We start from the raw sequence: 56,738 nt of genomic DNA, 5'->3' as shown, positions 1-56,738 counted from the left end.
ATCTTCGCCCTCCACACGTTGAGCAACGCCAACGGCAATAATCAGGGCATGCCATTGGCTCTGCCAACGGTCGAAGGCTGCGACGTGACTTTCAGCTTCAATGATGCCGGCAATGCTGGTGTTAGCGACACGGACAACTCCGATACCTTCGGCACCAGCCGTGATGATCTGGACGAAACCTGCCCCCCGATTTTCGAAGACCGATTCGAGGACGATTCTTGATCCTGAGTTTTTCCGACGTTATCCGGCCGAAGGAATACAAGCAGCTACTCGAGCTCATCGACCGGGAGCCGTTCGTGCCGGGCCGGGAGACCGCCGGCGAGCGTATTGCCGAGCGCAAGAACAACGAGCAGTTCGCGCGCGACAGCCGCCAGCTCGAGGCCGTTACGAACATCGTGCTCGACGCGCTCAAACGCAACACGCCGTTTTGCGAGGCATTCTATCCGCGCCAACTGCACTCCATACTGGTGTCCCGCTACGGTCCGGGCATGGCCTACGGCCCACATATCGACAGCGCGCTGATGGGCCAGGAGACCGCCTGGCGCAGCGACTTGTCGCTGACGCTTTTTCTCAGTGAGCCCGATGCTTACGACGGGGGCGAACTGGCACTCGAATCCGGCAGCGGCGAGGTTCGGATCAAATTGCCCGCACGCTCGCTGGTTTGCTATCCCACTTCACAGTTGCACCAGGTGCGTGAAGTCACGCGCGGAGAGCGGCTCGCCGTGGTCGGGTGGATCCAGAGCTTCGTGCGCGATCCCCAGGCGCGCGAGGCGCTGTACGATCTCGCCCGAGCTCGTAACGACATCCATGCATCGATGGGCGGCTCCCGGGCCTACGACCTCGTCAACAAGGCGCACACCAACCTCCTGCGACGCTGGGCCGAGAACTGATTTCGTCGTAGTTCCCGAAATCGCGAGTGGCCCGAACTTGGCGCCCCGGCTTTTGCGGCCCGGGACCCTGCTGGTTTCTTGCGTCATGTGAAGGGTATACTCCGCTCAAAGGGCTCTCGTACGTGACGGTGGCTTCGATGCATCTGGGGATCAGGCTCGCGAAAGTAGGTGCTGTTGCACTCCTCTGCTTCTCTCAGCTCGCTTCGGGAGAAACTTTCACTTACCCCGGCGGCGCGCCCTGCCAGGGCACCCTTCAGGCGTGCATCGACGGTGCTGCCGCAGGTGATACCGTCGAGCTAGCAACACACGCCAGCATCATGGAAGATCTCCAGATAGCCAAGAGCCTCACGCTTCGCGCGGCCGAGGGATTCCTGCCAATAATCGGCGGCGGCGCTGAAGAGAAGTCAGTCGATCTTTGCCCTCATCTCGGGCCCGAAACAGGCTCGACTTCAATCGAGATCGAAGGGCTCACCTTCGATTTTGCACGCCTGAGATGCAGTCTGGGCCCAGACCGCCCTCATCGCCGGCTGGCACTCCGGAATAACATCATTACCTTCGTGAAAAACGAGCCCGGCTTTCCGGCGCTTGAATTCACGCTCCGAAGCCCGGCAGATATTGTGATCGAAGGCAATGTCATCCATTTCGAACTCGACCACAACGGTGTCGCAGCCGTCGGCTTCGATGTGCGAGATACGCGCGCAGACATCCTGGTGGAAAACAACGAGATCGCCAGTACCGGCAATGGTATTGAGGTGGCCGGGAGCAACGCCTCTCGACTGCAAGCAATCGTAAGCCGGAATCGCATCACCGCCAGCATTCCGGCCAACAGCGGCATCGGCATCGAATTCGATTTCCGCGAAGGTGGAACCTACGACGTTGCCGCTCTCGGCAACGTCATTCACGGGGTCGGCGGTTGCAACTGCGGCAGAAACAGCGGTATGCACGTCACGACGCCCAACTTTACTGGCGAAGCCATGTTCACGGTTACCAACAACACCATCGCCGGCAACGATGCAACTGGACTGCTTGCCGTCTTGCAAGGCGAAGGTGATCAGACGCTCAACGTCTACAACAACACCCTGAGTGGGAATGCTGGCGGTGGCTTTCAGCTCTACAACTACACCAGCAATCCAGTGGCGATGAACGGGAGCACGAACAATTCCTTCGACAATGGCTTCAGCGACACCTTTCTCGACATCGCGCCGCTCACGCCAACAGCATTTGACCCGTCGTTCGTCGATGAGTCCAACCATGATTACCGACTGCGCGCCGATTCCCAACTGATAGATGCAGGTACCGACGAGCCCGCTGGCGGCATCACATCGATCGACGCGGAAGGAGACCTCAGAATATCCGGCGCAGCCATCGACCTCGGCGCGTATGAATTCGCAGTGGTAAGGCCATTATTCTTCACCGACCGCGAGCTTTTCCTCAGTGCGACCCAGGCAACGGCGGCGAGCGCGTCATACAGCCCGGTGTCGGACCCGCCGGAGCCCTTCTTGAGCGGACAGATCATGTTCGATGCGATTCACCCCTCGACGCTCAATTTTGGCGCCTGGCCGGCGGACTTTCCGGGCGACAACGATGTTGAGCTCGCCATCAACGACAAAGAGGACCTCGACATCGCGATGGCTGCAGGCTTTGCGTATGCGATGGGCATAGATTTCGATGACGTGTCGGGTGGTACTACGCCATCAACCTTCGAGGTCACGGTGAAGACAGGGGACGTGCAGCTCGCGCGCTTCCAATTCGAAACGCCGCATGCTTCCGGGCAGAACTATATCGGCGTGTGGGCACGAGAACCCTTCAATCGTCTGGAGATCCGCGAAACCACCACCGCGAATGAGAATGAATTTTTTGGCACCGTTTCGATCAGCCAGGCACTGTTACCGAGAGCCGTCTTCGCAGATGGATTTGAGCACATCCAGTAATTCCAGGAATAGCCGTTGATGAAAACTAATCTTTGCACCATCCTGGTGCTGAAATCTCTGTTTTCCATGGTCGTGGTGTTGGTCGCCATCGGGTACTGGGACCATCCCGTCCTGGCCCAGGAAGCCCAGCCCAATGTATTCCGTCTCCAGTTGAGCGAGATGGACGGCATCGAGCATGGCAAGGCAGCGGTGGTGAAGGGCGATGCCGGGACCGAGGCACAGCGCTTCCTCGTCGAGGGCGTCACCATGGAAACCCCTGTGACGGTACTCCTTCGCGGTCTTGTGCCGGAAGACGAGATCGACCTTGCGCTGACCAAGTACGCCTGGGATCAACCCCTGAAAACGGGCACGGCGCAAGGCGAACCCCTGGCGATGAAGTTTCGTACCGAGGGCGAGTTTCAACTGTCGGTAACGGCCGAAGAGGATGGCCTGCCCTACCGCTTGCTGGTCTGGGTGGGTGATCCGGTAGAGCCTGCCATGGCACCAGTGGTCGTCCACGCCGACGAATATGACGGCGTCCCTGTAGAGGCCGCAACCGGAGAGGGCGGCGGACTCGTTCTGTGGGTGATCGCCGCCTTGCTCGGGGCGGCAGTCTTGTTGCTGGCCGTCCTGGTGTTACGGAGGAAATCATGATGCGCATTCAGATTGCAGTAATGGCCACCGTGCTCGGCCTGGCGAACCTGACCCTGGCCCAGACCGCCGGGGACTTGAACGACTGGTATGCGCACGACCGGGAACGTCGCGAGGAAAACTCGGCCAACCGGGAAGCGGTTACGAGCGCTAACCGCAGCGCCATTGATTCGGGCATCTCGGTGACCAACCAGGGCGTCGGCATCATGGTCACGGGCCGAGAGCTGGTAACCGATTGGCAGGCCCTGGACAACCTGGATGCCTCGTGCGACGCGGCCTTGAGTGGTGGTGGTCCCACCGTGCCTTCGTCCTGTGCCGATTCCGACGCGTGCCGGTCCTGCTACCAGGAAGCCACGCGCTCGATCGACTTCAACCGTCGCTACATCGAGCGCGCCCGCTGCATCACCGCCGCCAACCTGAAAATGGCGAAGTCCGCCGAGGCGTTCGGCGACAGCGCCTCCGGCGTGCACGGTGTGATGGGCCTGTCCTGGCAACTCCAGGGAAAGCCCCAGATCAAGGAAGCCACTGACAAGCTCAAGAAGACCTACGTTGAAAAGGCCGGCGTCTACCTCGCAGCACTCGAAAAAGGGTTGCAGAAGCTCGGGCAGTGCGAGGCCGAGCATTTCAACGAGCCGGACTGGTACGCGCGCTACGGCTGGACCTACATGACCTTCATGCGATCAAAATATGAATCAGCACCGAGCCCGGACTAAGCCCATGCGCGCTAGCCTGCTTCGTAGCGTCCTTCTTTTTTCCCTCACCTGCTGGGGCTTGATGTTGCCCATGCTGGCGGCCAACGCTTCTTCTGTGCCACCCATCCCGCTCGTCGAAGGACTCACGGTGGTTACGGCCATTGCCGACAAGCGTGGCGACTACGAGACCCTCAAGCAGGTCGTGGCCGTGGATGGCGCAAACGTGACCCTGGCCTACCGGGCGGACGTGCCGGGGGGCAACGCCATCGAGGCGCTACGCCCGGTCTCGCGCGACGACCTGGCGACGGCCGACACCTACCGCAATTTCTTCAGTTCCGGCGACCACCAGGCGTTTCCGGGCACGACCGCCCTGGGACCGTCGAACGCAGTCATGGCCGCACTCGAAGACGCCGGCGAGACGGAATTCGCCACCTACGTGGGACTGGGCGGCGCCTATCGGGGTCGCCGCGGCACCCTGATCAAGACCGGCACGACGACGGTGCCTGTACTCGTCAACGGCGTGCGCCACGAGTTGCCGGTGGTGCAGGCCGAGGCCGATTTTGAACGCGCCAAAGCCGAGTTCTGGTTCTACCCGCACCCGGAACAGCCGCTGACCCTGCGCTATCGGTTCATGGAAAAGGAAGCCGAGCAGTTCAAGAACCTGCCGCCGGAAATGCTGAAGAAACTGCGAGAGCAGCAACCGTTGCGCGAGGAAAGCATGCGGGTCGTAAAGATCGAGTATCCGGGCGGGGAAACAGGGGAAACAGCCGACGAGCCTCTGGAGGCCCAGCTCGAGACGGAAGGACGCGCCGAGGTGTACGGCATCTACTTCGACTTCGACAGCGACCGACTCAAGCCGGAATCCGATGCCGTGCTTGAACGCATCGCCGGGATTCTCTCGCGCAATGAGAACTGGGCCCTTTCGATCGAGGGCCACACGGACAACGTCGGTGCCGATGACTACAATCTCGAACTTTCCCGGCGCCGTGCAGCTTCAGTCAAGTCAGCCCTGGTCGACCGCTACGGCATTGCCGAATCACGTCTCGAAACCGACGGCCACGGTGCCTCGCAACCCAAGGCGAGCAACGACACCCTCGACGGTCGCGCCATGAACCGACGCGTGGAACTGGTGCGGGACGGCCATTAGTGGCGTTGTGATCATGGCGCGCGGCACGCTTGCAGATCCGCGGCCACCAGGCATCCATCCACGAATTGAATATCGGCGGTATCCCAGGGAGGCTCCCGCCGGACGCCCGTATACCGATCGTCTCCTATCGGCACCAGGATCAGCGAAGGCACGTCGCTGGAGGGACCGATCGCCGTGCCGCGGTAGGTGCCGTCTTCATGCCAGAGCACGCTCCACATCTGGATCAACTGGTCGAATTCGGCACGCACAAACGTGGTCCACGGACCATAATCAGCAAAGCGGCTGCCAGGGACATTCGCGATGCTGCCCACCAATGTCAGCGACTTGAGCTCCCCGCCCCGCTCAATGACGTTCAGCATGCTGCGGGCGCGCGCCACGGCGTCCTCCTCAACACCCACCATCCCCTTCATGGCGTCTTCTCTACCCGCCTCGAGCTTCCGCACCATTTCCATGGCGCGCCGATTGAGCCCGTCAAACCGGTTTCGCTGGTCTTCCCCGTGCCCCAGCATCAGGTCGAGCGCATTCTGTCCTGACAGCATGGCGATCAACCGGGTGTCGTCGGCCTCGAGAGTGATACTGCCCTCATCCAACCAGTACTGCCCTTCCCGGGCCTTCGCTGTTTCCAGCTTGGCCGTATTCGAACCCGACACCAAGGGAGGCATTTCAAACTCCGGGTCAAACGCCGCTGCGAGCAGGGCATCGCGTTGGCGCGCGGCGGGGACCACCGACGTGTTGCCCTGGATGTAGAGGAAAAACGCCTGCTCAGGCAACCACACGAAGTCCGCGGAAAAGATGCCATTGCCGCCATTGTGGGCGACCATCGGGCCCGCTTCGGCGTCGTGCACCGCCCAGCCGTAGGCGTACTTTGAATCGCCCCCACCCTCGTCCACGTAGCCCGTGGTCCAGCGTATGGCCGCATCTTCCGGCAACACCCCCCGGCCGCGCACCGTCTCAAGCCAGCGGTGCATGTCATCCACTGTCGTATGCAGGCCACCGTTGGCGCGCAAATGCCAGCCGGGCCCATCCTCGCGCCACTGACGTTGATGAACACGGCCCCAGCGCTCGCCACCCTGGTACCCCACTGCAAGTCGTTCCGGGTCCCAGTCCGGCAGCAGGTAGCCCGTCTCAGCCAAGCCGGCCGGCAACAGCAGTTCCTCGTGCAGGAACGTCTCGTAGGTCTTGCCCGACACCCGCTCCACGATGATCCCCAGGAGTGAGTAACCCACGTTGGAATACGAGTAGCCCGTCCCGGGCTCGAAGTCCAGCGGCGTGGCCATTGCCCGCTCTGTGAAGGCTTCCGCACTGATGGGTTCGTTGTCCCGGCCGATACTTCCGGGCAGGCCGGATGAATGGGTCATGAGCTGATGAATGGTGACGTTTCGCCTGTCCTCGGGAACACCGTCAAAGTACTCGTCGATGGTATCGCCGACAGATAGATGTCCACGGAATTCCAACAACAGGATTGCGGCACCGGTCATTTGCTTGGTGATGGAACCATGGGTCTGGACGGTCGCCGGTGTATACGGATGGCCTGCTTGCCGATCAGCCAGTCCGTAACCCTTGCGCAATACGATCTTTCCTCCTGCATCGACGATGATCGCACCGGAAAACCCCATCGCTTCCATGGCGCGGAGGTAGCGATCGATATTGACGGCAATCTCGGATTGGTCGTCCACGGCGCCGTTGGCCATGTCCACCGTGCCAATCTCGTGGGCATGATTACCCGTCTCCGCACAACCGGCCGTGCCGAGAATCAGAGCGACAAAGGCAATACGAAAAAGCGTCAAGCGGACTACAAGAAGGGTTGCAGCATGGAAAGATTTCATACAGGCACCTCCAAACAACCCCTTACTCGCAAAGTTTCACCGTGGCACTTGGTGTTGCAAGTCAGGAGTGCGTACTGGGGCGAGGTGCCTCTCGCCACATCGATTTTAAGGCAATGATAGACACGGCGTCCCCGCATTGCAAACGATGATGCGCTGGCCCAATGGGGTAAGATTCGAGGGACTGCCTGAAGGTCCTTCCAACATGTCGATTATCAACCGCGGCCATTGGAATTCTCGCCTCGGCTTCGTCCTGGCCGCCTCCGGATCGGCCATCGGGCTGGGTAATATCTGGCGATTTCCCTATACCGCGGGCACCTATGGTGGTGGTGCCTGGGTGCTGATGTATATCTTTTTCGTGCTCGCGATCGGCGTACCGGTCCTGTTCGCCGAACTGTCCATTGGTCGCGCTTCGCGGGCCAGCCCGGTGACCGCCTTCAAAAAGCTGGTGCCGGGCACGTGGTGGCCCATGCTTGGCGCGCTCGGTGTACTCACCGGATTTGGCATCCTGTCTTTCTACGCGATCATTGCCGGCCTGACGGTGGCCTACGCTTTCTTTGCCCTGTCGGGGCGCTTTGGTGGCGGTCTCGACATTGCGCAAAGTGGGGTGATCTTTACCGACTTGACCGCCAATCCGGTCTGGATGATCGGCGTGACGGCCTTGTTCCTGCTGCTCACCGCACTGGTCGTGCGCAAGGGCGTGGGCGGTGGCATAGAAAGGGCGGCAACCATTCTCATGCCCATACTGCTCATCTTTCTGTTGGTTCTGGTGGGACGTGCGCTCACCCTGCCAACTGCAGGCGAAGGGCTGTCTTTCATGTTCACGCCCCAGTTCGACCAGATCACGTTTGCCGGCACGGTATCTGCACTCGGGCAGGCGTTGTTCAGCCTGTCCCTCGGCATGGGCGCCATGATTACTTACGGCTCGTATGTTTCAAAGGACGTCAACCTGCCCTTGTCGGGTTTCTCCATCGTCATCTGTGATCTTTCCATTGCCATCCTGGCGGGCCTTGTCATCTTCCCCGCGATCTTCCTCGTGCAGGCCGAACCCACTGCAGGACCGGGACTGATCTTCGTGGTCATGGGTGGGATTTTCGATGCCATGCCCGCCAGTAACCTGATGGCCTTCGTCTTCTACGGGTTGCTGTCCATTGCCGCTCTCACCTCCACCATCAGTCTGCTCGAGGTAATCGTGGCCTACTTCGTGGATGACCGCGGCTGGCGGCGGGAAAAAGCAGTGTGGATCGTCACCGGCGGCTGCTTTGCCCTGGCCATTCCCAGCGCCCTGTCGCTGGGTGCCAGCGAAGCATTTACCCAATTCGGTGACGGGCGTGGGTTCCTGGGTTGGGTCGATGTGCTTTGCGGCACCTATTTCCTGACCATCGGTGCCATGCTGACCAGCATCTTCGTGGGATGGAAGTGGGGTGTGCCGGCGGCCCTGGCAGCAATCGAAAAGGGAGGCTACCGATTGCCAGCGGCGCCCTTGTGGGGATCGTTGCTACGTTACATCTGCCCGCTCGCCATCCTCATCCTGCTCATCTACGGGGCTACGCAGGGCGCCAATTGGTAGAACGGGACATGCGCGATCCGAATGCTGATGCGATGCGTTTTCGACAGCTCTACAACGGTGGATACTTTGCAGGTGGACGGTCGAAAATGGCCTGAATGTGGCTGACTATTGCCAGCGCCAGCCGTGACGCTGCCACCAGGCAAGCGCAATGTCACGGTTCTCGGCGTTGTGGCGCGGGTCCAGAACGGTGCCCAGCTCAACATAGTCGCCGTCGGTGTCGGCCATCAGTGCCGGGTCCTGGGAGGCAAGCATCAACGCATAGAGCACCAGCATCAGTTCGTAGTCATCCGAGGTGTCGAGCCGCGAGACCAGCGAGGGAATGGCCGGCTCACCGATCTGCCCCAGCCGCTCCGCCGCGATATACCAGGGCCGCGGGTGCTCCTCCCCGCCGTAGGTGTCGAAGAAAGAGCGGTCTGGCAGTCGGCTGATGTAGTAGTCAACCTCATCTTCCACGCTTTCGAACTGCGTGGGTAACCCCTCGCGGACCTCCTCGGAAGCAGTGTTCGATACTGTCTCCGAAGGCTCGTCCGCCGGTGGCGCCGGGGCGCTCTCCGGGGGAGATTCAGGTGCACCACCGTCGCAGCCGGCCAGCAGGGCGGCAATCAGCGCGACCATCGACAACGATGAAATCCATGGCGACATTCTGGCTCTCCTTCTGAAGGTCCCGGTTTCGGCTCCCAAGGATACAATCGTGGGTGTACCGAACACGCTACCGGGCATGTATGAACCGACGGCTGGTGAGGATCAGCCACTAGAGCACAAACCGAGGGTGCTCCGCTTCAGTTTCCAATGAGCTTGCGTTCCCGGCCATCCCGCTTCCTCGGGTAAGGCGAAAGCGAACTCAACTGGAGCCAGTCGGGAAATGCTTGCTTTAGCTCCCGCGGGCCGGTGAGGCGGACATTGCCGCGGCGAATTTCCTGTTTCAGGTCCCGGAATCCCCGCCAGCACTCGACGAAGCAAAGCAATTCCGCCTGGATGACCAGGTCCGTCTCGAATCCAGGGTCCTTGAGGCACATATCCACGGCGTCTTCGGTGCAGACCAGCCAGAACCGCCGACAGTCGGGCGGTGCGGCGTCGAACTCGAAATGCAGGACGGTGCGGCCCGGCGGCATCGCCGCTCGATTGATCCGCATGTGCATGCTCCAGGCCAGGAAACCGGGGTCGAGGTCGTCCATGTTCATATCTCGGGCCCAGTGCTGTCCCCAGACGGCCATCTGATCAATGATGCTCGACAAGTCCCGGCCAGCCTCGGTCGGCTCGTATACGTGGCCTCGTCCACCTTTGACCGGTCGACGAGAGATCAGCCCGGCATCGGTGAGTTCTTCAAGTCGCTGGGTAAGCGTGGACGGCGAGATCCGGGGAAGGCCTCGATGAATTTCGTTGAATGTACGACACCCGTCCAGGACCCGGCTTATGACCAGCACGGTCCAGCGACGGCACAGAATCTCCGCCGCCAGAGCGAGAGGACAGTATTGTCCGTAACCTCGACGCATTTCTGGCACTCCACTTCGAAAATAATAGTAGCCGAGATTCGAGGGCGATGCTAAGTTCTTCGGCGTACAACGTGACGCGGAGGAGACCCCGATGAAAACGTTGCTCACCATCCTCGCACTGGCCGGCCTGATTTACGCCGGCCCTACTGATGCCGAGACCGAATCGGCGGTACCCGTCATCGAATGGAACCGCACCATCCTTGAGATCGCCGAGGCGGAGGACCGCTTCCTTACCCTCAAGGGCGTGCGTACTGCAGCAATGGCGCATCTGGCGATGCACGACTCGCTGGCTGCCATCAACGGTCGCTACCAATCCTACGCTCACCAGGCCAACGACCCGAAGGCCGACCCCTTGGCCGCCATGGTGCAAGCAGCTTTCACCGTCGCCATGAGCCAGTACCCGGACCGGCGCGAGACACTGGAAGCGCTCCGTGACCGACATCTCGACGGCCTGTCCGAAAACGCGGCCCGCCGGGCGGGTGCCGCGCTTGGCGAAGCCGCCGCACACACTCTGCTCGGTGTGCGGAATCGGGATGGATGGAATACGGAAGCGGAATACCAGTGGCACCCTATGGGGCCGGGGGTTTATGCCGAATTCAACGAGCACTCGGGTACGCCGGAAGGCTTCGTGTTCGGGGCCGGATGGGCGAAGGCCAAACCCTTCGCCCTGGAAAGTCCCGATCAGTTCCGCTCTCCGCCACCCCCGGAGCCCGGAAGCGAAGCCTACACGCACGCCTATGAAGAAGTGCGCAAGTTGGGTCGCTTCCAGACGATGGAGCGCACCGCCGACCAGACCCACCTCGCGCTTTGGTGGAAGGACTTCGTGGAAAACTCCCACAACCGCCTGGCCCGTGACCTGGTCATCCGGGAGGCGCTCGATGCCACCGAAGCGGCAAGGCTGTTCGCATTGATCAACATGAGCGTCTTCGACGCCTATGTCAGCGTGTTCGATAACAAGTTCCACTACAACTACTGGCGGCCGTATACCGCAATACGCTGGGCAGACAACGATGGCAACCCGGACACCAAGCCCGAACCAACCTGGAACAACACCCACCGGCACACCTACGCCTTCCCGAGCTATCCTTCGGCTCACGGTTGCGCCTGCGCGGCGGCAATGAGTGCAATCATGGACGTATTTGGAGAAGACTATGCCTTCACCATGCGGAACCCACAGGTGGATATTGCCGGCCCCATGTCGGAGAAGATCGCGATGCACCCGCCGACCCGCTCGTTCGAAACCCCCATGGAAGCAGCCACACAGTGCGGACTGTCGCGCCTCTATTTGGGCATTCATTTCCGCTTCGATTCCACCGCCGGCGTTGACCTGGGCCGGCAGGTAGGCAGTTACGTCGTGGGTAACTACCTCACGCGGCAAGGCGGCGATTGAAGGGACCCGACTGAAACTTTGCAAGCTCGCAGCGGCCAGGAGATTATTCTGAATCTTGCTTGACACACGGGAGTACGGTAGGGTTTCAGCTCCACTGAACAGGACATACAGACACTCAAGGGGGATTTTATAACCCGGCGAATGGGACGTATGCCTGACCAGATCCACAAAAAGAACAATCGTTCAAAGTCGCCGCAAGCCGCTTGCGACTCGCGGCAACTGGAGACCGAACCGGATTTCAACTTTCGCCTGTTCGTTGATGGTCTGAGCGATCTCGTCTGTCTACACGAGCCGGACGGGGCCTATGTCTGGGTCAGTCCATCGGTGCGCCGGATCCTCGGCTACGAGCCATCCGACCTCATCGGACGAGACCCCTACGACCTCTTCCACCCCGAAGACGCGGTCCGCATTCGGGAGAGCACTCACGACCCGGCCCTTTCGGGGCAAGGCCACATCTTCGTCCGTTACCGTATCCGCCATCGAGACGGTCACTATGTCTGGCTGGAGAGCCTCACTCAGCCCCACCTGGACGACGACGGCAATGTCTTCCGTCTCCAGACCAGCTCCCGGGACATCAGCGAGCAGAAGCGGATCGAACAGGCACTCCGCGAAAGCGAGGAGCGCTATCGGGCGGTCATCAACTCCCTGGCCGAGGGTGTCCTGGTTCACGGCAGCGACGGGCGAATCACCGCCTGCAACCCCAGCGCTTGCCAGATACTGGGGGTTGCCGAGGAGCACCTGATTGGCGTCGAGCTCTCCGATGCGCTCTGGAACGCCGTTGATGAACACGGCCGGGAAATTCCACGGGACCGGCACCCGACGACGATCACCCTGGAATCTGGCGAAGCGTGCCGCGACGTCGTCATGGGTCTCAAACTTCCCAACACCAGGGACAGAGTGTGGATCGCCATCAATACTCAGCCATTCGATCGCAGCGATGCACATGTCGTGGTTGCTTCCTTTCGGGATATCACGGCCTGGCGTGAGACGCGCCGGGAACTCGATCTCCTTGCAAAGGTCTTCGAAGCGAGCTCGGAAGCCATCCTGATCACCGATGCGAACAGAAATGTCATTGCCCTGAATCACTCCTTCACTCAACTCACCGGCTACACGCTCGAGGATCTGCAGGGCAAATCGTCAGCCTTGCTAAGGGCCGGAGATGAGCCGCCCGAGTTCTATGAGGCAATCTGGGAATCCCTGGAAACGCGCGGCTTCTGGCGCGGTGAAACATGGAACCGAGGCAAGAACGGCAATGAATATCCCGTTTGGCTGTCATTCACGGCCGTTCGCAACGACGAGGGAGATATCACGCATTACATTTCTATCTGCACCGACATCACCGAGCAACATACACGCCGCGAGCAACAACAGTTTCTTGCCACACATGACCCGTTAACCGGTCTTGCCAATCGAACGGTGGCGTACGATCGGATCGAAATGGAAATTCGTCGCTGCCAGCGAAACAGCCACTCTTTCGCGGTGCTTTTTGTAGACCTCGATGGCTTCAAGTCCATCAACGATCGGCACGGTCATCGCGTCGGTGACATTCTGCTTCGGAAGGTAGCTCGGCGTATACAAAAGCGAGTGAGGGCTTCCGATACGGTGTCGCGACTCGGCGGCGATGAGTTCATCGTCGTGCTGACCGATATCACACATATCCAGGATGCACACAAAATCGCGCGCACGCTCGTGAAGCGGCTCGCTGAGCCCTACCGAATCAGTGATCTCGAGTTGACGATCGGCGCCAGCATCGGGATCAGCAAATTCCCGGAACTCGGTACGGAGGCCGAAACACTGATCCACGCTGCCGACCTGGCCATGTACGACGCGAAGGCGACTCCCGAACGCGCAGTTGCAATCGCCCCATACGGATAAGTGTCGGCGACAGGGTAGATATTCTCACTCGGGCTACCATCGACAACGACCAAATCGGAACGCTTTCCTTCCTCCACCGAGCCGATCTCGTCCTCGAACCGGATGTCCAGAGCATCGTTGCAGGTGGCCACGCGTACGGCATCGCGGGGTGCATGAATTGAAGTCGAGTTGGATCAGACGCCGTTAGTCGCCCGGCGCGGACGCGTGACCAATGCGATGCCGCCGAGGATGCAGGCGCCGCCAACCACCGTCGGCCAACTCAAGGGCTCGGACAGCAGCAACACGCCGGCAATGGCCGTGATGACCGGTACGGTCAATTGCGATACGGCTGCCGTGTGGGTACCGATATGTTTCAGCACGGTGTACCAGACGGCGTAGCCCATTCCCGAGGCCAGCGCACCGGACGCCACGGCCAGTGCCAGTCCCTGGCTATCCCACGACACATCACCCGCGAAAATCAGACCCAGGCCGACAGCCGGCAGCGACGCACGCGCGAAATTCGCGGCCGTCACCCGCGTGGGATCGCCAGCACCTTTCGCGCGCAGTGTGTAGATACCCCAGGCACAGCCGGCGGCCAGCATCAGGGCGGCGGCGAGAAGCGGCGGTGCCGACAACCCCGGCAATAGCAACCAGACCAACCCGGCCAGGGCGAGCAGCACACCCAGCCATTGGACGGCGGAAAGCCGTTCGCCGCGAAACAGGCCCCAGGACACCATCGTGACCTGCACCGCCCCGAACAGCAGTAGCGCACCAGTCGCGGCGGTCAGCGAGCGATAGGCCAGCGAGAATGCAATCGCATAGCCGAACAGGGCCAGCGCCGAAGCCCAGCTGCCACGACCTTCGGCGCCGGAGGATCGGACACGAACGATCAGCCACAACATCACTGCGCCCGATGCGATCCGCACGGTGGTGAAGCTGATCGGGTCAATCGAGGTGTCGGTCAGCGCGGCACGCGTGAGGATGGAATTGGCCGCGAACGCGACCAGCGCAATAACGCTCAGAAGCAAGACGGTGAACGGGCGCGGCTCATTAACCTGCATGGCTTCCGGGCTGCAAATTGCTCAATGCTTCAAGCATTGGCGGAAAGCCGTCGGTCTCGATCAGATCGGCGCCGCGGCGGCGAAGCGCTTGGGCCGAATCGGGGTCGTCGACGACATAGACCGCCCAGTGCCACTGGCCGGGCCACAGCGGCCGGTCGCCTTTCGGAATGCGGTCGGCCTGGATGAACAGGTAATCCGGCGCCAGTTGCTCGGCCTCGCGCCTGGATGCATCGTTCCAGGGCTTGATGACCAAGCCGATGGCTTCGGCGCCGCACTCTCGCGCCTTTGCCAGCGCAGCGGCATCGAAGGAGATCGGCACGCAACGGCTGGAGGCTTGCTGCAGCACGTCGCACACCGCCTCGACCACCCCGGATCGGCCCAACCACTCGAAGCTCTCCCGCTTGATCTCGACGAACGCCGTCACCTCCGGGTACTGATCGACCAGCGCGAGCATGTCCGCGAGGCTGGGAACACGTTGCTGCGAGAATCTGTTACCGAACCGGCGAGCCTCGCCGATGCTGCGCTGCGACAGCGTGTCCCAGTCCAGCGTAGCGAGCTGCTCGTCGCTGTCGCCGACGCGGCTGAGCGAGTCATCATGGAACACCACCGGCACCCCGTCTCGGGTCACCTGGATGTCGAATTCCACCCAGCGCGCTCCGGCCTCCAGTGCAGCCTCGATGCCGACGAGGGAGTTTTCCGGGTACGCATGCGGATAGCCGCGATGGGCGATCAGCCAGTCGGCGGCATCGGGCCGACTCATGACCCCGCTTGGCGCGCGAAGCGACGCCGAATCCAGCCGTTCAGGCGTTGTTCGGCATCACTCGGCGAGTCCAGCAGCGCCGCCACGAGTTCGAGCAGGGGATAGTCGGCAATTTCCACCAGGCCGTGGCGCTGGATCTGGGTGATTGCATGAACGCCTTCGCTGCGCACGTTGCCGTCGGTGTCGACCTCGGATTCGAGTTCGTCGCGTGCAATGGCCTGCCCGATCCCCCGATGGTGCGAGTCGGCGCTGGTGGCGGTGGTCACCAGGTCACCCAGCCCGGACAGCCCGTAGGCGGTTCGTGGCTGGCCTCCCAGACGCTCGACGATGGCTGCCAGTTCACCCAGGGCCTCGGCAATCAGGAAGCCGCGCATGTTGTCTCCCAGATCCAGTTCATCGGCCATGCCGACCAGCGGCACATAGATGTTTTTCAGAATCGCCGCCCAGGCTGCGCCGTGCGGGTCGTCGTGTGGTCTGAGATACAGCGGACCCACGCCGAGCAGGGCCCTGGCGCGCTTGGCAATTTCCGGCCGGTTGGCCGCAACCAGCGCGAAACCGGCGCGCCCGCGGTCGAGATCGTCGGCAATCATCGGTCCGTAGATCACCGCCCAGGCGGGCCCCGGCTCCGGCGTGTCGCCAAAATGGCGGGCGAAGATATCGGCCGGCGTACGACCATCCTCATCCAGCCCCTTGGCAATGGTCAGGCACAAGGTCTCGGCACCGAGACAAGCGGCCAGTCGTCCAGCCAGTTCATCGTGGGGCGCTGCGGGCACTGCGAAGATCACCGCATCGCTGCCGGCTGCCAGCGACTCCAGCGGGGCGGATTCGCGACCGGTTTCCAGATCGCGCTCCCAAATGGTTACGCGCGCAGTCTCTTGCAGCAGGGCCTCGAACATGCTGCCCATGGCGCCTCGTCCGAGAATCAGAACTTTTGGACCGGCATCGTTCGACATTCTGCAATCTCCTTGGGGCAGCCCGGATCCAGGATCTGTTCGCTCGACGGGGCCCACCCGCGTTTCACTCACTCGACTGCACAGCGTATAGGCAGTATAAATGGCAGCCCAATCTATCACTGCCTGAGGTCTGCATGCTGTTTCACCAGCGTGTTTCTTTTCGTGCCCTGACCGCGTTGATCGTTGTCGGCTCCCTGCTCTCCTGTGCGCAACCGGATTCCATACCTGAGCCGCTTGCCCCCAGCGATGATGAGCAGGCAGATGCGCTACAACTGCAGCTGCTGCATTTTGCCGATATCGACGGCGGCGGTACCCTGGCGCTCGAACATGTGGCGGATTTCTCCGCCCTGGTCGACACCTTTCGTGCCGGGAGGCCGGACAGCACCCTGCTGATCAGCTCCGGCGACAACTACATCCCGGGACCGCTCTTCCAGGCCAGCAACGATCCGGCCATGGCCGAGGTCGTGGGCTCGCCGGGGGTGGGCCGCGGCGAGATCGCATTCCTGAACGCCATGGACGTCGATGCCAGCGCGGTGGGCAATCACGATCTGGATCGCGGCCCCGAAGTATTCGCCGGGATCATCCAGCCCGATCGGCATGGCTGGCCGGGTTCGCGTTTCCCCTGGCTGTCGGCCAACCTGGACTTTTCCAGCGAACCACATCTGGCCGGGCTGGTCAGCCCGGATGGTCTCGATGCCGCTGAACTGAAGGGCCGTCTCGCCGGCTCGGCGGTGCTGGAAATCGACGGCCATCGTGTCGGGGTGGTCGGGGCGGCAACCCCCACGCTGGGGCAGATCACCTCGACCGGCGAAATCGGCATCCGGCCGGCCGACCCGGATGATATGGACGCACTGGCCGACGTGATACAGGAAGCAGTGGATGCGCTGGTGGCCGACGGCGTGAATATCATCATCCTGGCGGCTCACATGCAGCAGCTGCAGGTGGAGCGGGCATTGGCCGAGCGACTCGAGCACGTGGATGTCCTCATTGCCGGCGGTTCCAATACCATTCTGGCCGATTCCGGCACCCGGCTACACCCGGGCGATGTGGCGGTCGACGACTATCCGCTGGTCTATCGCTCGCCACTGGACGAGCCCGTGCTGCTGGTCAACACCGCTGGCGATTTTCGCTACCTGGGGCGATTGTTGCTGCAGTTCGACGCCGAGGGCGTGATCGATCTCGAGCAGCTCGATGCCGGCCACGCGGGCGTTTGGGCCAGCGAGGCCTCGGTGGTCGAGGATCTCGGCGCCGAAGCGCTGGCCGAAGTCGTGGCGATTCGCGACGCCTTCTGGCGCATTCTCGAGGTCAAGATGGGACATGTGCTCGGCTATACCGATCAGTTTCTCGACGGCCGCCGGACCCGGGTACGAACGCGCGAGACCAATCTGGGTCGTCTCTGGGCCAAGGCCACCCTCTGGTTGGGCCGCCAGCAAGAGCCCGAGGCCGTGATCGCCTTTCGCAACGGCGGCGGCATCAGGACCCCAATCGGCGAGATGAGCATACCGCCGGGCAGCCGGGATGCCAGCGAAGTCCGGCTACAGCCGCCGGCGGCCAACCGTTTTCGACCCGAAGGCGGTATATCACGCCTGGACCTGGAAACCGCACTGGCCTTCAATGGCGAGTTGGTCGGCCTGACCGTGACCGCCGGCGAGCTCTACGACATCATGGAATATGCCGTTTCCGGCATTGCGCCGGGCGCCACCCCGGGCTGGTTCCCGCAGTTCACCGGCCTGCGCCTGACCTACGACGCTACCCGCCCGGCCCGGCGGCCGCTCGAGCCCGGACACGGCGACATCAACCAGGGTCTGGGCAGCAACGGCGAACGGGTGCGCGACCTGGCCGTTGTAGCGCCGGACGGCACGACCATACAGTTGGTCAGCGACGGCGAATGGGTCGGCGATACCGACCGGCGTTTCCGGATCATCACCCTGGCTTTCCTGGCCCAGTGTGTGCCGCATCCTGGCGATGAGTTCGAACAGGTCGTGCATTGCGGCGACGGCTACCCCCTGCGCGAGCTCAGTGATCCGCAGCGCCGCGACCTCGGTGGGCTCGAATATCCCGGGGTGGCGATCGATTTTGTCACCTCCGGCACCGAGCAGTACGCCCTGGCGGCCTATCTGGCCAAGTTCCACGCCACCCCGGAGCAGGCCTTCAACCTGCCCCCGCAGCCGGAGGGTGATCAGGCCTGGCTGATCGAGCACTCCGGGCCTAAAAGTTACCGCTGAGCGAGAGAATCAGCGAACGACCTCGCCGGAAATCACGGACTTCGCGAAACGCCGTCTCCCCGTCGAGACGGCTGTCGGCGAATACCCGCCGATCGCGCTCGAAGCTGCGACCAAGCAGGTTCTGTGCCGCCAGCCTGACCTTGGTCTGCATGAATCGTGTCGTTTCGATGAAGAACCCCAGATCGACGCCGTCATCCCGGACGTCGAGTTCGTCGAGCTCGTAACGCGTCACGGCATCCTGGTAGAAAAGCTCCAGGCCCCAGGCCGCCTGCGCGACGATGACGTCCTGGCGAAGCTTGGTGTTGATGCGAAACTTCGACTCACCGGAGAATGGCCGATCGCGCTGGGTCACCGGGTCTTCCACGCTCGAGTCCTGCCAGCGCAAGTCCATATCCAGTCGCGCGTCCTCGAGCCCGACCGGATCAACCGGCAGCGTGGCCTCCAGTTCCATGCCCCATCGTTGCCCGTCCCCGATGTTGCCCGGCACGTCCCGACCGTCAAGCGGCAGGCGGTCCTGCAGATCGCGCACGTAGTTGTAGAACAGTTTTGCCGTGGCCACGCCCACCTCGCCGAAACGGCGCTCGTGAGCCAGCTCCGCAACCCAGGTGTTCTGGGGCTTGAGGGAAGGATTCCCGAAATTGATTTCATCGTCGCCGAAGTTCGTGGCGCTGACGAAATCTCGGAAATCGAGCTGCGCCACGCTGCGGCGCAGGTTGAGTCGCGTCTGCCGCTCGGAAACCGGCGCATGGACGACGGTCAGTGACGGCTTCAGGAAGAAAAAGGAACGCTCCTGCCCGTCGGGTCCCGACTGGCTGATGCGCGAAACTTCCGCACCCAGCGCCGGCTCCAGGGTCCAGTCATCGATCTGCCAGGCATCGCTGATCTGGACATCGCCGCGCCATTCCTCGACGCGCGAATCGGCGCCGGGCACCGGCACGGGATGAAAGCCGTTGCCATCATCGACGGCGAACTCGAGCTGATTGTCGAGCACATTCAGTGCGGTCTCCAGGTCGAATTCCAGATAGTGGGCCTCCCACCCGGCCCAGTCGACCTCGATCCGGGCGATACTCTCGGCCCGGCGGGTCTGGCGGTCGGCCAGCTGGCGTCGTATCGACAGCGCATCGCTCTCTCGCTTGAGGCCGGAGGTCCGATCTTCCCACTCGCGATTGAAGACCAGGATGCCCTTGACGTCGGAGTCCTTCGAGGCTTGCCACTGGAGGTCGCCGCCAAGTTCGAGTTCGTACTCCTGCCAGTCGGCGTGCCGGTCGACCACAAAGGGCGCCTGATCGATCCCCTGCGGCGTGCGTTGCGAGCGCTCGAAGAAGTTGAAGGTCTGGTAGTCGAGCCTGCTGTTGAAACGCGACACCAGCGAGCCCCAGTCGGTTTCCGAACTGAAATTCCCGGAATAGTCGTTGCCCTGCATCCGCTCCGTGTCATCGCGCAGCTCGGCCAGGACTCCACCGACTTCGAGTCGCTCGTCAGCGACATTGCCGAAGAACATATGCCTTGCTTCCACGCCCGCCGCGTAGCGGCTGTCCCCGCGCGGCACAACCAGGGACAGGCTGCCGCCCGGCTCGGGCCCGCCGCTGTCGGTGTCCTGCTCGATCAGCGCGCTCCACGCCCAGCTCGCACGACCGGCATCGCGCAGCACCACGTTGGCGACCACGGATTGCCCGCCGGCGGTCAGGGAACCGGTGTCGCCGCGCACGACCTCGACTTGTTCGACGCGACCGGCGGGAATGCGCGACAGGAGCTGCGACAAGCGGTCCTGCTTGCTGCTCGGCCGCTCGCCATCGATCAGCACATTGCCGGCGTTGCCGCCGAATCCGCGCTTGTCGGCGGCCTCGATCAAACGAAAGCCCGGAAGCTGCTGGACCATGTCGAGTGCATTGACCGGGCGGTAGGTATCGAAAAAGGATCGCGGATAAACCACGATTTCCTCATTCTCCCCGGAACTGTCCGCGCGCTCCTTGGCCGGCAAGCCCGAATCGGCGGCTGCGCTGGCACCCTCTGCCGCCGGCGACACGACAAAACACAGAACCACCAGCCAGCAGGCACAAGCGCTGGCGATGGCTCGAAACCCCTTGTTCATTAACAATCCAGATCAGAAAAACACCCTAGTCTACGAGACCGGATGAGGGCAGAAGTTCCTACACAAAAGACAATCGCGCCGCCCGCAACGCAGGGGTTCTGATTTAGGCCCGAAAACTGAGCGACCGGTCACACACAAATCCGGAACCCGTCTCGAGGAAGAGCAGGGTCCCTTCTCCCGCTCAGCAGGCTAACTCTCCCAGCGTTCTACCTCTCCACCTCGAAAGTAAACCCGGAACTCATCGCAGATCGGGCATTCGTTGTAGATCCAAACCTGCTCGTCCGGATCGCCGTCGTCGGTCCGGGTGTTGACGACCTCTCGACCCGGATCGCCCCAGGAACAGATGACCGCCAGGTCGTCCATACCAATATGGATCTGACCATCATCGATAAAACGCCATTCCCGGGAAGAGAACAAGTCGCGGCGAACAAGCTCGGCACGTACGGCATCCGACTGCTGCGCCTTGAAGGCCAGGCACAATTCATGATCCGAGGCCGCCGAGATATCTTCTTCCGTAACCAGGCTGGGTCCGGATGTGGCACAGGCGGCGAGCAGTAGGGCAAGAAAGGCAATCGATGCAGTCTTCATCATCTGATCCTCGGTGACGCCCACACGAGAATCAGCATCCCACTATGCACGCTGCCAGTCAATCGGATGCCGGACTCGATAAGACTAGGGGCCACCGCCACCGCCGACACCACCACCCTTCTTGACCCAGCCCTTCAGCCGGGCAATGGCGATACCGGCCATGAACAGCGGAACTAGCCCAAACAGGCCGGGGGAGTCGTCCGAGAGCGTCTGCTCGATCAGGAGGAGGCCTGCCATTCCGATCAAAAAGAACATGATGGTGCGTTCGCCCCCACGTGCCGGCGGATACGAGCCCTGGCCGGATACGGGTTCGACGTCGACCTCCGGATCGAAGTCTTCCCGGCAGTGCCGACACTGATAGACGGTCGATTCGCCCAGGCGAATGCGCCCCTTCACACGTAACGTCCAGCGCTCGCGACAGTGCGGACAGCGCAGCTCGGCACGATCCACGAGAAACAAGATGACCAGCGGAACGATCGGCACGAACCAGAACCACCAGACGACGTCCTCCTCGGCGCTGACAACGAAGATGAAGAACCCGCCCAGAAAAAGGATGAGGAGCAGGTAGCGCAGGTACAAAAAGGGGTGGTCGGAGGGGGTGAGCATGGCGCGTCCTCGAGAGTCGATCCGTAAAGCGGGCGCAAGTCTAACGCGGCAGCGGATCGGCGCTCAATGGGCAGGAACTAGCCCTGATGCGCTTCAAAAGCCCGAACCTCCGTAATACCGCCCGTCATCTTGATACCACTCAAAGGCAGACTCGAGGCCACTCGGCTTCGAATTGGGTGGGTGTCCTGGTTTGCGTCAGATATCATGCTGTGATCGAGGCGCATCTTTACCAGCCCCGACCTCGATACCCGATGTCACAGCAGGAAGTCGATGTGGAGTTTCAGTTAACAGCTAGCCATCTTGAAAGCGCGCTCGACGAAATCGCCCGGCGCGACAAGCATATTGCCGCGGCGCTGGAGAAGGTGGGCTATCCCGAAGAGCGGCGCATGCATGAACCCAGCTTCGAGCACTTCCTGAGAATCATCGTCGGGCAACAGCTATCGACAAAAGCAGCCGCGACCATCTTCGGCCGGGTCGAAGCTGCCCTGCAAGGCGACTTCCAGCCGGAGCGTGTCCTGGCCCTGAGCGACGAAGAACTGCGTGCCCTCGGCCTGTCGAGACAGAAGATCGCCTACGCGCGCGGCCTGTCGCAGGCCGTTCTGGAAGAGTCCCTCGTGCCATCGGCGCTGGCCGAACTCCCGGACGACGAAGTCATGGCGCAGATCACCCGCCTCAAGGGCTTCGGGCGCTGGAGCGCGGAAATGTTTCTGCTGTTCTCACTCGGCCGGCCGGATGTCTGGCCGGCCGACGACCTCGCCATACAAGCCGGCCTGCACCGCATCAAGAACATGCGCAAACGCCCGGACCGAAAACGAACCGACGCTGTCGCCAAACCCTGGCGACCCTACCGCGGCGCGGTGGCGATCTTCGTCTGGCACTACTATTCGAACGCGCCGATGTAGTGCATCCACTGGCCTGGATCAGATGCTCAGTTGTGGTGTGGATGGGCCTCGTAGTGCTCCCTCAGGAGATCCCGGCCAAAGTCCCCATCGAAATCACGCCATACCGAGTGGATGTGGTTGGCGTTGTTCTGGATGTTGTCATACTCCACCAGGAATGAGGGTCCCTGGATCCGATAGTAGTGAGGCTCGCCCACCTCCAGGGAGCCTGCCCAGGCAAATGTGATGCGATCGAGGCCCGAGGCCTCGATGCGGGCGCGCCGGCTCGCCGCCAGGTCGTCGGACATCCGCTCCAGGTACTCGTCCATGAGCCGTACGAGCTGGTCCACCTGCTCGGGGCGGAGGTCGCTGATGGCGATGCCGGCTGGCTCCAGGGGCTCGACCTCACGGGCGTTCCCCGTGAAGATGTCGCTGGGGGCCTGGTCGTCCACGACCGCCTGCCGTCGCTGATCCTCGTCCAGGGAGCGCACCAGCGCCCGGGCCAGGTCCTCCTCGGATCCCAGGGCCCGGAGCCCGGCCCGGGAACCCCCCTGCACCTCGGCGGGGTTCGCTCCCAGGAAAGCGGGAGCCCAGGCCAGCGGGGCACCGTCGATAATGGTGTAGTTCAGGGAGATGTGGTGTCCTTCGAAACGCCAACCCCATGGGTCACTCCCCGACGGGTCCCCGAAGATGGAGACGAAGTAGAGCTCCGGGTTCCGCATCGCCGGGTTCCCGCCCAGCTCCCGCAGGACCACTTCCAGGGCGATGATGTCGTCCACCTTTCGGACTCCCTGGGCACTGAGGCCGGTATCGAGAAGATCCCAAACCAAGTCCCGCTGCCCTTCGTCCATGTCCTGGAAGGACAGCCCCCGTCGCTGCCGGGGAATGAAATGCCAGTCCAGCCGCTCGTCGTCCGCGAAGGCGAAGCTGGCCGCCGCCCGCTGATCGGCGGAGAGGGAGGCGAGGAAACCCTCCGCCGCTTCGGACATCTCCTTGCCGGCATTGCCGTTGGGCGCGCCATGGAGGGCGGGGACCAATAAAAGTCCGGCCAGGACCACAGATGCGAAAGTAACGCGACGGATGGAACGCATGGGGACTACCTCCTGTGGGCTCGTGACGCCGAGGGACTCAAGGCGAGCCGATCACCTTCGTCTCAACCGTATGTGCCTTGATCTGCTCCTCCGTGTAATGCACCGGTCGCAGCATCTTGACTGCAAACAGGCGAAGCTGATCTCCATTGTGCGCCGAGCCAGCTTGCGTGGCGTTGCCGTAGCTGGTCAGGGCAAAGGCCCGCGGTGTTTCAGCGAACTCGATGGCGGCCACAAAGGAATCGCCGCCCACTGCCGTGCCGCCACCGTCTTCGCTCCGCTGGTAAAAGACATTGCGGAACACACCCAACGCGCCGGGCGCCCCGTTGCCCGGCAGATTCAGGTCGCCCGAACGCAACCGGTTGACCTCGCCCCAGGTAACGTCCAGCCGCCCGTGGGTGGATTCGACCTCAGCTGCGACTTCATCCAGCACTGACGCAGCGGTTTCCGGATTGTGGAGGCCGTCCGGTGTGGACAGGGGCTCCTCGATCGACCAGTCCTCGGCATAGACCCGGCCAGCCTGCAGCATGGCTCGGGCCCAGGCCACGAAGAGCACGGCGCCCCGGCTGTCAGCATCGGCCGAACGATCCCAGGCCTCGAGCACCGCTGCCGCCTGCTTTGCCCGTTCGGTGCCGTGCTCGGCCACGGCCTCCAGCAGTTCCGGGACAATCCGATCGGCCATGAGCATGCGGGTGGAGTGCTTCAACTCGATCATTTCCTCGAGGCTGATGGAACCGTTGTTGGTCATCAGTTCGATCGAGCGCTGGGGACGCAGGGCCAGGTCAACGGGCGCGAAGTGTTCCGGATAGTCCCCCGGATCCAGGGTGCGCGGCCAAGTCGCGTGCCACGGCGGATCGTTGGCATTCTGGACCCAGCCCGACTCGGGATTGACGATACGCGGCATATCCTCGAAGGAGTGCACTTCATCCCACAATGTCTCCGGCGAATCGCCCGGCACGATACCCTCCCAGAATGACCGTGCATCCACGGGACGCACCGGCGTGACGCCACCGTAGTAGTAGGCGATGTTGCCTTCGGCGTCGGCGTAGATCGTGTTGAAGCCGGCAACGCGGTTGCGTTTCAGGGCCTGCTCGAACTCTTCCATGTCGGTCGCTCGGGCCATCGCCCACCACTGTGGATAGGCATCGCCGAGGGTCCGGTTGCCAACCTCGACCGCTTCGCGCAGGGCCAGCGCCCTGTCACCGGCGACCGCAATTACCGGGCCGTGCACGGACGAATACAAGTCGATTTCCTCCTGACGCATACCGTCATCTGTGCGAATCTTGATGACTTCGGTCCCGTGCTCCAGTGGGCGAGTGTCTTCGCCCCAGCGATACACCAGTCCGGCATCCGTTTCTTCCAGTTTCAACTCGTAGATGTCCTCGATGTCCTGGGTGTTGACCGTGTAGGTCCAGCCCAGATGCTGGTTGAAGCCGATACTGATCATCGGCATGCCCACGAGGGAGGCCCCGTAGATGTCGACCCCCGGGGACTGCAAATGCGTCTCCATCCAGGTCAGATTGCCCGACCAGGGAAGATGGGGGTTGGCCAGCAACATCGCGTTGTCGCCGGAGGCGTGAGATGGCCCAACGGCCCAGGCGTTGGATCCGGGCCGCTCTCCGGCGTGCCGTTCCGGAAGGAATGCTGCGGCCTGCTCGTTCGCATCCCGGGCTCGCTCCAGCCACCGGCGACGCAGTTGCTCCGCCCCCGAAAACTGCTCACCCACGGCCAGGGAGTTGGCGAGTACGTCGCGCCCCGTAACGGGAAGCGCGCGGCGTGTTTCAGTGGAAAGCGCTTCCGGGTTTGCGTCAAGATACGCCCGGATGCCTGCGGCAAAGGCGTCCATCCAGTGACGCACCTCCAGTGGCAGGTTGTCATAGGCGCGTTCGGCGCGTTCCGGCAACCGGATCAACCGGAACCAGCGATCCGATTCCAGGTGGTCTTCGCCCCAGTACTCTGCCGCCCGGGCCCGGGCCAGCCCGTAATTGCGCACCAACCGCTCGCCGTGATTGCGCGCATGCGTCCAGCCCTGTGCGTAGAAAAGCGAGGCCTCGTCCTCGGCGCGGATATGTGGAACTCCCCAATCGTCCCAGCGGATCGTCGCCTGAAACTCCGAGGATTCGACCCGCGCTTCCTCGCTCTCTGACGGGTTGGTCGAACGGGATGCATCGTCTGCTGCGCTGACGGGGCCCCAGGCCGCCATCCCGACCGCCAGAAGCATGAAAAACAGGGTACGCAGATATTGAAGGGCATTTGTGCTGGTCATGGCTGACTCTTGCTGTCTGACCTATCACCAGTCTAGCGCTTGGCCGATGTCGCTGTCACGAGACCGTCCCGGATAATACCGAACGGCCGAATCGTGGGGAATGCTCGTTCCAAACTCAGCCGCCAGTCACGCCTGCTTGAGATTCTCCTTTGGCCGAAACAGGCATCTGACGCTTCAGGGCTTACTGGGCCAACGAATAGCTTCCCCTGACACTCGAATGACCCGGTCGTCGATATTTTGGGAGTCGACGACCACCACAGCGTGGGCACCCAGTTCAGCACCTGCTTTCTGCAATTTCTCCACGGCATCGTAGACAGTTGGCTTCGAAAAGCCGAACTTGTATCGCTTGACGTCCACCGCGCCGATCTTGATGTGCTCCTCGTGAGGGAAAGAGTAGAAGACTTCTACTTCGCCCGGCAGTGTTTGAGGATAGTGCTCGCCATAGTGGCGCACCTGGGGTCCTCCGCACGCCGCCAGCATGGCAATCAGCGCCACGACCAGGCATCTATACATACTTGAGCTCCAATTGAAAGAATGGCTCGCGATCAAGGGCTAATTGGATCGGCTTGTACGGATGGTGTGGCTGTCGGCCAGGCAACCTTGTTGCTGTTACGCCGCAATCCCCTCAAGCGTCACATGCTCGATATCGGTCCGCTTGCTCGCATGCTCGAAGGTCAGGGCGCAGACGTTGCCGGCTTCGTCCAGTTCGAGCAGGGTATTCTCGTCGAGATCGCGCGTTTCCGCGATGTCGGACTCCCGGAACTCAATATAGAGCGTGTCGGTGTCTTCGAAGTACTGGACTCTCATGGCCTGAACCCTCGATCAAAGAAGGCATTGTGGACGGTTAGTCTGTCAGACAGTAGCACCACGCGCAAATAGCGACCTCCCGCCGCCTCAATTCTGGCCCAGCGACGGATTCGTCCGTCTTGCTGGACCACTTCCCGCTCCGGGTGATCGATGACGTGCTGGATCCATTCATCCAGGATGTCGGCACGATCCGGGCGGGCTCTGGTGACCTGAAAGTAGCGGGTCACTTTCATGGCGAATCGTTAGGACTGAAGCGCGGCAATCGCCGGCAGCTCCTTCCCCTCCACGTACTCAAGGAACGCCCCACCCGCCGTCGAGATGTAATCGATCCGATCGGCGACATGAAATTTCTCGATTGCCGCAATCGTATCTCCACCGCCGGCCAGCGTAAATCCTTTGCAAGCGGCCACGGCATGCGCAATCGCCTGCGTGCCGGAATGAAACGCCTCGAACTCGAATACACCCACCGGGCCGTTCCAGATGACCGTGCCGGCCTGGCGGACGATGGCGGCGAGGTTGCCGGCCGTTTCGGGGCCGATGTCCAGGATCATCTCGTCTTCGTGTACGCGTCCGACATTCCGGAGCGTGGCATGGGCGTCTTCGTGGAAGCGGGTTGCCGTGAGCACGTCGGTGGGTAGCGGGATGGCCGCGCCCTTTGCCTCGGCGCGCTTGATCAGGTCCCTTGCCGTGCCGACCAGGTCTTTTTCGTAGAGCGAACCGCCGACATCGTGGCCGGCGGCGACCAGGAAGGTGTTGGCAATGCCGCCGCCGATGATGAGCTGGTCGACCTTTTCGATCAGGGCCTCGAGCACGGTGAGCTTGGACGAGACCTTGGAACCGCCCACGATGGCAACCATGGGCCGCTCGGGTTTGGCCAGGGCCTTTTCCAGGGATTCGATTTCGCGCGCCAGCAGCGGGCCGGCGCAGGCCACCTTGCTGTGCCGGATCACGCCCTCGGTCGAGGCCTGGGCGCGGTGGGCGGTGGCGAAGGCGTCGAAGACCAGCACGTCGGCCAGGGCGGCCATCTTCTTGGCCAGTTCGTCGTCGTTGGCCTTCTCGCCTTTCAGGAAGCGGACGTTTTCGAGCAGCACGACCTTTCCGTTCTCGACTTCCACGCCGTCGATCCAGTCGCGCCTGAGTTCGACCGGCTGGCCCAGCAGCTCACCCAGCTTCTCGGCGACCGGGGCGAGGGAGAACTCCTCGTCGAAGCTGCCCTCTTCCGGGCGGCCGAGGTGGGACATGACCATGACGGCTGCGCCGGCATCGACGGCCTGGCGGATGGTGGGCAGGGCCGCCTCGATGCGCGCGGCCGAGGTGACCTGGCCGCCGCGGATGGGCACGTTGAGGTCGGCGCGGATCAGGACGCGCTTGTTCTGGATGTCGACCTGGTCGAGGGTTTTCATCGTTGGTTTCCTGGTTGGCTTGTTTGCTGGTTGGCTTGTTGTGTCAGTTTAGAGAGGGGTGGGGTTGGGCTCAAGGGGAAAAGCTCGTTTGCTGGTTGGCTGGTTTGCTTGTTTGCTGGTTCGTCGGCCTTTGGGCGGTGCGGGGCGGCTGCGCCGCGCGGGGCCCTGCCCGGCTGATGATGTGTCGCGATCCGGAGATCGCTCCTACGCAAACAAAAGGCCCGGCGGTTCTGCCGGGCTCTTCTAGAAGGTCCCGGCTCGGAGGCCGGGACGACATTTGCTTCTGTCATCCCGGAAACGGCGCTAGCCGTTATCCGGGATCTCGCACTTTTTCAGTGGCGATGAGTCGGGCCTTGCCGGATTGATAAGTGCGAGGTCCCGGCTCGGAGGCCGGGACGACATTGCTCAGTGCGATGCTTAGACTTTGGACAGTGCCAGGGCAGTGTCGAGCATGCGGTTGGAGAAGCCCCACTCGTTGTCGTACCACGAGAAGACCTTGACCAGGCGGCCGGCGGTCTTGGTGAGCGTGGCATCAAAGACCGACGAGCGCGGGTCGTGGTTGAAGTCGCTCGAGACCAGGGGCTCGGTGTTGTAGCCCAGGATGCCCTTCAGCTCGCCATCGCTGGCCTGCTTGACCGCGGCGTTGATCTCGTCGACCGAGGTGTCGCGGCTGGCGATGAAGCACAGGTCCACGACCGAAACGTTGATGGTCGGCACGCGGATTGAGTAGCCGTCAAGCTTGCCGTCGAGTTCGGGCATGACCAGGCCGACTGCCGCGGCGGCACCGGTCTTGGTCGGGATCTGGTTCATGGCAGCGGCGCGGGCGCGGCGCGGATCCTTATGATAGACGTCGGTCAGGACCTGGTCATTGGTGTAGGAATGAATCGTGGTCATCAGGCCCGATTCGACGCCCACGGCTTCGTGGATCGGCTTGACCAGCGGGGCCAGGCAGTTGGTGGTACACGAAGCGTTGGAAGCGATGTCATCGTCGGCGCTCAGGATATCGTGGTTGACGCCGTAGACGATGGTCGGCAGGTCCTTGCCGGCCGGGGCGGAGATCAGCACCTTGCGGGCGCCGCCCTTGAGGTGAGCCGAAGCCTTGTCCTTGCTGGCAAAGAAACCGGTGCACTCGAGCACCACGTCGACGCCCATCTCGCCCCAGGGCAGCTTGGCGGGGTCGCGCTCGGCGAGCACGCGGATCTTGTCGCCGTTGACGATCATGTGGTCGCCTTCGACCGACACTTCGCCCGGGAACCGGCCGTGGGCGGTGTCGCGCTGGGTCAGCAGGGCATTGGTTTCGGCGTCGGCCAGGTCGTTGACGGCGACGATCTGGATTTCGTCGGTGCGATTGGCTTCGTAGAGTGCACGCAGCACGTTACGGCCAATGCGGCCATAGCCGTTGATGGCAACCTTTATGGACATTCGAGAGTCTCCGAGAAATATTTTTGGTTAGTCGGAAATTGTACTGCGACCGGATGTTCGAGGCCACCTGACGCGAATGAAATCCGAAATTCGAAGCACCAAATCCGAAACAAATTCGAAAACCCAAGCACGAAACGCGGCGGCCCGAAGTTTTTCGTTTCGAATTTCGTGCTTCGTGCTTCGTGCTTGTTTCGGATTTCGATATTCGGATTTCGGATTTGCGTCCGCGCTTATAGCACCTGACGGACTGCCTCCACCACCGCTTCGGTCGTAAACCCAAACTCCTTGAACAGGTCTTCGGCCGGCGCGGACGCGCCGAAGGTGGTCATGCCGATGACCTTGCCCTTCTCACCCACGAAGGGCCACCAGAACCAGGGGATGCCGGCTTCGACGGCCACGCGGGCCTTGATGTCGCTGGGCAGCACCGACTCGCGGTAGGCCTCGTCCTGTTCGAGGAAACGGCCGGGGTTGGGCATGGAGACGACGCGGACCTTCTTGCCGTCGCCGGCCAGTTCCCCGGCGGCTGACATGGCCAGGCCGACTTCCGAGCCGGTGGCGATGATGATGGCTTCGGGCTCGCCGCCTTCGGCGTCCTTGAGGATGTAGCCACCTTTCGAGATCGCCTTGATCTGTGCGTCGTTCTTCTCGAGATGCGGCAGGCCCTGACGGGTGAGGACCAGGGCACTGGGGGCCTTGCGGCGCTTGAGGGCCTCGGCCCAGGCGGCGGCGGTTTCGACCTTGTCGGCCGGGCGCCAGACGTCCAGGTTGGGGATCATGCGCAAGGAAGAGACATGCTCGACCGGCTGGTGGGTGGGGCCGTCTTCGCCCAGGCCGATGGAATCGTGCGTGTAGACGTGGATGGCGCCGGTCGGGATCAGCGCGGACATGCGAACGGCATTGCGCGCGTAGTCGGAGAACACCAGGAAGGTGCCCGCGTAGGGGATGAAGCCGCCGTGCAGGTGCAGGCCGTTGACGACGGCGGTCATGCCGAACTCGCGCACACCGTAGTAGATGTAGTTGCCGTTGGCCGGGTCATTGGTGACGTCGACGCTGCCCGACCACTTGGTGTTGTTGGATCCGGTCAGGTCGGCCGAGCCGCCGATCAGCTCGGGCAGCTGCGGGCCGAATTCTTCCAGGCTGGCACCGGAGGCCTTGCGGGTGGCGACCTTCTTGTCGTCGCCCTGCATCTTCTTGAGGATGTCGGCGACCAGGTCGTCGAAGTTTGCGGGCAGATCACCGTTCATGCGCCGCTCGAACTCGGCGGCCTTTTCCGGGTGGGCCTTCTGGTAGGCCGCCCAGCGGTCCTGCCATTCCTTCTCGGCGGCCGCGCCCTTCTCGCGCGCGTCCCAGCCGGCGCGGATCTCGTCGGGGATCTCGAAGGGACCATGTTCCCAGCCGAGCTTCTCGCGCGTGGCCTTGATTTCGTCTTCGCCCAGGGCGGCGCCGTGGGCATCAGCGGTGCCGGCCTTGTTGGGGGCGCCGAAGCCGATCACGGTCTTGCAGCAGACCAGCGTGGGCCGGTCGGTATGCGTCTTTGCCTGATCGATGGCGGCGGCCACCGCCTCGGCGCTGTGGCCGTCGACGTCCTCAACCACGTGCCAGCCGTAGGCCTTGAAGCGCGCCGGGGTATCGTCGTTGAACCAGCCGTCGGTATCGCCGTCGATGGAAATCTGGTTGTCGTCGTAGAAGACCACCAGCTTGCCCAGACCCAGGGTGCTGGCCAATGAGCACGCTTCGTGCGAGATGCCTTCCATCAGGCAGCCGTCGCCGGCGAACACCCAGGTGTGGTGGTCGACGATGGTGTGCTCGTCGGTGTTGAAGCGCGCGGCCAGCAGTTTTTCGGCCAGCGCCATGCCGACCCCGTTGGCCAGGCCCTGCCCGAGCGGACCAGTGGTGGTCTCCACGCCCGGCGCCTCGCCGTATTCCGGATGGCCCGGGGTGGGCGAGTGCAACTGGCGGAAATTCTTGATGTCGTCGATCGACAGGTCGTAGCCGCTCAGGTGCAGCACGCTGTAGAGCAGCATCGAGCCGTGGCCGTTGGAGACGACGAAGCGGTCGCGGTCCCACCAGTCTGGGTTGGCCGGGTTGTGCTTGTGGTGGTCGTTGAAGAGCACTTCGGCGATGTCGGCCATGCCCATGGGCATGCCCGGGTGGCCGCTGTTGGCACGCTCGACGGCGTCCATGGCCAGCGCCCGCACGGCGTTGGCGAGTTGTCGGCGATCGGTCATTGAATCGGCTATCCGCTTGGAATGGGGAGGCGAAGGCCGCACATTTTGCCGTCCCCGGAAGGGCCGTGGCAAGCTGAATGCTCCTCTCGCGCGCGAGGCGGGCCGGGCCAATCGGGGTTATTCGTTGCAATATCGGTAACTTGCGTCCGATTCCGAGAGTGCATCTTTTATCGGCCTCTGCTAAACTTCAGTTTCGGAAAAACTTTATCGGGAACGCGGCGTCCAAGCCATTGCATTCCACGCACACTGGGAGGACGAGACCGGTCATGATTCGCCCACAGCACAGCCTGATCGCGGTTGCCCTGCTTGCCAGCGGGGCGCTGGCGCAGTCGACTGACTCTGCGCCGTGGACGATTGTGCCCGAATCCGACCGCGATCTGTCCCCAATGCAGGTCGTGGAGCAGCGCTCGCCGCTGGGCGGCCTGTCCGGTGATCGGCCGGTGCTGTCGATGACCCTGCCCCTGGCCGGCGAACGCTCGACGGTCGATGGCCGCGACGGACCCAACAGCGCGTTTTCCTGGTCGCTCAAGGCCTGGCAGCTCAACACCGCCAGCCTGGCGCACATCCAGTGCAGCCAGGGCATGCTGACGATCGATTCCTACGTCGCCCAGGATTGCCGCTTTGTCGACCAGCCGCTGCCGAGCAATTCCGTCAACCTGCTACAGGTCAGCGGCGACTGGATGGCCGCGCCCGGCCTGCAGTTGGGCCTGAGCGCCTTCCGCAGCGAAGAACCCGCGCCGACACCGAACCAGGCGTTTTCCTACGACCTGGCGGTAGACCGGCTTGCTGCCGGTGCGCCGGACGCACGCAGCGGCGCGCTCGAAGGCCTGGACTTCAACGTCAGTTTCGGAATCCAGACCGATCGCGTCGGCGACTTCCTGCTTGGACTGCAGCTGGCCCGCTACCGGCAGCGCATGAGCCTGAGCGATCTGGGCATGCCGGTCGAGGTCTTCGGGCCCGGCGAGCGCCAGTACAGCAACAGCGCCCAGTTGCTGCTGGGCTGGCGCCATGGCAGCTTCAGCGGCGAAATGCTGGGTCACCACCGCGAACTTCCGCTCTGGCTGGGCCGCGAAGCAGCCCCGCCCACGCTCAATTCCTTTGACCTGCAGTTCTCCTGGCAGGCATTGCGCAACGGTTCGCTGTCGATCGGGGTGAGCAACATCATGGACGCCGCGCCGCGTGCCGATGAACCGAAACCCGAAGCCGGGCTCGAAGATCCGCTCGAAAGCGTCTACGGTCGCATTCCCTATGTGCGCTACAAGCAGGACCTGTAAGTACTAGCCCCGTCACCGATCGTGACCCATTCAGTTCGCCTCTCGACGCCCGTTGACATCGAAGACGGTGCTAGTATTCGCGCCACCACCTGAAACGTGAATTAAACCCGGAGAGCCTGGACATGCCCATTGCCTCGCCTGTTGTCATTCGCCTGAGTGTTTTCCTGCTGGCCTGCGCCCTGTGCGCCGGGGCGGCCGCCCAGCAGTCCTTTTCATCGCTCGAAGAGCGCATGACCGCCAAGGAGTTCCAGGACGCCGGTCTGGACAAGCTCAGCGAAGAGGAACTGGCCGCGCTCAATCGCTGGATTCGCATGCGATCTCTGGCCGAAGGCGAGGCGGTTGACCTGATCCGGCGAGCCGAGTCGTCCGGAAGCAACTCGGGTGAGGACCGTCGCGGCTTCAACGAGAGCGACCGCAAGTCCCCGATTGAAACGCAGATTGAAGGCCGCTTCAGCGGCTGGACCGGAAATACCCGATTCGAACTGGCCAATGGCATGGTCTGGCGCCAGGCCGAAGCGGACCAATTCGCCATGCCGGAAACCGAGAACGCGCAGGTGACCATCTCGCCCGGCATGTTCGGGGCCTGGTATCTGAGTGTGGAAGGCTACAGCCGGCGGGTTCGGGTCGAGCGCGTTCGCTGACCCGACGGCTTTTGCAGCAACGCCCTCAGTGGGGCCGGTTGCGCTTCATCCTCAGCCACAGCAGCCAACCGCGCCCGCCCAGGTAGACGACCGCGCCGAGCGCCAGCAGGATCACTGACAGCGGCGGAGGCGGCAGCACCAGGCCGCCCGTACCCACCATGAACCACCAGATGGCGCCGACCACCAGGGCGGTCATTCCAAGATAGGTCACATTCCGGGCGATATAGATGCGCTTGCGCCAGCGCTGGCGCTCGAGCTGCTCGATGTCGTGTTCCGACATCTCGCCCAGCGGCAGACTGCAATGTGCGCAGACCTTGCTCAGATCCGAGATGCGTTTGCCGCAGCGGGGACAGTTGATAATTGCCATGGGTCCCATTGTAGTGGGACGTGGGTGGGGCGTGCCAGTGAGAAAGCCGTTGGCTGGTTGGCTGGTTGGCTGGTTCGCTGGTTCGCTGGTTCGGCAAAGGTACCGGTCACCCGCAAACCCTTCGCGGCGAAGCCGCCCCGCAATGCTCAACGGCTGCCGAACTAGCCAACTAGCTAACTAGCTAACTAGCTAACTAGCAAACGGCGCATCGCCTCAACCCTGGTCCGGGAAGAACTTCAACGTCACGCACAGCCCGCCCTCTTGCCGATTGGCGAACTCGATGCGCCAACCATAGAGATCACACAGGCGCTTGACGATGGAAAGGCCCAGGCCGGACCCCTTGGTGCCGCTCGCCTGGCGACCGCGGAAGTGACGATCGAAGACCTGCGGCAGTTCTTCCTCGGCAATGCCCGGCCCGGTGTCGAGAATACTGACCTGCCCGGCCTCGACCCGCACGCACACCTCACCCTCGGTGGTGTAACGGATCGCGTTGCCGACCAGGTTGCCCAGGGTCACGGCAATGACCGCCTCCGGGGCGATGACGCTGACTGGCTCGACCTCCTCGAGTTTCAGCTCGAGATCGCGGTCCCCGATCAAGGGCTGGTAGTTGTCGAGCACCTGGCGGGCAATGCGGGTGACGTCGTATGACCGCCCCTCACCGTCGGCATCGCGCTCGGAACGTACCAGGTGCAGCAGCGCGGTGGTGATATCGGTCGACTGGCGCGCGGCGCGGGCAATGCGCAGCAGGCGCTCGCGCGTGCGCTCGGACTGGTCGGGCTGGGCCAGCATCAGCTCGGTGGCACCGGAGATGACCGCCAGCGGCGTTCTCAGTTCGTGCGACACATCGGCATTGAAGGCCTTGTCGCGCTCGACCAGGTCCTTGAGCCGGTGAGCGTAGTCGTCGAGTGCGGCGGCCAGCTGGCCGACCTCATCGTCGGGAAAATGCCGTGCCAGGTCACTGGGCGGCGCGTGCTCGTCCATCGCCTCGATGCGGCGGGCCAGTTCGGTCACCGGCGCCATGATGCGGCTCGACGACCAGATGCCCAGCGTCAACGACAGCAGGGCGAACAACACCACGGCGGCCGCCAGCGACAGCTCCAGACGGTGAGCCACTTCCTCGTTTTCGGACACGTCGTAGGTGAGAAACACCCAGAAATCGTCGGCCTTGCGCACGGCCGCCTTGTAGCGCGCCTGGTCGGTGGTCACGTCGTGGACGCCGCTGGGCAGGGTGCGGAAAGGCTCGGGCACGATATCGGCGCGGCCCGGGCGCGTGACGTAACCCTCGATGCGACTGTAGAAGGGCTCGACCAGGGTGGGATCCTCGCGCAGGTCGGTGACGTACTGATCGACTTCCTCGGCCAGGGTGCGAGAAATCAGGGCATCGACCAACCAGCTCTGCAGCAGCAACACGGCCACCGCAAACAGCACGCTCAAGAGCGTGCCGAACAACAGAAAGGAGACGATCAGTCGGCTTCTAAGTCGACGCCGATACTTCATCCGGGGCCACCAGGCTATAGCCGATTCCATGCCGGGTCTGGATCAGCGGCGTGTCGAACGGCTTGTCGATGACCGCCCGCAGGGTGTGAATGTGCACGCGCAGGCTATCGCTGTCGGGCAGTTCCTCGCCCCAGACGTGATGCTCGAGTTCGCGCCGGGTTACCACCGCCGGCGAGGCGGTCATCAGTTTCTCGAGCAGCTTCAGGCCGATCGGGTTGAGATCGATCGACTTGCCCGCACGCCGCACCTTGAGCGTTTCGAGGTTGAACTCGAGATCGGCCACCTTGAGTTCGCGCGGCTTCACCCGCTGACCGCGGCGGGCCAGCACCTGCAGCCGGGCCTCGACTTCCTTGAGCTCGAAGGGCTTGACCAGGTAATCGTCGGCGCCGGACTCGAAGCCGATGAGCTTGTCCTCGAGCTGGTCGCGGGCGGTGAGCATCAGCACCGGGGTGTCCTTGCGGCCGTCCTCGCGCAGCTTGCGGCAGACTTCCAGCCCGTCCATGCCCGGCAGGGCCAGGTCGAGCACGATGGCGTCGAACTCGTTGACCACCGCCAGGTGCAACCCGGTGACGCCGTCGTAGGCGTAGTCCACTTCGTGGTCGAGATCGGAGAGGAAATCCCCCAGGTTGGCCGCGATGTCGCGATTGTCTTCAATGATCAGGATTCGCATCAGCCGAATTGTTCCCTGTTGCAAATACAGTCAAAAAAAAGCCCGGGCAGAGGGGTCGACTCCGCCCGGGCCCACATTGCCCCGTAACCGTCGGTGCAGAAACCTGGCTCGCGCATTGGCACCAACGGCCTGAATATTACGCTCGCCCTGGTTAACCAGTTGTTAATCAGGGCAGAAAATCCGGTTACGACGAGCACTTAGCGCCGGTCATCGATCAAATTGAGGTCCTCCAGACTGCCCGACATCGACTCGGCGTCGCCGCCCTCGCTGAGCTTGACGGCCAGGCGCACCTCGTTGGCTGAATCGGCGTGCCGGAGCGCCTCCTCGTAGGCAATATGACCGTCCTGGTAGAGCTGCAGCAGGCTCTGGTCGAAAGTGACCATGCCGTGGTGGCCGGAATCCTTCATGATCGACTTGAGTTCCTCGATCGCGCCCTTGCGAATCTTTTCCTGCACCAGCGGTGTATTGAGCAGGATCTCCAGCGCCGGGTGTCGGCGGTCGCCGTCGACCGACGGAACGAGCTGCTGGGCGACCACACCCTTGAGGTTGAAACTCAGGTCGAGCAGCACCTGCGGATGGCGGTCTTCCGGGAAGAAATGCAGGATGCGGTCCATCGCCTGGTTGGCGTTGTTGGCGTGCAGGGTAGTCAGGCACAGGTGGCCGGTCTCGGCGAAGGTGATGGCGTGTTCCATCGACTCGCGCGTGCGGATTTCGCCGATGAGGATCACGTCGGGCGCCTGACGCAAGGTGTTTTTCAGCGCAATCTCGAAGGAGTCGGTATCGATGCCCACCTCGCGCTGGGTGACCAGGCTCTTGCGATGCTTGTGAACGAATTCGATCGGGTCCTCGATGGTGATGATATGGCCCGAGGCGTTCATGTTCCGATGGCCGAGCATGGCCGCCAGCGTGGTCGACTTACCGGTGCCGGTCGCACCCACGAGAATAATGATGCCGCGCTTGACCATCGCCAGCTCGGCCAGCGATTCCGGCAGGTCGAGCTCCTTGAACGAGGGGATCTTGGTCTCGATGCGGCGGCAGACCATGCCCACGCTATTGCGCTGGAAAAAGGCCGAGATACGAAAGCGGGCCACGCCCTCGAGCGATACCGCGAATTGGCATTCCTTGGTGGTCCGGAATTCCTCGCGCTGCTTGTCGTTCATGAGCGATTCGATGATGTCGTGCACCATCTCATGAGTCAACGCTTCGCGCGTGAGCGGTTTGATCTTGCCATGCACCTTGATGCAGGGCGGCGCACCGACCGTCACGAACAAGTCTGAACCTTTGGCGTTGTGTAGCTTGTGCAGCCAGTCCTGGATGGTGTTCATCGTGCCTCCTTGCCGGTGTCTGGGCCGGCGCGAACCGGGTTAGGCCAGCGCCGACTTGTTCTGGGCCTTGCGCACGGCTTCCTGCTTGGCCACCAGGCCGCGCCGCACCAATTCGATCAGCGCCTGGTCAAGGGTGGTCATGCCGACGTTCTGGCCGGTCTGGATGGCGGAATACATCTGCGCCACCTTGTCTTCACGGATCAGGTTCTTGATCGCCGAAGTCGCCACCATGATCTCGTGTGCCGCCACCCGACCGCCGCCGATCTTCTTCAGCAGGGTCTGTGAAATGACCGCCCGCAGCGATTCGGACAGCATCGAGCGTACCACCGGCTTCTCGTCGCCGGGAAACACGTCGATGATTCGGTCAATGGTCTTCGGCGCCGAAGAGGTGTGCAGGGTAGCGAACACCACGTGACCGGTCTCGGCGGCAGTCAGGGCCAGGCGAACGGTTTCCATATCACGCAGCTCGCCGACCAGGATGATGTCGGGGTCTTCGCGCAGCGCCGAGCGCAGCGCCTGGTTGAAGCCGTGGGTGTCGCGGTGGACCTCGCGCTGGTTGATCAGGCAGCGCTGTGACGTGTGAAGGAATTCGATCGGGTCCTCGATGGTGAGGATGTGGCCGGGAACGGTCTTGTTGAGATAGTCCATCATCGCCGCCAGGGTCGTGGACTTGCCCGAACCCGTCGGCCCGGTGACCAGGATCAAGCCGCGCGGCACCTCGACGATGTCCTTGAAGACGGCCGGCGCATCGAGATCCTCGAGGGTGAAGATGTCATTGGGGATAACGCGGAAGACCGCGCCCATGCCGCGGTGGTGGTGAAAGGCATTGACACGAAAGCGCGCCATGCCCGGTACGCTGTAGGAGAAGTCAACCTCAAGGTTGGCCTCGTAGTCGCGACGCTGGTGGTCGTTCATGGTCGAGTAAATGAGCTCGGCCATTTCCTTGTTCTCGAGAGCCGGCGTGTTGATACGATGGATGTCGCCATCGACGCGGATCATCGGCGGCAGCCCGGCCGAGATATGCAGGTCGGAAGCCTTGTTCTTGACGGTGAATGCGAGTAGCTCGGTAATGTCCATGAAAAACTCCCTACTGAGGCCTCTGCCAGCCGATACCCTGTGCAGGCCCGGCCGGCCCTTCGGGCGGCACAAGTCAGCCCCGGGTTCGAACACACCCGCTGATCTTAGCGTAACTGGGCCATGAATCAAATCGCTCGAAAGCGGCTGGAAACCACGCTGGAACGCATCCGAACCGCCTGCCAGGCAGCCGGACGCGAGCCGCAGACGGTGCGCCTGCTGGCAGTCAGCAAGCGCAAACCGGTCGAGGCCATTCGCGAACTGCACGGATTGGGCCAGCGGGCCTTCGGAGAAAACTACGTCGACGAGGCCGTGGCCAAGATCGAGGCGCTCGGCGATCTTGACCTGCAGTGGCACTACATCGGCCCGATCCAGTCGAACAAGACCAAGCTGATCGCGGCACACTTCGACTGGGTGGAGTCGCTCGACCGCAGCAAGATCGTGCGGCGGCTCAACGAGCAGCGGCCGCAAGCGCTGGCTCCCCTCAATGTGCTCATCCAGGTCAATATCGACGAAGAGCCCCAGAAAGCCGGCTGCGCACCCGACGAGATCGAGGCCCTGGCGGGCCAGATCGCCGATTCGGATCGATTGATACTGCGCGGCCTGATGGCCATTCCGGCCCCGCGCGAAGACCACGAAGAGCAACGGGCGGTCTTCGCCCGACTGCGCGAGTTGTTCGAAAAGCTGCAGGCCGACCACCCCGAAGTCGACACCCTGTCGGCCGGCATGAGCGCCGACCTGGAAGCCGCCATCGCCGAGGGCGCCACCCTGGTCCGAATCGGCACCGCCCTGTTCGGACTCCGCGATTAATTCCGAGTCCCGAGTCCCGAGTCCCGAAGGCGGATCCGAGCCTCGGACTGCCGGACGACAAACGCCTGTCTTACAATATGAAGCCATGACAAACACCACCCTCACCTTCATCGGCGGCGGCAATATGGGCCGCGCGCTGATCGGCGGCTTGATTGCCGCCGGCACGAAAGCCGAATCCATCCATGTGGCCGACCCCAGCGAGGAACAGCGCCAGTCACTCGCCGACGAGCTGGGCGTGAACGTGCACGACGACAACGCGGAGGCGGTATCGTCGGCCGATGTCGTCGTCGTGGCCGTCAAGCCACAGGTCATGGACAAAGTGCTGGGCTCGATCGCCGAGGCCATTGATGCCGACACCCTGATCATTTCGGTGGCTGCCGGCGTGCCGATCGAGCGTATTCAAAAAGGCCTGGCCGGGCACGACCGGATCGTGCGCGCCATGCCCAACACCCCGGCGCTCTACCAGGCGGGCATGACCGGGCTGGTCGCAGCCGACGGTGTGACCGAGCGCGACCGCGAGCGCACCGAACAGGTGCTGTCTACGGCAGGAGTTGTGGCCTGGGTCGACGACGAGGCCCTGATGGACGTCATCACCGCCGTATCGGGTTCGGGTCCGGCGTATTTCTTTGCACTGGTCGAGCAGCTCACGGCCGCCGCTACGCGCGCCGGGCTACCGGAGACGACCGCGGCCAAGCTGGCCCGACAGACAGCCTTTGGTGCCGGCGTGATGCTTTCGAAATCCGACCTGGAGGCCGGTGAACTGCGTCGGCGCGTAACCTCCCCGGGGGGCACCACCGCCGCCGCGCTCGAGAGTTTGTCGGACAATGATTTCGAGCGCATCGTCGATGAAGCCGTGCAGGCAGCCGTCAAACGCGGCCGCGAACTGGGAGAAGGCTGATGGGTTCACCCAGCCAGGCCTTTGCCTTTCTGATCGAGACGGTCTTCCAGCTTTACCTGGCCGTGCTGATGCTGCGCGTGCTGCTCGAAGCCTTGCGTGCCGATTACTACAACCCCGTCTGCCAGGCCCTGATCAAGGTGACCGATCCGCTGGTCAAGCCACTGTCTCGGATTATTCCCAATGTCGGCTCGCTCAGCCTGGCCGGCCTGGTGGTGCTCTACGTGCTGGAAATCATCCTGCTGCTGATTCTCGCCGCACTCGGCGGCTGGAGCCTGGATGTCCCCGTGCTGCTCCTGCTGGGCGTGCTGCGCCTGGTGCGAATGCTACTGGTGCTCTACCTGGTGATGATCATCGTCAGCGTGATCCTGTCCTGGGTGGGCCAGGGCTTTCGCCACCCCATCGTGCCGCTGGTCTACCAACTGACCGAACCGGTGCTGGCGCCCATCCGGCGCGTGCTACCGCCCCTGGGCGGCTTCGACCTCTCGCCCCTGGTGGCCATCATCGTCATCCAGTTCTTGATCATTTTGCTGGGGGTCTAATCGGGATTCGGCTACGTAGTAGCCCCCACTTGCCGCTTCGGGCGGAGCAGGAGTAGCATCAGGGACAGTCCCAGATCCGAGGCGCCAACGATGACTCGACAAATTGCAGCCCTTTTCATCACCACGTTCGCCCTGCTGCTCTTGTCCGCCCCGGCGCCGGCCCAGCAATTCGAGGATATCGGCGATTACCGGGTGCACTACAACGCCCTGAACACCAGCATGCTGCCGCCCGAAGTGGCCCGTGCCTATGGCATTCAACGCGCCGGCAACCGCGCCCTGCTCAATATCGCCGTGCTGCGCAAGGCCGAAAGCGAAAACGAGTTGGACGAATCGGTAACCGCCGAAGTCTCGGCACGCGTGATTAACCTGACCGGTCAGCGCCGCGAGATTGAACTGCAGGAAATCGAGGACCAGGACGCCATTTACTATGTCGGCACCTTCCGGATCCACGACGAGGAATCGCTGACCTTCACCCTCAGCGTCAAACCGGACGATAGCGACGAGCCCGCGCACGAGATCACTTTCCGTCAGCAGTTCTTCACTGATTGACGCCGGCTGCCTCGGCCGCCCGGTGCTTGCGCCGGATGAACTCCGGGTGCGGCACACCGAGCAGGTCGGCCAGACGCCTGAGCAGCTGCTCTTCGTAGCGGTCGACGCGACCGTCCGCCCAGGCCACCTGCCATAACCATTCCACCAGATCGCCGCGCTCGTCGCGATCGAGATGAGCCTTGAGGTCGCGGGTGAAGTCATGCAGGGATACGGCTTCTCCGCGCAGCTTTTCGGCGTCGTGAATGAGTTCGTCCAGCTCGGATTCGTCGATCTCGAAGGCCTGCCGCATGGCCTGGTGGATCACGGCCAGTTCCTGCTCATCGCGATGCTCGTCGGTAGCCGCCATCTCCAGCAGGATGATGGCCGCGGCGCGGGCGATGAGCTTCGGGTCGACGGGCTCGTCGCTGCTCGGGGCCACCCAGGATCGGAGTTGATCGAACCAGTCAGTCATGCGAGTAATTGTGGCACATCCAGGCGAGAGCCTTGATCACGGGCATCTCGGCTAGAATCACGCAATGACTCCCGAACGCAAGGCCCGCATCGAGCAGATTGCTGCACGCCGTCAACCCGACCTGACCGTCTTTCTAGAACGCGTGCACAAGGCCCACAACGTGGCCGCCATCCTGCGTACCTGCGATGCCGTGGGCGTAATGGAAGCCCACGCAGTGCCTCCCACCGGCGGCATTCCCCCGCTCAACCACACCGCGCAGGGTGCCCAGCGTTGGGTCCGTCTGCACCGCCACCACGATGCGGTCGAGGGTCTGCAATCCCTGAAACGGAAAGGCATGGCCCTGTATGCCGCGCATTTTTCCGACCAGGCAATGGACTTCCGCGAGCCCGATTACACGCAACCGACGGCCATCGTTCTCGGCACCGAAAAATTCGGCGTCAGCGAGGAAGCCCTGGCCGAGTGCGATGGCGAGATCATCATCCCGATGACCGGCATGACCCAGTCGCTCAATGTCTCGGTCGCCACCGCCCTGATCCTCTACGAGGCCCAGCGCCAGCGCCAGGCAGCCGGCATGTACGAGCCGCACTCGCTGGAGGAAGAGCCGTGGAAATCACTGAGTGAACATTGGATCGAGAGGGAGACGGAGAGGCGCCGAAAGGGGAGATGAATCGAGTGAATGACCAATTACCAAGCACCAATGCTAAAAAGCAAGCACCAAGTACCAAATTCCAATTCTCAAACAAGGACCAATGATCAATTTTCAATGACCAAACATTTCGGTGGCCGCGACGCCTCCAATGGTCGTTTCGGTCATTGAATCATTCGAGAATTGAACATTGTTTGTAAATTGGAATTTGGTACTTGATCATTCCCCAATCAGGGGTATAACAACGACTCCCGCCACGCCCCGTCCACGAGATCGAAGCACACCCGCTCGTGCAGCCGAAACTCCCGCCCGTACCAGAACTCCACGCGGCGCGGGCGTACGCGGAAGCCCGACCAGTGCTCCGGGCGCGGGACTTCCTGCCCTTCGAACTTCTTCTCAAAGTGCGCGACCCGCTTGAGGAATTCCTCGCGGTTCGCCATGGGATGCGACTGTTTCGAGGCCCAGGCTCCGATCTGGCTGCCGCGGGGGCGGCTGGCAAAATAGGCATCCGCGTCATCGTCCGTGACAGGCTCCGCCCGGCCGTCAACGGTGACCTGCTCGGCGTTTTCCCGCCACCAAAAGACCAGGGAGACATCGGGATGGACGACCAGGTGTCGCCCCTTGCGCGATTCCAGATTGGTATAGAAGACGAAACCGCGCGGGTCCATGTCCTTGAGCAGCACGGTACGCGCAGACGGCCGGCCGTCTGGATCGACCGTGGCCAGGGTCATGGCCGTGGGTTCCGGAATGTTCCCGGCAACGGCCCGATCAAAGCCCTGCCGGAAGCGTTCGACGATGGCCTCGGTCATGTCCGTGAATCTGGTCATTGCAGCATCTCCTGGTAACCGGAGCGATAGTCTGGATGGATGAATCGGTAGCCGGATGCCAGCAGCCGGGCATTGGCAATACGCTTGCCCTGACCGCCCTGCAGATCTTCGCGCGCCGGCGCCGCCACGTCGAGTTGCCCGGCCAGCCAGTCCAGCACCTCGCAGCGCGGGGCCGGACAGCTGTCGCTGGCGCAGTAGAGGCTCTCGGGCGCCGGCAGTTCCAGCAGATGCGCCAGAACGCCGGCACAATCATCGGCGTGAATCCGGTTGGTCCACTGTGGCGGTGCTTCCCGGCAGCTCGCCTGGCCGGCGCGAAGCTGGCGTAGCAGGTAGTCGCGCCCGGGGCCGTAAATGCCGGAAAAACGCACGACCACCGATTCGGGCGCGCTGCGCCGGGCCAGCGCTTCGGCCTCGAGCAGCACCCGGCCGTTGAATCGGTCGGGCTCGGTGGCGCTGGTCTCGTCGACCCACTCGCCACCATCCTGGCCGTACACGGCCGTGCTGGAGACGAAGATCAATCGCCCGGCGCGGGCCCGCTCGAAGAGATTGGCGAGACCCTGGTAGTAGGCGCGGCGGTAGCCTGCTTCGTCGTACTGGTCGGGCGTGGCCTGGTAGACAACGGCATCCCAATCACCTCCAACGCGGGCCAGGCTGCCGGGATCGGAAAGATCGGCGGGCTCGGCCACGATAGGCTCGGGCAGCGCTTCGGTATTTCGACGCAGACCGTGCACCTGCCAGTCTTCGTCCAGGCGAGCGGCGAGGCGTATTCCGAGGTCACCGCAGCCGGCGATCAGCAGCCGCTTCACGAAGTGGCCGGGGCCGCCTGTGGCGGCGATCCGTCATCATCGGAAGATCGCGGCGGCAGGGTCCGGAGCCAGATCAGCCAGACCACCAGGGCGTCGAGAATGATCAGGGCCTGCCACAGGTAGAGGTGGAACCACTCGAACCAGGTCATGTTCCACTGCCCGAGATAAAACAGGCTGATGATGCGCACCAGGTTGAGCGCCTGGATGGCGACGAAGCCGATGGCAAAGCCGACCAGTTTGCTCTTCAGCGGCGCGGGAAAGGCAAAAATGGCGGCGAACAGGATGATCAGGGCCTCGACCCCGTTGCAGCCCGGCTCGATGCTGACGGCAAAACCGCTGTCGACGTCCTGGATGACCTTGCCGAAGGAAATCACGCCGCCGTCGAAGAGCTCGATCAGGAAGACGCTGATCTTGGCGATACCGGCAGTGAACGGCAGGATCACGTTGGCCTGCACCGGCTGGAGCACCTCGACGGTGAACAGCCCCAGCAGCAGCACGATGAACAGGATGGAAAAACGCAGCATGATCCGTTTGACCGCAGATGAGCAAGACGTTCAATCTTACCAAATGCGGCGTGTGCAGCCGGTTCGGGAAATCGAAGTGGCCGGCGTGCGTGATAGCATTGACAGCCAGTCCATTCACGCCGATTGCCGAACTGCATGCACCCCAAAATCCATGCCTGTTTCCTTGTGCGACCGCACGCCGGCCATCTGCCTGCGGCATGAACGAAACCGATCGGCTCCCCGACATCCAGCGCATCTTCCTGATCGGCCCCATGGGCTCGGGAAAGACGACGGTCGGTCGTCGACTGGCGCGACGTCTGGGGCTCGACTTTCTCGACCTCGACCACGAGCTGCAAAAGCGCTGCGGCGTGGAAGTGGCGGTGATCTTCGACATCGAGGGGGAGGCGGGGTTTCGCCAGCGTGAATCGGCCCTGCTCGACGAACTGACCCGAAAGGACCGCCTGGTTCTGGCCACCGGCGGCGGCAGCGTGCTTGCTGCCGACAACCGGCGCATCCTCGCTGAACGAGGCCTGGTCGTCTACCTTCGCACCAGCGTTGACCAGCAATTGCGGCGCCTGGAGCGTGACAAGCAGCGGCCGCTTTTGCAGGCACCGGATCGCCGGCGGCGGCTGACTGAAATGGCCGAGGCACGCAACCCGATGTACGAAGCCTGCGCCGACCTGGTGGTCGATTCGGCCAGTATCTCGCCCCTGGCGATGGCGCGAACCGTCGAACAGGCCGTGCGCGAACACTGCAACGAGGCCAGGGCATCATGAAAGTCACCGAAGTCAGCCATGCCGGCGGCCGTTATCCCGTCTACGTCGGCCAGGGCCTGCTCGCCGTCTCGAGCGTGCTGCAGCGCCATCTCGAGGGCCGCGTGCTGCTGGTCAGCGACGAAATCGTGGCCGATCTCTACCTCGACCGGATCACGGCCGGTCTCGACGAGAACTGCCGCTGGCGTTCGCTGCTGCTACCGGCCGGAGAAACGCACAAGACCCTGGAGAACTGGCAGCGCGTGATCGATACCCTGGTCGAGATGCGCGCCCAGCGCGACGCCACCGTGCTGGCGCTCGGCGGCGGCGTGATCGGCGACCTGGCCGGCTTTGCCGCGGCCAGCTACATGCGCGGCATTCGCGTGGTGCAACTGCCGACCACGCTGCTGGCCCAGGTCGACGCAGCCGTGGGTGGCAAGACCGGCGTCAATCACACCGCCGGCAAGAACCTGATCGGCGCCTTTCACCAGCCCGAGGCCGTGATTGCCGACATCGACACCCTGATCAGCCTCGACGATCGCGACTACCGCGCCGGCCTGGCCGAAGTGGTCAAGTACGGCGCCATCCGCGACGAACGCTTCTTTTCCTGGCTGGAGAGCCGGGCCGAGGCGCTCAACGCCCGCATGCCCGATGCCCTGCTCGAGGCGGTGCACGTCTCGGTCGGCCACAAGGCCGAGGTGGTCGCCGCCGACGAACGCGAAGCCGGCCAGCGCGCCCTGCTCAACTTCGGCCACACCTTCGGCCATGCCCTGGAAACGGCTACGGCCTACGAACGCTATCGCCACGGCGAGGCGGTGGCCATCGGCATGGTCCTGGCCGCCCGCCTGAGCGAGCTGCTGGGGCGGCTGCGCGTGGGCACGTCCGAAAGGCTGGTCCATCTGCTCGAACACCTGGGACTTCCGGTCGCACTGCCCGATGACATCGACCGCGAGCGCCTGCTCGAGCTGATGCGCCTGGACAAGAAGAACCGCGCCGACCGAATTCGCCTGATCCTGCTCGACGAAATCGGATCGGCCGCCATCGACACCTGCCCCGCCGACGACATCCGTGAGGTCCTGACCCGATCATGAATGCCCGCTCCGATTCACTTTTCATGCGTGCGCTGCGGCGCGAACCGGTCGAGCGCACGCCGATCTGGCTGATGCGCCAGGCTGGCCGCTACCTGCCCGAGTACCGCGCCACGCGCGAGAAGGCCGGTAGCTTCCTCGACCTGGCCGGCACGCCCGAATTGGCCTGCGAGGTCACCTTGCAACCGATCGATCGCTACGGCTTCGACGCCGCCATCCTGTTCTCCGACATCCTGATCCTGCCGCACGTGATGGGGCGGGGCCTGGGCTTCAAACCCGGAGAAGGACCGTATTTCGAGCGTCCGGTCCGCACGGTGGCCGACATCGACGGCCTGCCCATGCCCGACCCGGAAGACGACACCGGCTACGTGATGGACGCCGTGCGGCTGATCCGGCAGTCTCTGCCGGAAGCCACGCCGCTGATCGGTTTCGCCGGCAGCCCCTGGACGGTGGCCACCTACATGATCGAGGGCCGAAGCAGCAAGGATTTCGCGCGCGCCAAGAAACTGCTTCTGGCCGAGCCGGATGCCGCCGAACGGCTGATGAACCACCTGGCTGACGCCACCGCCGACTACCTGGCCGCCCAGGTCGCCGCCGGGGCCGACGCGCTCATGCTGTTCGATTCCTGGGGCGGCGTGCTCTCACCCCGGCTCTACGAGCGGTTCTCGCTGGCCTCGCAGCAGCGCATCGTCACAAGACTCAAGAAAACCTGTCCCGACACGCCGCTGATCCTGTTCGGCAAGGGCTGCGGCCAGCACCTGGAAAAGCTGGCCGATACCGACTGCGCCGGCCTGGGCGTGGACTGGACCCTGGATCTGTCCGAGGCGCGCGTACGCGTCGGCGACCGGGTGGCCCTGCAGGGCAATCTCGATCCCGCCGTGATGCTCACTACACCCGAAGTCATCGCGGAGGAAGCAAAGCGCGTGCTCGACAGTTTCGGCAAGGGCTCGGGCCATATCTTCAACCTCGGCCACGGTATTACGCCCGAGGTGCCGCCCGAGCACGTCTCCGTGCTGGTCGAAACGGTGCGGAATTACAGCGCTCGCAAACCCTCTCCCGTATAACCCGGTCTGCCGATCGGTCGGGCCGGCGACTTCAGCGCAGCTGCTTTTCGAGCTTGGCCCAGGTATCGCGCAGGGTCACGGCGCGGTTGAAGACGGGGCGTTCCGGCGTCGAATCGGGATCCGGAACGAAATAGCCGAGGCGCTCGAACTGGAAATGCTCGCCGGGCTTTGCATCCTCGATGCCGGCCTCCAGCCGGGCATCTTCGAGCACTTCGAGGGATTCCGGATTGAGATGCTCGACGAAGTCGCGCGCCTTGTCGCCGCCGGGGTGCGGAATGTTGAAGAGGCGATCGTACAGACGCACCTCGGCCTTGACGGCAGACTCGGCTGAAACCCAGTGGATCGTCCCCTTGACCTTGCGATCGGCGCCGGGCAGGCCGGAGCGGCTTTCGGGGTCGAAGCTGCAATGCAGTTCGACCACGTTGCCGGCATCGTCCTTGATGACCTCATCACACTGGATGATGAAGGCGTTGCGCAACCGGACCTCGCCGCCGGGCTTGAGCCGGAAGAACTTCTTCGGCGCCTCCTCCATGAAGTCGTCCTGCTCGATGTAGAGCTCGCGGGTGAGCGCCACCTTGCGGGTGCCAAAGTCGGGATCCTGCGGATGGTTGGCCGCCTCGATCCACTCGGTCTCGCCCGCGGGGAAGTTGGTCAGCACCAGCTTGAGCGGACGCAGCACGGCCATGCGGCGCGGCGCGCGCACGTTCAGGTCGTCCCTGAGATTGCGTTCGAGCTCGCCGAAGGGAATGATGCTCTCGGACTTGGTCACACCGATTTCGGTGCAAAAATTGCGGATCGACTCGGGCGTGAAGCCCCGCCGGCGTATGCCGGCCAGGGTCGGCATCCGCGGATCGTCCCAGCCATCGACATGACCCTCCTCGACCAGGCGGGTCAAGCGGCGCTTGGACAGCACCGTGAAGTCGAGATTGAGCCTTGAAAACTCGATCTGGTAGGGGCGCGACGACACCGGCAGGTGCTCGATCAGCCAGTCGTAGAGCGGCCGGTGATCCTCGAACTCGAGCGTGCACAGCGAATGGGTGATCTGCTCGATGGCGTCCGACTGGCCGTGGGCGAAATCGTAGCTCGGGTAGATGCACCACTTGGTACCGGTGCGCGGGTGGGCCTGGTGACGAATGCGGTAAATGACCGGATCACGAAGGTTGATGTTGGGCGCGGCCATGTCGATTTTGGCGCGCAGCACGTAGGTGCCATCCTCGAATTCTCCGGCGCGCATGCGCTCGAACAGGTCGCGGCTCTCGGCCGGATCGCGGTCCCGGTCCGGACTGGGTATGCCCGGTTCGGTCAGCGTGCCGCGCTGTTCCCTGATGGCGTCGGCGTCCTGACTGTCGATGTAGGCCAGGCCGTTGTCGATCAGGTGGAGGGCGTAGTCATAGAGGGTCTTGAAATAGTCCGAGGCGTAGCACTCTTTCTTCCACTCGTAGCCGAGCCAGCGCACGTCTTCCTTGATGGCATCGACGTAGCGCTGCTCTTCCTTGGCCGGGTTGGTGTCGTCGAAGCGCAGGTTGGTGTAGCCGCCGAATTCCTCCGGCAGGCTGAAATTGAGCACGATGGACTTGGCGTGCCCCATGTGCAGGTAACCATTGGGCTCGGGCGGGAAGCGGGTGACGATCTGGTCGTACTGTCCCGCCTCCAGTTCCTTGCGAATCCGGTTGCGAATGAAGTTGGTCGGCGCGGTGGCCGTATCGCTGCTGCTCATGGGTTTCGGCGTCGTTGAACTGAATCGCGCATTATACCGACCATCAGGGCGCCTCCCTGACTCTGGCCTGTGGTCGATAGCCGCTGGTCCCTGGTTCCTCACGCTAGACCGCCCCGCCCCGATACGCTACCCTCAGCGCATCCCGCACAACCGGAACCGATTCCATGACCCAGGAATTTCGCTTCGATCACCACAAGCTGAGCACGCATATTCTCTTTGCCCTGGTTCTGGGCCTGATCACGGGCCTGGTGATCAACCTCTTCCTCGGCGAGGTGGGCTGGATCCGGAATTGGCTCGTAGACGGCGTTTTCGAAGTCGTTGGCGAGATGTTCGTGCGTTTTCTCAGCATGTTGATCGTGCCCATCGTTTTCGTCTCGCTCATTTCCGGCGTGGCGTCGCTGGCCGATCCCAAAAGCCTCGGTCGGGTCAGCTCAAAGGCGATCGGTCTTTACCTGATCACCACGGGCATCGCCGTGATCCTCGCGTTGCTGGCCGGCATGGTGTTCCAGACCGGCGTGGGCGCCAGCCCCGTGGGCATGGAAACGCCGGAGATCTCGGCCGCGCCGCCGTTCAGCCAGGTACTGATCGACCTGGTGCCGAGCAATCCGGTTCAGGCCATGGCCGAAGGCAACATGCTGCCGATCATCATCTTCTCGATCCTGCTGGGCCTGGCCATGTCCTTTGCGGGCGAGTCCGGGCGGCGCGTCGCCGATTTCTTTAACGACTTCATGGAAGTGGTCATGAAGCTGGTCGGCATCGTCATGCTGATCGCGCCCTATGGCGTGTTCGCCCTGATCGCCGGCATGGCCGCGACCACGGGCTGGGAGACGTTCGCCGGCGTGATCAAGTATGTCGTACTGGTACTGGCCATGCTCATCCTGCATGCCTCGGTGGTCTACCCGCTACTGCTGAAGACCTTTACCGGACTGAGCCCGATCACCTTCTACCGGCAGTTTCGCGACGTCATGGCCTTTGCGTTCTCGACAGCGTCATCGGGCGCGACCATTCCCGTGACCTTGCGGGCCGTCCAGGAACGGATGGGTGCGAGCAACCGAATCAGCTCCTTCACCATCCCGCTGGGCGCGACGATCAACATGGACGGCACGGCCATCATGCAGGGTATCGCCGTGGGCTTCATCGCCCAGTATTACGGTGTCGACCTGTCACTGACGCAGTACCTGATGGTAATTTTCATGGTCGTCATGGCCTCGATCGGTGCCGCCGGCGTGCCCGGTGTGGGGCTGATCCTGCTTGCCGGCGTGTTGTCCCAGGTCGGTCTGCCCGCGGAAGGCATTGCCCTGATCCTGGGTGTCGATCGCCTGCTCGACATGACGCGCACCGCGGTCAACGTCACCGGGGATGCCACGGTCACCTGCATTGTGGCCAGCAGCGAAGGTGAACTGGATACCGACCGCTTCAATGACCTGCGCAGCGGCGCCGAGCCCGTGCGTCAGGACACGTAGAAGCTCCCAGGCCCGGCGGGACTTTTCCGGGCTTAGTCCCGAAGGTCCGGCAGCCCGTCGAGTGTTTCCCGGATGCGCGCGGCCCAGAAGGGTGCGCGCCGCGCGGCCTTCTGGGCGTGGCCGAGTTCGTCGTAACCGGGCGGAGTCTCGGTGACGACATCGTAGAGATTCAAATGCACTTCTCCTGACGAGTCCACGATGAACAGTCCGGGCGTGCCGTGGACGCCCCACTCCTCGGCTACCTCATCGGCATCCGGGAAAACGGTGAAGTCGAATCCGTTCTCCTCGATCAGGTGGGCGGGATCCTTCTTGTCTCGAAAATTGAGGGCATACACCGTGACGCCGTCGCCGTACTCATCGACGATGCTCTGGATATGCGGCATGAGCGCCTGGCAGTAAGGGCACCAGCTGGCCCAGAAGAGATAGATCCCGACCCCTTCCTGCTCCTCGGGCAGGGTATGGGACTCACCTTCGAGGCTTTCCAGCGTGAAGGATGCAGGTGCCTGGGCGTGCACGCCGAGGCTGGCAATCAGGCAGATGGCTGCAGTGAGTGAGCGCATGAGATGTCCGGATGGCTGGAGGTCGAACTTCAGCTTACCCGAGCGCAGGGGCTCCATGCCAATCAGGGGAAGTACCTACGCAGCGACCCGCAATCCCTGGCACCGGGCCGGCGGGGTTTATCAGCCGCGACCGATGGTCTCGCGCCCGCGTGATTGCAGGTCCAGGGCGTTCCGCATGGCCCGCGGCGCGCCGAGCGCGAAGCCGAGCGCCGAAAGCGTACAGGCGGCCATCACGAACGCAACCGGCAGAGGCGTGGCGCCCACGAGCACGGTGGACAGGGCGCTGATCAGTCCGCCCAACGCAAACTGCGAAGCGCCAAGCATCGCGCTGGCCGTTCCGCCCAGTTTCGGAAAGAACTCCAGGGCGTTGGCGATATTGTTGGGAATGATCACGCCCAGGCAACCGCCGGTCACGACCAGGCAAAGTGCAACGGGCAGGAGTCCACCTTCGCTCGTCAGCGTAACCACCAGAAGCAACACGGCCACGGCCTGGATGACACAGCCGGCACGCAAAATCTGGGTCGAGTGAAAGGACTTGAGCAGACGGCGATTGAGCAGGTTTGCCGTCACCATTGCGACGACATTGGCGGCGAACAGCAATGAAAACGCCCCATTCGATACACCGAACCAGCCCTGATAGATGAATGAGGCGTGGGTGATGAACACCAGCATCACGCTGAAAGCGAGTGTCTGGATGGCAATAAAACGCATGGTCGTGCCGTGGCTGACGACCTGGATGTAGTTGGTCACCAGTGTGTAGGCGGGGGTGCGGATCTTTGCGGCCGCCGGAAGATTCCGAAACAGGAACCGCTGCAAGGTCACTGCCACGACCACTGCATAAGCGGCAAGAAAGACGAAGATTGCGGGCCAACTGAACTGATAGAGAAGCAATGACCCGATCGCCGGCGCCAGGGCCGGGGCGACCAGCATGACGATCCCGATCAGCGAAAACAGGCTGGCCGAGGCCTGCCCATGGGTTCGATCGCGAACAATCGCGGGCACGGAAACCGCACAACAGGCACCCCCGGTCGCCTGCACCATCCGCCAGAACATCATCGCCCCAAGACTCTCAGACAGCGCGACCATCACGCTTGCGACAGCAAAGATACCCAGCCCACTGAACAACACCACCCGCCGCCCATAGCGATCCGACAACGGACCCCCCACCAGCTGCGCCAGTCCCAGGACAAAAACATACACACTCAGAGTGCGCCCAACCGCCGGCAAATCGACACCCAGGTCGGCGGCAATATCCGGAAAAGCCGGCAAATAGGTATCGAGCGCAAACGCCCCGATAGCAACAGTCATGCCCAGAAGAATGGCGAAACGAAGAGTCGACACGGAAAGGGGCTGCGAGAAGTCAGCAGATAGCTTGCCACATCCGCCAGCATGTGAGAGTGGCGGTGGCTACCACGCCAGCTAATACATTCAAACAATACCGCGACCCGAAGGGGCGCGCACAGCATAAATGCCTCGCAGCGTAGTCCGGAGCGGCATGGCGGCTTGAGCCGAAGGCGAAAGAAGCCTTGTCGCGGAGGACGGCCACGCGTGAGCGTAGGTCACTGCCAGCCGCTGAGGATGCCGTGCAGCCATAAAAAAACCCCCGGCGCTCACGGAGAGTACCGGGGGTTCTAGATAAATGCCTGGCAGTGACCTACTCTCACACGGCGAATGCCGCACTACCATCGGCGCTGGCGCGTTTCACTGCCGAGTTCGGGATGGGATCGGGTGGTTCCACGCCGCTATTGCCACCAGGCAAAGTCAACTGTACATCAGCCTGCGGCTGATGTCCTGTTGATCCCGGCCTTGAGCCGGGACCTCCCTGCAACAAGCAAGGAGTCGGAATCTGTTCAAGAGCGTCAGTCGTGTCATTGTAAAGAGAGCGTCAACTCTCCAATTGGCTTTGGTGTTATATGACCAAGCCTCACGGGCAATTAGTACTGGTTAGCTTCATGCATTACTGCACTTCCACACCCAGCCTATCAACCTGGTCGTCTTCCAGGGCCCTTTAGGGACCTCGAGGGTCCAGTGAGACCTAATCTTGGAATGGGCTTCCCGCTTAGATGCTTTCAGCGGTTATCCCTGCCGATCGTAGCTACCCGGCAATGCATCTGGCGATACAACCGGAACACCAGCGGATCGTCCACTCCGGTCCTCTCGTACTAGGAGCAGATTTCCTCAAGTCTCAAGCGCCCACGGCAGATAGGGACCGAACTGTCTCACGACGTTCTAAACCCAGCTCGCGTACCACTTTAAATGGCGAACAGCCATACCCTTGGGACCGGCTACAGCCCCAGGATGTGATGAGCCGACATCGAGGTGCCAAACACCGCCGTCGATATGAACTCTTGGGCGGTATCAGCCTGTTATCCCCGGAGTACCTTTTATCCGTTGAGCGATGGCCCTTCCATACAGAACCACCGGATCACTAAGACCTACTTTCGTACCTGCTCGATCCGTCGATCTCGCAGTCAAGCACCCTTGTGCCTTTGCACTCACCGCACGATGTCCGACCGTGCTGAGGGTACCTTCGTGCTCCTCCGTTACTCTTTGGGAGGAGACCGCCCCAGTCAAACTACCCACCACACATTGTCCCTGAACCGGATCACGGTTCGAGGTTAGAACTCCAGTTACACCAGGGTGGTATTTCAAGGTTGGCTCCACGCAGACTAGCGTCCACGCTTCAAAGCCTCCCACCTATCCTACACAGGAATAACCGAAGTTCAATGTGAAGCTGTAGTAAAGGTTCACGGGGTCTTTCCGTCTTGCCGCGGGTACGCCGCATCTTCACGGCGAATTCAATTTCACTGAGTCTCGGGTGGAGACAGTGTGGCCATCGTTACGCCATTCGTGCAGGTCGGAACTTACCCGACAAGGAATTTCGCTACCTTAGGACCGTTATAGTTACGGCCGCCGTTTACCGGGGCTTCGATCAAGAGCTTCGCCGAAGCTAACCCCATCACTTAACCTTCCGGCACCGGGCAGGCGTCACACCCTATACGTCCACTTACGTGTTTGCAGAGTGCTGTGTTTTTAATAAACAGTCGCAGCCACCTGGTCACTGCGGCCTCCAGAAGCTCAGGGAGCAAGTCCCATCACCGCCAGAGGCGTACCTTCTCCCGAAGTTACGGTACCATTTTGCCTAGTTCCTTCACCCGAGTTCTCTCAAGCGCCTTGGGATTCTCACCCTGCCTACCTGTGTCGGTTTACGGTACGGTCAGTCGTTACCTGAAGCTTAGAAGATTTTCCTGGAAGCATGGCATCAATGCCTTCGCCCCACATGGGGGCTCCCCATCACATCTCAGCATTGATCCCCCGGATTTGCCTAAGGGACCTGCCTACTTGCTTGGACCGGGACAACCATCGCCCGGCGCACATAGCCTTCTCCGTCTCTCCATCGCAGTAACAACTGGTGCAGGAATATTAACCTGCTTCCCATCGACTACGCCTTTCGGCCTCGCCTTAGGAGCCGACTCACCCTGCGCCGATTAACGTTGCGCGAGGAAACCTTGGGCTTTCGGCGAACGGGTTTTTCACCCGTTTTATCGTTACTCATGTCAGCATTCGCACTTCCGATACCTCCAGCAAACCTCTCGGTTCACCTTCACAGGCTTACGGAACGCTCCTCTACCATGCAGGTAAACCTGCATCCGCAGCTTCGGTACATTGCTTAAGCCCCGTTGAATCTTCCGCGCAGGCCGACTCGACCAGTGAGCTATTACGCTTTCTTTAAAGGGTGGCTGCTTCTAAGCCAACCTCCTGGCTGTCTGGGCCTTCCCACATCGTTTTCCACTTAGCAATGATTTGGGGACCTTAGCTGGCGGTCTGGGTTGTTTCCCTTTTGACGACGGATGTTAGCACCCGCCGTCTGTCTCCCGTGATTGCACTTCCTGGTATTCGGAGTTTGCCATGGTTTGGTAAGTCGGTATGACCCCCTAGCCATAACAGTGCTCTACCCCCAGGAGTGAGACACGAGGCGCTACCTAAATAGCTTTCGAGGAGAACCAGCTATCTCCGAGTTTGTTTAGCCTTTCACTCCTAGCCACAGGTCATCCCCTAACTTTTCAACGTTAGTGGGTTCGGGCCTCCAGTGCCTGTTACGGCACCTTCACCCTGCCCATGGCTAGATCACTCGGTTTCGGGTCTACTCCCAGAGACTATTCGCCCTATTCAGACTCGGTTTCCCTTCGCCTTCCCTAAACGGTTAAGCTTGCCACTGAAAGTAAGTCGCTGACCCATAATACAAAAGGTACGCCATCACCCGGACGAATCCAGGCTCTGACTGCTTGTACGCACACGGTTTCAGGTTCTATTTCACTCCCCTCTCCGGGGTTCTTTTCGCCTTTCCCTCACGGTACTGGTTCACTATCGGTCGGCAGAGAGTATTTAGCCTTGGAGGATGGTCCCCCCATGTTCAGACAGGATGTCACGTGTCCCGCCTTACTCGATTTCACCTCATGTGCCCTTTCGCATACCGGGCTATCACCGTCTATGGCCGGCCTTTCCAGACCGTTCTGCTAAAACATATGAGGCTTAAGGGCTAATCCCCGTTCGCTCGTCGCTACTAGGGGAATCTCGGTTGATTTCTTTTCCTCCGGGTACTTAGATATTTCAGTTCTCCGGGTTCGCTTCGACACCCTATAGATTCAGGTGCCGATACTCCGCAAGCGGAGTGGGTTTCCCCATTCGGACATTCACGGATCAAAGCATATTGCCAGCTCCCCGTGACTTATCGCAGGCTGTCACGTCCTTCATCGCCTTCTGCCGCCAAGGCATCCACCGTGTGCGCTTGGTTGCTTGGTCATATAACCCAAAGCCAACTGGCTGTGGATCAAGTTCACAAACACCCAACCTTTTACGCTGACACGACTGAACACAACTGTAAGATGATCCGGGATTGCTGCCCTGCGGGTAGCAGGAACAACAACGACCGGATTCAGCTGTATCCAAGACGCTCTTGAACAGATTCCTAATTTTTAAAGAACATTTGGATCCCACTTTCGGCCCGACCACATTGGTGGAGCCAGGCGGGATCGAACCGCCGACCTCCTGCTTGCAAAGCAGGCGCTCTCCCAGCTGAGCTATGGCCCCAGAATAGAGTGGTGGGTCTGGGTGGATTTGAACCACCGACCTCACCCTTATCAGGGGTGCGCTCTAACCAACTGAGCTACAGACCCGGCCTTGGAAATCAAAAAAGATGTCCGTTACGCGGACCTGGGCCGACGTGGTGCAGTTCTACTGCAGGTAACTTGTGATGGGCGCCGTCAAAAGGCTGATGCGTTCTCTTTAAAGGAGGTGATCCAGCCGCAGGTTCCCCTACGGCTACCTTGTTACGACTTCACCCCAGTCATTGACCACACCGTGGCAAGCGTCCTCCCGAAGGTTAGACTACCTGCTTCTGGTGCAGCCAACTCCCATGG

51 protein-coding genes, 2 tRNA genes and 3 rRNA genes (2 of these 56 running past the window's edge) are annotated in these 56,738 nt (G+C 62.3%); 22 read left to right on the top strand and 34 right to left on the bottom strand.

Annotation, left to right across the window (positions count from 1 at the left end):
* From G4Y73_RS14220 to G4Y73_RS12310, 6 genes are all read left to right on the top strand, one after another.
* A protein-coding gene (locus G4Y73_RS14220) for a hypothetical protein (protein WP_164231976.1) crosses the window boundary here: on the top strand, positions 1-222 show its 3' end. It extends 1,224 nt beyond the left edge of the window; only the last 222 of its 1,446 coding nucleotides appear in the window; its start codon lies beyond the left edge, outside the window; the stop codon is at positions 220-222.
* A complete protein-coding gene (locus G4Y73_RS12330) occupies positions 219-890 on the top strand; it encodes a Fe2+-dependent dioxygenase (protein ID WP_164231974.1) in 672 nt (223 codons plus the stop codon). Before G4Y73_RS14220 ends, G4Y73_RS12330 begins: the two co-directional genes overlap by 4 nt.
* Positions 891-1,027: 137 nt before the next feature.
* Positions 1,028-2,821 carry a right-handed parallel beta-helix repeat-containing protein gene (locus tag G4Y73_RS12325; protein WP_164231972.1) on the top strand — a complete coding sequence of 598 codons (1,794 nt, stop codon included), beginning with the start codon at positions 1,028-1,030 and terminating at the stop codon, positions 2,819-2,821.
* 18 nt (positions 2,822-2,839) lie between these two features.
* The gene (locus tag G4Y73_RS12320; protein ID WP_164231970.1) at positions 2,840-3,454 is read left to right on the top strand and encodes a hypothetical protein; all 615 of its coding nucleotides are present in this window, start codon (positions 2,840-2,842) and stop codon (positions 3,452-3,454) included.
* Positions 3,451-4,164 (top strand): hypothetical protein, encoded by a 714-nt coding sequence (locus G4Y73_RS12315; RefSeq protein WP_164231967.1) that lies wholly within the window; start codon positions 3,451-3,453, stop codon positions 4,162-4,164. The genes G4Y73_RS12320 and G4Y73_RS12315 overlap by 4 nt, the downstream gene beginning before the upstream one ends.
* A gap of 4 nt (positions 4,165-4,168) precedes the next feature.
* Positions 4,169-5,290 carry an OmpA family protein gene (locus tag G4Y73_RS12310; RefSeq protein WP_164231965.1) on the top strand — a complete coding sequence of 374 codons (1,122 nt, stop codon included), beginning with the start codon at positions 4,169-4,171 and terminating at the stop codon, positions 5,288-5,290.
* 11 nt (positions 5,291-5,301) lie between these two features.
* On the opposite strand, the gene G4Y73_RS12305 is transcribed toward G4Y73_RS12310, so the two are convergent.
* A complete protein-coding gene (locus G4Y73_RS12305) occupies positions 5,302-7,116 on the bottom strand; it encodes a serine hydrolase domain-containing protein (protein WP_164231963.1) in 1,815 nt (604 codons plus the stop codon).
* Between the two features lie 202 nt (positions 7,117-7,318).
* On the opposite strand from G4Y73_RS12305, the gene G4Y73_RS12300 reads away from it, so the two are divergent.
* The gene (locus G4Y73_RS12300; protein WP_164231961.1) at positions 7,319-8,683 is read left to right on the top strand and encodes a sodium-dependent transporter; all 1,365 of its coding nucleotides are present in this window, start codon (positions 7,319-7,321) and stop codon (positions 8,681-8,683) included.
* A 105-nt stretch (positions 8,684-8,788) separates the two neighbouring features.
* Here the strand turns inward: G4Y73_RS12300 and G4Y73_RS12295 are convergent, their stop codons facing one another.
* Both G4Y73_RS12295 and G4Y73_RS14215 read right to left on the bottom strand, forming a co-directional pair.
* Positions 8,789-9,325: a HEAT repeat domain-containing protein gene (locus tag G4Y73_RS12295; protein WP_240451336.1), complete on the bottom strand. Its 537-nt coding sequence runs from the start codon at positions 9,323-9,325 to the stop codon at positions 8,789-8,791.
* A gap of 137 nt (positions 9,326-9,462) precedes the next feature.
* Entirely contained in the window at positions 9,463-10,176 is a 714-nt protein-coding gene (locus G4Y73_RS14215; protein ID WP_164231959.1) for a helix-turn-helix domain-containing protein, read from the bottom strand.
* Between the two features lie 91 nt (positions 10,177-10,267).
* Between G4Y73_RS14215 and G4Y73_RS12285 the strand changes: the two genes are divergently transcribed.
* Both G4Y73_RS12285 and G4Y73_RS12280 read left to right on the top strand, forming a co-directional pair.
* Positions 10,268-11,566, top strand: a complete 1,299-nt coding sequence (locus G4Y73_RS12285; protein ID WP_164231958.1) for a vanadium-dependent haloperoxidase — start codon at positions 10,268-10,270, stop codon at positions 11,564-11,566.
* Between the two features lie 150 nt (positions 11,567-11,716).
* Positions 11,717-13,441, top strand: coding sequence for a sensor domain-containing diguanylate cyclase (locus G4Y73_RS12280; RefSeq protein ID WP_164231956.1), 1,725 nt, complete (start codon positions 11,717-11,719; stop codon positions 13,439-13,441).
* Positions 13,442-13,614: 173 nt separating this feature from the next.
* Here the strand turns inward: G4Y73_RS12280 and G4Y73_RS12270 are convergent, their stop codons facing one another.
* The 3 genes from G4Y73_RS12270 to G4Y73_RS12260 are packed head-to-tail and all read right to left on the bottom strand — an operon-like array spanning position 13,615 to position 16,194.
* Positions 13,615-14,481 carry a DMT family transporter gene (locus G4Y73_RS12270; protein WP_164231951.1) on the bottom strand — a complete coding sequence of 289 codons (867 nt, stop codon included), beginning with the start codon at positions 14,479-14,481 and terminating at the stop codon, positions 13,615-13,617.
* Positions 14,471-15,241, bottom strand: coding sequence for a glycerophosphodiester phosphodiesterase family protein (locus tag G4Y73_RS12265; protein WP_164231949.1), 771 nt, complete (start codon positions 15,239-15,241; stop codon positions 14,471-14,473). Before G4Y73_RS12265 ends, G4Y73_RS12270 begins: the two co-directional genes overlap by 11 nt.
* The gene (locus G4Y73_RS12260; protein ID WP_164231948.1) at positions 15,238-16,194 is read right to left on the bottom strand and encodes a hypothetical protein; all 957 of its coding nucleotides are present in this window, start codon (positions 16,192-16,194) and stop codon (positions 15,238-15,240) included. The genes G4Y73_RS12265 and G4Y73_RS12260 overlap by 4 nt, the downstream gene beginning before the upstream one ends.
* 134 nt (positions 16,195-16,328) lie before the next feature.
* Here G4Y73_RS12260 and G4Y73_RS12255 point away from each other — a divergent pair, with 134 nt between their 5' ends.
* Positions 16,329-18,419, top strand: a complete 2,091-nt coding sequence (locus G4Y73_RS12255) for a bifunctional metallophosphatase/5'-nucleotidase (RefSeq protein WP_164231947.1) — start codon at positions 16,329-16,331, stop codon at positions 18,417-18,419.
* On the opposite strand, the gene G4Y73_RS12250 is transcribed toward G4Y73_RS12255, so the two are convergent.
* From G4Y73_RS12250 to G4Y73_RS12240, 3 genes are all read right to left on the bottom strand, one after another.
* Positions 18,403-20,511 carry a TonB-dependent receptor gene (locus G4Y73_RS12250; RefSeq protein WP_164231946.1) on the bottom strand — a complete coding sequence of 703 codons (2,109 nt, stop codon included), beginning with the start codon at positions 20,509-20,511 and terminating at the stop codon, positions 18,403-18,405. The two genes, G4Y73_RS12255 and G4Y73_RS12250, sit on opposite strands and share 17 nt — an antisense overlap.
* Before the next feature lie 189 nt (positions 20,512-20,700).
* Positions 20,701-21,102, bottom strand: coding sequence for a ricin-type beta-trefoil lectin domain protein (locus G4Y73_RS12245; protein ID WP_164231945.1), 402 nt, complete (start codon positions 21,100-21,102; stop codon positions 20,701-20,703).
* Positions 21,103-21,183: 81 nt separating this feature from the next.
* Positions 21,184-21,705, bottom strand: coding sequence for a transposase (locus G4Y73_RS12240; RefSeq protein ID WP_164231944.1), 522 nt, complete (start codon positions 21,703-21,705; stop codon positions 21,184-21,186).
* 251 nt (positions 21,706-21,956) lie between these two features.
* Between G4Y73_RS12240 and G4Y73_RS12235 the strand changes: the two genes are divergently transcribed.
* Positions 21,957-22,607, top strand: coding sequence for a DNA-3-methyladenine glycosylase 2 family protein (locus tag G4Y73_RS12235; protein WP_164231943.1), 651 nt, complete (start codon positions 21,957-21,959; stop codon positions 22,605-22,607).
* Positions 22,608-22,633: 26 nt separating this feature from the next.
* Here the strand turns inward: G4Y73_RS12235 and G4Y73_RS12230 are convergent, their stop codons facing one another.
* The 8 genes from G4Y73_RS12230 to tkt all read right to left on the bottom strand — a co-directional run bounded on the left by G4Y73_RS12230 (position 22,634) and on the right by tkt (position 31,797).
* A complete protein-coding gene (locus G4Y73_RS12230) occupies positions 22,634-23,674 on the bottom strand; it encodes a DUF3500 domain-containing protein (RefSeq protein WP_164231942.1) in 1,041 nt (346 codons plus the stop codon).
* A 37-nt stretch (positions 23,675-23,711) separates the two neighbouring features.
* Positions 23,712-25,937: an acylase gene (locus G4Y73_RS12225; RefSeq protein ID WP_164231941.1), complete on the bottom strand. Its 2,226-nt coding sequence runs from the start codon at positions 25,935-25,937 to the stop codon at positions 23,712-23,714.
* Positions 25,938-26,111: 174 nt separating this feature from the next.
* Positions 26,112-26,432, bottom strand: a complete 321-nt coding sequence (locus tag G4Y73_RS12220; RefSeq protein ID WP_164231940.1) for a hypothetical protein — start codon at positions 26,430-26,432, stop codon at positions 26,112-26,114.
* Between the two features lie 114 nt (positions 26,433-26,546).
* The gene (locus tag G4Y73_RS12215) at positions 26,547-26,744 is read right to left on the bottom strand and encodes a DUF2283 domain-containing protein (RefSeq protein ID WP_164231939.1); all 198 of its coding nucleotides are present in this window, start codon (positions 26,742-26,744) and stop codon (positions 26,547-26,549) included.
* A complete protein-coding gene (locus G4Y73_RS12210; protein ID WP_164231938.1) occupies positions 26,741-26,977 on the bottom strand; it encodes a hypothetical protein in 237 nt (78 codons plus the stop codon). Before G4Y73_RS12210 ends, G4Y73_RS12215 begins: the two co-directional genes overlap by 4 nt.
* A 9-nt stretch (positions 26,978-26,986) precedes the next feature.
* Entirely contained in the window at positions 26,987-28,147 is a 1,161-nt protein-coding gene (locus G4Y73_RS12205) for a phosphoglycerate kinase (protein WP_164231937.1), read from the bottom strand.
* A 417-nt stretch (positions 28,148-28,564) separates the two neighbouring features.
* Positions 28,565-29,569, bottom strand: a complete 1,005-nt coding sequence (gene gap / locus G4Y73_RS12200) for a type I glyceraldehyde-3-phosphate dehydrogenase (RefSeq protein WP_164231936.1) — start codon at positions 29,567-29,569, stop codon at positions 28,565-28,567.
* Between the two features lie 230 nt (positions 29,570-29,799).
* On the bottom strand, positions 29,800-31,797 hold the full coding sequence (gene tkt, locus G4Y73_RS12195; RefSeq protein WP_164231935.1) for a transketolase: 1,998 nt from the start codon (positions 31,795-31,797) through the stop codon (positions 29,800-29,802).
* Positions 31,798-32,063: 266 nt separating this feature from the next.
* On the opposite strand from tkt, the gene G4Y73_RS12190 reads away from it, so the two are divergent.
* Together G4Y73_RS12190 and G4Y73_RS12185 are read left to right on the top strand one after the other, a co-directional pair.
* Positions 32,064-33,071, top strand: coding sequence for a hypothetical protein (locus G4Y73_RS12190; RefSeq protein ID WP_164231934.1), 1,008 nt, complete (start codon positions 32,064-32,066; stop codon positions 33,069-33,071).
* Between the two features lie 122 nt (positions 33,072-33,193).
* Complete coding sequence (locus G4Y73_RS12185) at positions 33,194-33,712, top strand: hypothetical protein (protein WP_164231933.1); 519 nt, start codon at positions 33,194-33,196, stop codon at positions 33,710-33,712.
* Between the two features lie 25 nt (positions 33,713-33,737).
* Here the strand turns inward: G4Y73_RS12185 and G4Y73_RS12180 are convergent, their stop codons facing one another.
* The 5 genes from G4Y73_RS12180 to G4Y73_RS12160 all read right to left on the bottom strand — a co-directional run bounded on the left by G4Y73_RS12180 (position 33,738) and on the right by G4Y73_RS12160 (position 38,648).
* The gene (locus G4Y73_RS12180) at positions 33,738-34,079 is read right to left on the bottom strand and encodes a hypothetical protein (protein ID WP_164231932.1); all 342 of its coding nucleotides are present in this window, start codon (positions 34,077-34,079) and stop codon (positions 33,738-33,740) included.
* Between the two features lie 213 nt (positions 34,080-34,292).
* The gene (locus G4Y73_RS12175; RefSeq protein WP_164231931.1) at positions 34,293-35,576 is read right to left on the bottom strand and encodes a HAMP domain-containing sensor histidine kinase; all 1,284 of its coding nucleotides are present in this window, start codon (positions 35,574-35,576) and stop codon (positions 34,293-34,295) included.
* Positions 35,554-36,246: a response regulator transcription factor gene (locus G4Y73_RS12170; protein ID WP_164231929.1), complete on the bottom strand. Its 693-nt coding sequence runs from the start codon at positions 36,244-36,246 to the stop codon at positions 35,554-35,556. Before G4Y73_RS12170 ends, G4Y73_RS12175 begins: the two co-directional genes overlap by 23 nt.
* Before the next feature lie 197 nt (positions 36,247-36,443).
* Positions 36,444-37,571: a PilT/PilU family type 4a pilus ATPase gene (locus G4Y73_RS12165; protein WP_164231927.1), complete on the bottom strand. Its 1,128-nt coding sequence runs from the start codon at positions 37,569-37,571 to the stop codon at positions 36,444-36,446.
* A 39-nt stretch (positions 37,572-37,610) separates the two neighbouring features.
* Positions 37,611-38,648 (bottom strand): type IV pilus twitching motility protein PilT, encoded by a 1,038-nt coding sequence (locus tag G4Y73_RS12160; RefSeq protein ID WP_164231924.1) that lies wholly within the window; start codon positions 38,646-38,648, stop codon positions 37,611-37,613.
* A gap of 120 nt (positions 38,649-38,768) precedes the next feature.
* Here G4Y73_RS12160 and G4Y73_RS12155 point away from each other — a divergent pair, with 120 nt between their 5' ends.
* The 4 genes from G4Y73_RS12155 (at position 38,769) to G4Y73_RS12140 (ending at position 41,441) form a co-directional block, all read left to right on the top strand.
* Positions 38,769-39,455, top strand: coding sequence for a YggS family pyridoxal phosphate-dependent enzyme (locus tag G4Y73_RS12155; RefSeq protein ID WP_164231923.1), 687 nt, complete (start codon positions 38,769-38,771; stop codon positions 39,453-39,455).
* A gap of 85 nt (positions 39,456-39,540) precedes the next feature.
* A complete protein-coding gene (proC, locus tag G4Y73_RS12150) occupies positions 39,541-40,353 on the top strand; it encodes a pyrroline-5-carboxylate reductase (protein WP_164231922.1) in 813 nt (270 codons plus the stop codon).
* Entirely contained in the window at positions 40,353-40,892 is a 540-nt protein-coding gene (locus G4Y73_RS12145; RefSeq protein WP_164231921.1) for a YggT family protein, read from the top strand. Before proC ends, G4Y73_RS12145 begins: the two co-directional genes overlap by 1 nt.
* Before the next feature lie 90 nt (positions 40,893-40,982).
* The gene (locus tag G4Y73_RS12140) at positions 40,983-41,441 is read left to right on the top strand and encodes a DUF4426 domain-containing protein (RefSeq protein ID WP_164231920.1); all 459 of its coding nucleotides are present in this window, start codon (positions 40,983-40,985) and stop codon (positions 41,439-41,441) included.
* On the opposite strand, the gene G4Y73_RS12135 is transcribed toward G4Y73_RS12140, so the two are convergent.
* Positions 41,431-41,892: a TerB family tellurite resistance protein gene (locus G4Y73_RS12135; protein ID WP_164231919.1), complete on the bottom strand. Its 462-nt coding sequence runs from the start codon at positions 41,890-41,892 to the stop codon at positions 41,431-41,433. The two genes, G4Y73_RS12140 and G4Y73_RS12135, sit on opposite strands and share 11 nt — an antisense overlap.
* 64 nt (positions 41,893-41,956) lie before the next feature.
* Between G4Y73_RS12135 and trmH the strand changes: the two genes are divergently transcribed.
* Positions 41,957-42,559, top strand: coding sequence for a tRNA (guanosine(18)-2'-O)-methyltransferase TrmH (gene trmH / locus G4Y73_RS12130; protein ID WP_164231918.1), 603 nt, complete (start codon positions 41,957-41,959; stop codon positions 42,557-42,559).
* A 209-nt stretch (positions 42,560-42,768) separates the two neighbouring features.
* Here trmH and pdxH read toward each other — a convergent pair whose 3' ends face one another.
* Genes pdxH through xrtH form a run of 3 tightly spaced genes read right to left on the bottom strand, consistent with a single transcriptional unit; the run spans position 42,769 to position 44,695 of the window.
* A complete protein-coding gene (pdxH, locus tag G4Y73_RS12125) occupies positions 42,769-43,365 on the bottom strand; it encodes a pyridoxamine 5'-phosphate oxidase (protein WP_205596635.1) in 597 nt (198 codons plus the stop codon).
* Positions 43,362-44,171: an SDR family oxidoreductase gene (locus tag G4Y73_RS12120; protein WP_164231917.1), complete on the bottom strand. Its 810-nt coding sequence runs from the start codon at positions 44,169-44,171 to the stop codon at positions 43,362-43,364. The genes pdxH and G4Y73_RS12120 overlap by 4 nt, the downstream gene beginning before the upstream one ends.
* Positions 44,168-44,695: an exosortase H gene (gene xrtH / locus G4Y73_RS12115; RefSeq protein ID WP_164231916.1), complete on the bottom strand. Its 528-nt coding sequence runs from the start codon at positions 44,693-44,695 to the stop codon at positions 44,168-44,170. The genes G4Y73_RS12120 and xrtH overlap by 4 nt, the downstream gene beginning before the upstream one ends.
* 197 nt (positions 44,696-44,892) lie before the next feature.
* Between xrtH and aroK the strand changes: the two genes are divergently transcribed.
* From aroK to hemE, 3 genes are read left to right on the top strand one after another with little or no spacing between them, the layout of a single operon-like run.
* Complete coding sequence (gene aroK / locus G4Y73_RS12110) at positions 44,893-45,450, top strand: shikimate kinase AroK (RefSeq protein ID WP_164231915.1); 558 nt, start codon at positions 44,893-44,895, stop codon at positions 45,448-45,450.
* Complete coding sequence (aroB, locus tag G4Y73_RS12105) at positions 45,447-46,517, top strand: 3-dehydroquinate synthase (protein WP_164231914.1); 1,071 nt, start codon at positions 45,447-45,449, stop codon at positions 46,515-46,517. Before aroK ends, aroB begins: the two co-directional genes overlap by 4 nt.
* 23 nt (positions 46,518-46,540) lie before the next feature.
* Complete coding sequence (gene hemE / locus G4Y73_RS12100; RefSeq protein ID WP_240451334.1) at positions 46,541-47,578, top strand: uroporphyrinogen decarboxylase; 1,038 nt, start codon at positions 46,541-46,543, stop codon at positions 47,576-47,578.
* Between the two features lie 31 nt (positions 47,579-47,609).
* Here hemE and G4Y73_RS12095 read toward each other — a convergent pair whose 3' ends face one another.
* Positions 47,610-49,295, bottom strand: a complete 1,686-nt coding sequence (locus G4Y73_RS12095; RefSeq protein ID WP_164231912.1) for a glutamine--tRNA ligase/YqeY domain fusion protein — start codon at positions 49,293-49,295, stop codon at positions 47,610-47,612.
* Between the two features lie 164 nt (positions 49,296-49,459).
* Here G4Y73_RS12095 and G4Y73_RS12090 point away from each other — a divergent pair, with 164 nt between their 5' ends.
* Positions 49,460-50,758: a dicarboxylate/amino acid:cation symporter gene (locus G4Y73_RS12090; protein ID WP_164231911.1), complete on the top strand. Its 1,299-nt coding sequence runs from the start codon at positions 49,460-49,462 to the stop codon at positions 50,756-50,758.
* Positions 50,759-50,790: 32 nt separating this feature from the next.
* Here G4Y73_RS12090 and G4Y73_RS12085 read toward each other — a convergent pair whose 3' ends face one another.
* The 7 genes from G4Y73_RS12085 to G4Y73_RS12055 form a co-directional block, all read right to left on the bottom strand.
* Positions 50,791-51,318, bottom strand: a complete 528-nt coding sequence (locus G4Y73_RS12085; RefSeq protein ID WP_164231910.1) for a TlpA disulfide reductase family protein — start codon at positions 51,316-51,318, stop codon at positions 50,791-50,793.
* A 120-nt stretch (positions 51,319-51,438) separates the two neighbouring features.
* Positions 51,439-52,659, bottom strand: coding sequence for a multidrug effflux MFS transporter (locus G4Y73_RS12080; RefSeq protein ID WP_164231909.1), 1,221 nt, complete (start codon positions 52,657-52,659; stop codon positions 51,439-51,441).
* Between the two features lie 300 nt (positions 52,660-52,959).
* Positions 52,960-53,074 (bottom strand): 5S ribosomal RNA (rrf, locus tag G4Y73_RS12075).
* 157 nt (positions 53,075-53,231) lie between these two features.
* Positions 53,232-56,121: ribosomal RNA gene (locus G4Y73_RS12070) — 23S ribosomal RNA — on the bottom strand.
* A gap of 212 nt (positions 56,122-56,333) precedes the next feature.
* Positions 56,334-56,409, bottom strand: a tRNA-Ala gene (locus G4Y73_RS12065).
* A 9-nt stretch (positions 56,410-56,418) separates the two neighbouring features.
* Positions 56,419-56,495 (bottom strand) — tRNA-Ile (locus G4Y73_RS12060).
* 111 nt (positions 56,496-56,606) lie between these two features.
* A 16S ribosomal RNA gene (locus G4Y73_RS12055) occupies positions 56,607-56,738 on the bottom strand (it continues 1,430 nt past the right edge of the window).
* The 16S, 23S and 5S rRNA genes sit together here with 2 tRNA genes alongside, the layout of an rRNA operon.

Source organism: Wenzhouxiangella sp. XN201 (assembly GCF_011008905.1).
Classification (GTDB): Bacteria; Pseudomonadota; Gammaproteobacteria; order Xanthomonadales; family Wenzhouxiangellaceae; genus Wenzhouxiangella.
The sequence above is the reverse complement of the archived record's forward strand: the minus strand, read 5'-3'. Positions and strand labels throughout refer to the sequence as shown.

Coding starts and splice junctions, on each gene's coding strand:
- G4Y73_RS12325 (WP_164231972.1), top strand. CDS start 1,028: ATGCATCTGGGGATCAGGCTCGCGAAAGTAGGTGCTGTTGCACTCCTC.
- G4Y73_RS12320 (WP_164231970.1), top strand. CDS start 2,840: ATGAAAACTAATCTTTGCACCATCCTGGTGCTGAAATCTCTGTTTTCC.
- G4Y73_RS12315 (WP_164231967.1), top strand. CDS start 3,451: ATGATGCGCATTCAGATTGCAGTAATGGCCACCGTGCTCGGCCTGGCG.
- G4Y73_RS12310 (WP_164231965.1), top strand. CDS start 4,169: ATGCGCGCTAGCCTGCTTCGTAGCGTCCTTCTTTTTTCCCTCACCTGC.
- G4Y73_RS12305 (WP_164231963.1), bottom strand. CDS start 7,116: ATGAAATCTTTCCATGCTGCAACCCTTCTTGTAGTCCGCTTGACGCTT.
- G4Y73_RS12300 (WP_164231961.1), top strand. CDS start 7,319: ATGTCGATTATCAACCGCGGCCATTGGAATTCTCGCCTCGGCTTCGTC.
- G4Y73_RS12295 (WP_240451336.1), bottom strand. CDS start 9,325: ATGTCGCCATGGATTTCATCGTTGTCGATGGTCGCGCTGATTGCCGCC.
- G4Y73_RS14215 (WP_164231959.1), bottom strand. CDS start 10,176: ATGCGTCGAGGTTACGGACAATACTGTCCTCTCGCTCTGGCGGCGGAG.
- G4Y73_RS12285 (WP_164231958.1), top strand. CDS start 10,268: ATGAAAACGTTGCTCACCATCCTCGCACTGGCCGGCCTGATTTACGCC.
- G4Y73_RS12280 (WP_164231956.1), top strand. CDS start 11,717: ATGCCTGACCAGATCCACAAAAAGAACAATCGTTCAAAGTCGCCGCAA.
- G4Y73_RS12270 (WP_164231951.1), bottom strand. CDS start 14,481: ATGCAGGTTAATGAGCCGCGCCCGTTCACCGTCTTGCTTCTGAGCGTT.
- G4Y73_RS12265 (WP_164231949.1), bottom strand. CDS start 15,241: ATGAGTCGGCCCGATGCCGCCGACTGGCTGATCGCCCATCGCGGCTAT.
- G4Y73_RS12260 (WP_164231948.1), bottom strand. CDS start 16,194: ATGTCGAACGATGCCGGTCCAAAAGTTCTGATTCTCGGACGAGGCGCC.
- G4Y73_RS12255 (WP_164231947.1), top strand. CDS start 16,329: ATGCTGTTTCACCAGCGTGTTTCTTTTCGTGCCCTGACCGCGTTGATC.
- G4Y73_RS12250 (WP_164231946.1), bottom strand. CDS start 20,511: ATGAACAAGGGGTTTCGAGCCATCGCCAGCGCTTGTGCCTGCTGGCTG.
- G4Y73_RS12245 (WP_164231945.1), bottom strand. CDS start 21,102: ATGATGAAGACTGCATCGATTGCCTTTCTTGCCCTACTGCTCGCCGCC.
- G4Y73_RS12240 (WP_164231944.1), bottom strand. CDS start 21,705: ATGCTCACCCCCTCCGACCACCCCTTTTTGTACCTGCGCTACCTGCTC.
- G4Y73_RS12235 (WP_164231943.1), top strand. CDS start 21,957: ATGTCACAGCAGGAAGTCGATGTGGAGTTTCAGTTAACAGCTAGCCAT.
- G4Y73_RS12230 (WP_164231942.1), bottom strand. CDS start 23,674: ATGCGTTCCATCCGTCGCGTTACTTTCGCATCTGTGGTCCTGGCCGGA.
- G4Y73_RS12225 (WP_164231941.1), bottom strand. CDS start 25,937: ATGACCAGCACAAATGCCCTTCAATATCTGCGTACCCTGTTTTTCATG.
- G4Y73_RS12215 (WP_164231939.1), bottom strand. CDS start 26,744: ATGAGAGTCCAGTACTTCGAAGACACCGACACGCTCTATATTGAGTTC.
- G4Y73_RS12210 (WP_164231938.1), bottom strand. CDS start 26,977: ATGAAAGTGACCCGCTACTTTCAGGTCACCAGAGCCCGCCCGGATCGT.
- G4Y73_RS12205 (WP_164231937.1), bottom strand. CDS start 28,147: ATGAAAACCCTCGACCAGGTCGACATCCAGAACAAGCGCGTCCTGATC.
- gap (WP_164231936.1), bottom strand. CDS start 29,569: ATGTCCATAAAGGTTGCCATCAACGGCTATGGCCGCATTGGCCGTAAC.
- tkt (WP_164231935.1), bottom strand. CDS start 31,797: ATGACCGATCGCCGACAACTCGCCAACGCCGTGCGGGCGCTGGCCATG.
- G4Y73_RS12190 (WP_164231934.1), top strand. CDS start 32,064: ATGATTCGCCCACAGCACAGCCTGATCGCGGTTGCCCTGCTTGCCAGC.
- G4Y73_RS12185 (WP_164231933.1), top strand. CDS start 33,194: ATGCCCATTGCCTCGCCTGTTGTCATTCGCCTGAGTGTTTTCCTGCTG.
- G4Y73_RS12180 (WP_164231932.1), bottom strand. CDS start 34,079: ATGGCAATTATCAACTGTCCCCGCTGCGGCAAACGCATCTCGGATCTG.
- G4Y73_RS12175 (WP_164231931.1), bottom strand. CDS start 35,576: ATGAAGTATCGGCGTCGACTTAGAAGCCGACTGATCGTCTCCTTTCTG.
- G4Y73_RS12170 (WP_164231929.1), bottom strand. CDS start 36,246: ATGCGAATCCTGATCATTGAAGACAATCGCGACATCGCGGCCAACCTG.
- G4Y73_RS12165 (WP_164231927.1), bottom strand. CDS start 37,571: ATGAACACCATCCAGGACTGGCTGCACAAGCTACACAACGCCAAAGGT.
- G4Y73_RS12160 (WP_164231924.1), bottom strand. CDS start 38,648: ATGGACATTACCGAGCTACTCGCATTCACCGTCAAGAACAAGGCTTCC.
- G4Y73_RS12155 (WP_164231923.1), top strand. CDS start 38,769: ATGAATCAAATCGCTCGAAAGCGGCTGGAAACCACGCTGGAACGCATC.
- proC (WP_164231922.1), top strand. CDS start 39,541: ATGACAAACACCACCCTCACCTTCATCGGCGGCGGCAATATGGGCCGC.
- G4Y73_RS12145 (WP_164231921.1), top strand. CDS start 40,353: ATGGGTTCACCCAGCCAGGCCTTTGCCTTTCTGATCGAGACGGTCTTC.
- G4Y73_RS12140 (WP_164231920.1), top strand. CDS start 40,983: ATGACTCGACAAATTGCAGCCCTTTTCATCACCACGTTCGCCCTGCTG.
- G4Y73_RS12135 (WP_164231919.1), bottom strand. CDS start 41,892: ATGACTGACTGGTTCGATCAACTCCGATCCTGGGTGGCCCCGAGCAGC.
- trmH (WP_164231918.1), top strand. CDS start 41,957: ATGACTCCCGAACGCAAGGCCCGCATCGAGCAGATTGCTGCACGCCGT.
- pdxH (WP_205596635.1), bottom strand. CDS start 43,365: ATGACCAGATTCACGGACATGACCGAGGCCATCGTCGAACGCTTCCGG.
- xrtH (WP_164231916.1), bottom strand. CDS start 44,695: ATGCTGCGTTTTTCCATCCTGTTCATCGTGCTGCTGCTGGGGCTGTTC.
- aroK (WP_164231915.1), top strand. CDS start 44,893: ATGAACGAAACCGATCGGCTCCCCGACATCCAGCGCATCTTCCTGATC.
- aroB (WP_164231914.1), top strand. CDS start 45,447: ATGAAAGTCACCGAAGTCAGCCATGCCGGCGGCCGTTATCCCGTCTAC.
- hemE (WP_240451334.1), top strand. CDS start 46,541: ATGCGTGCGCTGCGGCGCGAACCGGTCGAGCGCACGCCGATCTGGCTG.
- G4Y73_RS12095 (WP_164231912.1), bottom strand. CDS start 49,295: ATGAGCAGCAGCGATACGGCCACCGCGCCGACCAACTTCATTCGCAAC.
- G4Y73_RS12090 (WP_164231911.1), top strand. CDS start 49,460: ATGACCCAGGAATTTCGCTTCGATCACCACAAGCTGAGCACGCATATT.
- G4Y73_RS12085 (WP_164231910.1), bottom strand. CDS start 51,318: ATGCGCTCACTCACTGCAGCCATCTGCCTGATTGCCAGCCTCGGCGTG.